At 67.3% G+C, this 53,826-nt stretch carries 58 protein-coding genes (2 of these 58 only partly in view); 29 read left to right on the top strand and 29 right to left on the bottom strand.

The genetic code is table 11. The annotated features are described in order from the left end of the window. On the bottom strand, window positions 1-2,297 hold the 5' portion of the coding sequence (gene hypF / locus F791_RS0105225; RefSeq protein WP_019592277.1) for a carbamoyltransferase HypF. 19 nt of this gene lie to the left of the window's left edge; the window shows 2,297 of its 2,316 coding nt (coding positions 1-2,297); it begins with the start codon at window positions 2,295-2,297; the stop codon falls past the left edge of the window. Next, window positions 2,294-2,554 (bottom strand): hydrogenase maturation nickel metallochaperone HypA, encoded by a 261-nt coding sequence (locus F791_RS0105220; RefSeq protein WP_018139810.1) that lies wholly within the window; start codon window positions 2,552-2,554, stop codon window positions 2,294-2,296. The genes hypF and F791_RS0105220 overlap by 4 nt, the downstream gene beginning before the upstream one ends. 331 nt (window positions 2,555-2,885) lie before the next feature. On the opposite strand from F791_RS0105220, the gene F791_RS0105215 reads away from it, so the two are divergent. The 5 genes from F791_RS0105215 (at window position 2,886) to F791_RS0105195 (ending at window position 7,896) form a co-directional block, all read left to right on the top strand. After that, window positions 2,886-3,203 carry a hypothetical protein gene (locus F791_RS0105215; protein WP_019592276.1) on the top strand — a complete coding sequence of 106 codons (318 nt, stop codon included), beginning with the start codon at window positions 2,886-2,888 and terminating at the stop codon, window positions 3,201-3,203. A 209-nt stretch (window positions 3,204-3,412) separates the two neighbouring features. Next, window positions 3,413-4,315 (top strand): DMT family transporter, encoded by a 903-nt coding sequence (locus F791_RS0105210; RefSeq protein ID WP_018139812.1) that lies wholly within the window; start codon window positions 3,413-3,415, stop codon window positions 4,313-4,315. 175 nt (window positions 4,316-4,490) lie between these two features. Beyond that, a complete protein-coding gene (gene gdhA / locus F791_RS0105205) occupies window positions 4,491-5,840 on the top strand; it encodes an NADP-specific glutamate dehydrogenase (RefSeq protein ID WP_019592275.1) in 1,350 nt (449 codons plus the stop codon). A gap of 270 nt (window positions 5,841-6,110) precedes the next feature. Beyond that, window positions 6,111-6,527 carry a CBS domain-containing protein gene (locus F791_RS0105200; protein ID WP_018175115.1) on the top strand — a complete coding sequence of 139 codons (417 nt, stop codon included), beginning with the start codon at window positions 6,111-6,113 and terminating at the stop codon, window positions 6,525-6,527. 358 nt (window positions 6,528-6,885) lie between these two features. Further along, the gene (locus tag F791_RS0105195) at window positions 6,886-7,896 is read left to right on the top strand and encodes an MBL fold metallo-hydrolase (RefSeq protein ID WP_018993387.1); all 1,011 of its coding nucleotides are present in this window, start codon (window positions 6,886-6,888) and stop codon (window positions 7,894-7,896) included. A gap of 120 nt (window positions 7,897-8,016) precedes the next feature. On the opposite strand, the gene F791_RS0105190 is transcribed toward F791_RS0105195, so the two are convergent. The 6 genes from F791_RS0105190 to F791_RS0105165 are packed head-to-tail and all read right to left on the bottom strand — an operon-like array spanning window position 8,017 to window position 13,059. Further along, on the bottom strand, window positions 8,017-8,523 hold the full coding sequence (locus F791_RS0105190; RefSeq protein ID WP_018993388.1) for a hydrogenase maturation protease: 507 nt from the start codon (window positions 8,521-8,523) through the stop codon (window positions 8,017-8,019). 8 nt (window positions 8,524-8,531) lie between these two features. After that, the gene (locus tag F791_RS0105185; RefSeq protein ID WP_018993389.1) at window positions 8,532-9,830 is read right to left on the bottom strand and encodes a Ni/Fe hydrogenase subunit alpha; all 1,299 of its coding nucleotides are present in this window, start codon (window positions 9,828-9,830) and stop codon (window positions 8,532-8,534) included. After that, window positions 9,827-10,615, bottom strand: a complete 789-nt coding sequence (locus tag F791_RS0105180) for an oxidoreductase (protein WP_018139818.1) — start codon at window positions 10,613-10,615, stop codon at window positions 9,827-9,829. Before F791_RS0105180 ends, F791_RS0105185 begins: the two co-directional genes overlap by 4 nt. Further along, window positions 10,612-11,487: an FAD/NAD(P)-binding protein gene (locus F791_RS0105175; protein WP_018993391.1), complete on the bottom strand. Its 876-nt coding sequence runs from the start codon at window positions 11,485-11,487 to the stop codon at window positions 10,612-10,614. The genes F791_RS0105180 and F791_RS0105175 overlap by 4 nt, the downstream gene beginning before the upstream one ends. Further along, window positions 11,477-11,950: a cyclic nucleotide-binding domain-containing protein gene (locus tag F791_RS0105170; protein WP_018139820.1), complete on the bottom strand. Its 474-nt coding sequence runs from the start codon at window positions 11,948-11,950 to the stop codon at window positions 11,477-11,479. The genes F791_RS0105175 and F791_RS0105170 overlap by 11 nt, the downstream gene beginning before the upstream one ends. Further along, on the bottom strand, window positions 11,947-13,059 hold the full coding sequence (locus F791_RS0105165; protein ID WP_018139821.1) for a sulfite reductase subunit A: 1,113 nt from the start codon (window positions 13,057-13,059) through the stop codon (window positions 11,947-11,949). The genes F791_RS0105170 and F791_RS0105165 overlap by 4 nt, the downstream gene beginning before the upstream one ends. 159 nt (window positions 13,060-13,218) lie before the next feature. Between F791_RS0105165 and F791_RS0105160 the strand changes: the two genes are divergently transcribed. Next, complete coding sequence (locus F791_RS0105160; protein WP_019592274.1) at window positions 13,219-14,214, top strand: 2-hydroxyacid dehydrogenase; 996 nt, start codon at window positions 13,219-13,221, stop codon at window positions 14,212-14,214. A 58-nt stretch (window positions 14,215-14,272) separates the two neighbouring features. Here the strand turns inward: F791_RS0105160 and F791_RS0105155 are convergent, their stop codons facing one another. The 4 genes from F791_RS0105155 to F791_RS0105140 all read right to left on the bottom strand — a co-directional run bounded on the left by F791_RS0105155 (window position 14,273) and on the right by F791_RS0105140 (window position 18,736). Then, window positions 14,273-15,232, bottom strand: a complete 960-nt coding sequence (locus tag F791_RS0105155; RefSeq protein ID WP_018175119.1) for an MBL fold metallo-hydrolase — start codon at window positions 15,230-15,232, stop codon at window positions 14,273-14,275. Window positions 15,233-15,243: 11 nt separating this feature from the next. Next, window positions 15,244-16,596, bottom strand: a complete 1,353-nt coding sequence (gene chrA / locus F791_RS0105150) for a chromate efflux transporter (RefSeq protein WP_018175120.1) — start codon at window positions 16,594-16,596, stop codon at window positions 15,244-15,246. After that, complete coding sequence (locus F791_RS0105145; protein WP_018139825.1) at window positions 16,593-17,564, bottom strand: chromate resistance protein ChrB domain-containing protein; 972 nt, start codon at window positions 17,562-17,564, stop codon at window positions 16,593-16,595. Before F791_RS0105145 ends, chrA begins: the two co-directional genes overlap by 4 nt. A gap of 158 nt (window positions 17,565-17,722) precedes the next feature. Then, window positions 17,723-18,736: a class 1 fructose-bisphosphatase gene (locus F791_RS0105140; protein WP_018139826.1), complete on the bottom strand. Its 1,014-nt coding sequence runs from the start codon at window positions 18,734-18,736 to the stop codon at window positions 17,723-17,725. A gap of 220 nt (window positions 18,737-18,956) precedes the next feature. Here F791_RS0105140 and F791_RS0105135 point away from each other — a divergent pair, with 220 nt between their 5' ends. After that, the gene (locus tag F791_RS0105135) at window positions 18,957-20,222 is read left to right on the top strand and encodes a 6-phosphofructokinase (protein ID WP_018139827.1); all 1,266 of its coding nucleotides are present in this window, start codon (window positions 18,957-18,959) and stop codon (window positions 20,220-20,222) included. On the opposite strand, the gene F791_RS13450 is transcribed toward F791_RS0105135, so the two are convergent. Then, on the bottom strand, window positions 20,209-20,472 hold the full coding sequence (locus tag F791_RS13450; RefSeq protein WP_081622267.1) for a GDCCVxC domain-containing (seleno)protein: 264 nt from the start codon (window positions 20,470-20,472) through the stop codon (window positions 20,209-20,211). The two genes, F791_RS0105135 and F791_RS13450, sit on opposite strands and share 14 nt — an antisense overlap. A gap of 156 nt (window positions 20,473-20,628) precedes the next feature. Between F791_RS13450 and F791_RS0105130 the strand changes: the two genes are divergently transcribed. From F791_RS0105130 to F791_RS0105120, 3 genes are all read left to right on the top strand, one after another. After that, window positions 20,629-21,066, top strand: a complete 438-nt coding sequence (locus F791_RS0105130) for a hypothetical protein (RefSeq protein WP_018139828.1) — start codon at window positions 20,629-20,631, stop codon at window positions 21,064-21,066. A 169-nt stretch (window positions 21,067-21,235) separates the two neighbouring features. Next, a complete protein-coding gene (locus F791_RS0105125; protein ID WP_018139829.1) occupies window positions 21,236-21,655 on the top strand; it encodes a PA2779 family protein in 420 nt (139 codons plus the stop codon). A 7-nt stretch (window positions 21,656-21,662) separates the two neighbouring features. Next, window positions 21,663-22,691 (top strand): PA2778 family cysteine peptidase, encoded by a 1,029-nt coding sequence (locus F791_RS0105120; RefSeq protein WP_038056909.1) that lies wholly within the window; start codon window positions 21,663-21,665, stop codon window positions 22,689-22,691. 11 nt (window positions 22,692-22,702) lie between these two features. On the opposite strand, the gene F791_RS0105115 is transcribed toward F791_RS0105120, so the two are convergent. Next, window positions 22,703-22,930, bottom strand: a complete 228-nt coding sequence (locus F791_RS0105115) for a hypothetical protein (protein WP_018139831.1) — start codon at window positions 22,928-22,930, stop codon at window positions 22,703-22,705. A gap of 142 nt (window positions 22,931-23,072) precedes the next feature. On the opposite strand from F791_RS0105115, the gene coaD reads away from it, so the two are divergent. The 3 genes from coaD to ggt are packed head-to-tail and all read left to right on the top strand — an operon-like array spanning window position 23,073 to window position 25,552. Next, on the top strand, window positions 23,073-23,564 hold the full coding sequence (gene coaD / locus F791_RS0105110; protein WP_018139832.1) for a pantetheine-phosphate adenylyltransferase: 492 nt from the start codon (window positions 23,073-23,075) through the stop codon (window positions 23,562-23,564). A gap of 33 nt (window positions 23,565-23,597) precedes the next feature. Beyond that, window positions 23,598-23,846 carry a YfhL family 4Fe-4S dicluster ferredoxin gene (locus F791_RS0105105; protein WP_012981508.1) on the top strand — a complete coding sequence of 83 codons (249 nt, stop codon included), beginning with the start codon at window positions 23,598-23,600 and terminating at the stop codon, window positions 23,844-23,846. Window positions 23,847-23,848: 2 nt separating this feature from the next. Next, complete coding sequence (gene ggt / locus F791_RS0105100; RefSeq protein ID WP_018139833.1) at window positions 23,849-25,552, top strand: gamma-glutamyltransferase; 1,704 nt, start codon at window positions 23,849-23,851, stop codon at window positions 25,550-25,552. 142 nt (window positions 25,553-25,694) lie between these two features. Here the strand turns inward: ggt and rpsT are convergent, their stop codons facing one another. Then, window positions 25,695-25,964, bottom strand: a complete 270-nt coding sequence (gene rpsT / locus F791_RS0105095) for a 30S ribosomal protein S20 (protein ID WP_018863226.1) — start codon at window positions 25,962-25,964, stop codon at window positions 25,695-25,697. A gap of 160 nt (window positions 25,965-26,124) precedes the next feature. Between rpsT and F791_RS0105090 the strand changes: the two genes are divergently transcribed. Then, window positions 26,125-26,655 (top strand): DsrE family protein, encoded by a 531-nt coding sequence (locus tag F791_RS0105090; RefSeq protein ID WP_038048854.1) that lies wholly within the window; start codon window positions 26,125-26,127, stop codon window positions 26,653-26,655. 46 nt (window positions 26,656-26,701) lie between these two features. On the opposite strand, the gene uvrD is transcribed toward F791_RS0105090, so the two are convergent. After that, window positions 26,702-28,915 (bottom strand): DNA helicase II, encoded by a 2,214-nt coding sequence (uvrD, locus tag F791_RS0105085; RefSeq protein WP_019592273.1) that lies wholly within the window; start codon window positions 28,913-28,915, stop codon window positions 26,702-26,704. A gap of 177 nt (window positions 28,916-29,092) precedes the next feature. On the opposite strand from uvrD, the gene F791_RS0105080 reads away from it, so the two are divergent. Then, window positions 29,093-31,891, top strand: a complete 2,799-nt coding sequence (locus F791_RS0105080; protein ID WP_018139837.1) for a 2-oxoglutarate dehydrogenase E1 component — start codon at window positions 29,093-29,095, stop codon at window positions 31,889-31,891. Between the two features lie 28 nt (window positions 31,892-31,919). Further along, window positions 31,920-33,239 carry a 2-oxoglutarate dehydrogenase complex dihydrolipoyllysine-residue succinyltransferase gene (gene odhB, locus F791_RS0105075; RefSeq protein ID WP_018993396.1) on the top strand — a complete coding sequence of 440 codons (1,320 nt, stop codon included), beginning with the start codon at window positions 31,920-31,922 and terminating at the stop codon, window positions 33,237-33,239. 150 nt (window positions 33,240-33,389) lie between these two features. Here odhB and ubiB read toward each other — a convergent pair whose 3' ends face one another. The 4 genes from ubiB to F791_RS0105055 are packed head-to-tail and all read right to left on the bottom strand — an operon-like array spanning window position 33,390 to window position 36,816. Continuing rightward, on the bottom strand, window positions 33,390-35,075 hold the full coding sequence (ubiB, locus tag F791_RS0105070; protein WP_018139839.1) for a ubiquinone biosynthesis regulatory protein kinase UbiB: 1,686 nt from the start codon (window positions 35,073-35,075) through the stop codon (window positions 33,390-33,392). Continuing rightward, window positions 35,075-35,698 (bottom strand): SCP2 domain-containing protein, encoded by a 624-nt coding sequence (locus F791_RS0105065; protein WP_019592272.1) that lies wholly within the window; start codon window positions 35,696-35,698, stop codon window positions 35,075-35,077. The genes ubiB and F791_RS0105065 overlap by 1 nt, the downstream gene beginning before the upstream one ends. Next, entirely contained in the window at window positions 35,699-36,448 is a 750-nt protein-coding gene (ubiE, locus tag F791_RS0105060) for a bifunctional demethylmenaquinone methyltransferase/2-methoxy-6-polyprenyl-1,4-benzoquinol methylase UbiE (protein WP_019592271.1), read from the bottom strand. A 2-nt stretch (window positions 36,449-36,450) separates the two neighbouring features. Next, window positions 36,451-36,816: a gamma-butyrobetaine hydroxylase-like domain-containing protein gene (locus F791_RS0105055; protein WP_018139842.1), complete on the bottom strand. Its 366-nt coding sequence runs from the start codon at window positions 36,814-36,816 to the stop codon at window positions 36,451-36,453. 397 nt (window positions 36,817-37,213) lie between these two features. On the opposite strand from F791_RS0105055, the gene F791_RS13850 reads away from it, so the two are divergent. After that, window positions 37,214-37,348, top strand: a complete 135-nt coding sequence (locus F791_RS13850) for a hypothetical protein (RefSeq protein WP_019592270.1) — start codon at window positions 37,214-37,216, stop codon at window positions 37,346-37,348. 103 nt (window positions 37,349-37,451) lie between these two features. Here F791_RS13850 and hslU read toward each other — a convergent pair whose 3' ends face one another. The 8 genes from hslU to F791_RS13445 form a co-directional block, all read right to left on the bottom strand. After that, complete coding sequence (gene hslU, locus F791_RS0105045) at window positions 37,452-38,786, bottom strand: ATP-dependent protease ATPase subunit HslU (protein WP_018139853.1); 1,335 nt, start codon at window positions 38,784-38,786, stop codon at window positions 37,452-37,454. A gap of 45 nt (window positions 38,787-38,831) precedes the next feature. Then, window positions 38,832-39,374: an ATP-dependent protease subunit HslV gene (gene hslV, locus F791_RS0105040; protein WP_018139854.1), complete on the bottom strand. Its 543-nt coding sequence runs from the start codon at window positions 39,372-39,374 to the stop codon at window positions 38,832-38,834. Between the two features lie 184 nt (window positions 39,375-39,558). Then, window positions 39,559-40,512, bottom strand: coding sequence for a tyrosine recombinase XerC (xerC, locus tag F791_RS0105035; protein ID WP_018139855.1), 954 nt, complete (start codon window positions 40,510-40,512; stop codon window positions 39,559-39,561). Continuing rightward, window positions 40,484-41,221, bottom strand: a complete 738-nt coding sequence (locus tag F791_RS0105030; protein ID WP_019592269.1) for a DUF484 family protein — start codon at window positions 41,219-41,221, stop codon at window positions 40,484-40,486. The genes xerC and F791_RS0105030 overlap by 29 nt, the downstream gene beginning before the upstream one ends. Further along, on the bottom strand, window positions 41,218-42,054 hold the full coding sequence (gene dapF, locus F791_RS0105025) for a diaminopimelate epimerase (RefSeq protein ID WP_019592268.1): 837 nt from the start codon (window positions 42,052-42,054) through the stop codon (window positions 41,218-41,220). The genes F791_RS0105030 and dapF overlap by 4 nt, the downstream gene beginning before the upstream one ends. Next, window positions 42,054-42,728 (bottom strand): class I SAM-dependent methyltransferase, encoded by a 675-nt coding sequence (locus F791_RS0105020; protein WP_019592267.1) that lies wholly within the window; start codon window positions 42,726-42,728, stop codon window positions 42,054-42,056. Before F791_RS0105020 ends, dapF begins: the two co-directional genes overlap by 1 nt. After that, window positions 42,725-44,014 (bottom strand): diaminopimelate decarboxylase, encoded by a 1,290-nt coding sequence (gene lysA / locus F791_RS0105015; RefSeq protein ID WP_019592266.1) that lies wholly within the window; start codon window positions 44,012-44,014, stop codon window positions 42,725-42,727. Before lysA ends, F791_RS0105020 begins: the two co-directional genes overlap by 4 nt. After that, window positions 44,015-44,152, bottom strand: a complete 138-nt coding sequence (locus tag F791_RS13445) for a lipoprotein (RefSeq protein WP_017926463.1) — start codon at window positions 44,150-44,152, stop codon at window positions 44,015-44,017. A 312-nt stretch (window positions 44,153-44,464) separates the two neighbouring features. Between F791_RS13445 and soxY the strand changes: the two genes are divergently transcribed. From soxY to F791_RS0104950, 12 genes are all read left to right on the top strand, one after another. Beyond that, window positions 44,465-44,938 (top strand): thiosulfate oxidation carrier protein SoxY, encoded by a 474-nt coding sequence (gene soxY, locus F791_RS0105005; protein ID WP_012981538.1) that lies wholly within the window; start codon window positions 44,465-44,467, stop codon window positions 44,936-44,938. Between the two features lie 46 nt (window positions 44,939-44,984). Continuing rightward, complete coding sequence (soxZ, locus tag F791_RS13185) at window positions 44,985-45,269, top strand: thiosulfate oxidation carrier complex protein SoxZ (RefSeq protein WP_012981539.1); 285 nt, start codon at window positions 44,985-44,987, stop codon at window positions 45,267-45,269. Between the two features lie 150 nt (window positions 45,270-45,419). Then, entirely contained in the window at window positions 45,420-46,013 is a 594-nt protein-coding gene (hisB, locus tag F791_RS0104995) for an imidazoleglycerol-phosphate dehydratase HisB (protein WP_012981540.1), read from the top strand. A gap of 15 nt (window positions 46,014-46,028) precedes the next feature. Beyond that, a complete protein-coding gene (gene hisH, locus F791_RS0104990; RefSeq protein ID WP_018993403.1) occupies window positions 46,029-46,685 on the top strand; it encodes an imidazole glycerol phosphate synthase subunit HisH in 657 nt (218 codons plus the stop codon). 10 nt (window positions 46,686-46,695) lie between these two features. After that, entirely contained in the window at window positions 46,696-47,427 is a 732-nt protein-coding gene (hisA, locus tag F791_RS0104985) for a 1-(5-phosphoribosyl)-5-[(5-phosphoribosylamino)methylideneamino]imidazole-4-carboxamide isomerase (RefSeq protein ID WP_012981542.1), read from the top strand. Between the two features lies 1 nt (window position 47,428). Beyond that, entirely contained in the window at window positions 47,429-48,220 is a 792-nt protein-coding gene (gene hisF, locus F791_RS0104980; RefSeq protein WP_012981543.1) for an imidazole glycerol phosphate synthase subunit HisF, read from the top strand. Then, window positions 48,220-48,597 (top strand): phosphoribosyl-ATP diphosphatase, encoded by a 378-nt coding sequence (locus tag F791_RS0104975; RefSeq protein WP_012981544.1) that lies wholly within the window; start codon window positions 48,220-48,222, stop codon window positions 48,595-48,597. The genes hisF and F791_RS0104975 overlap by 1 nt, the downstream gene beginning before the upstream one ends. A gap of 73 nt (window positions 48,598-48,670) precedes the next feature. Further along, window positions 48,671-48,973, top strand: coding sequence for a twin-arginine translocase TatA/TatE family subunit (gene tatA / locus F791_RS0104970; protein WP_012981545.1), 303 nt, complete (start codon window positions 48,671-48,673; stop codon window positions 48,971-48,973). Between the two features lie 44 nt (window positions 48,974-49,017). Further along, a complete protein-coding gene (tatB, locus tag F791_RS0104965; protein ID WP_018993404.1) occupies window positions 49,018-49,722 on the top strand; it encodes a Sec-independent protein translocase protein TatB in 705 nt (234 codons plus the stop codon). Further along, window positions 49,719-50,915: a twin-arginine translocase subunit TatC gene (gene tatC / locus F791_RS0104960; RefSeq protein WP_012981547.1), complete on the top strand. Its 1,197-nt coding sequence runs from the start codon at window positions 49,719-49,721 to the stop codon at window positions 50,913-50,915. Before tatB ends, tatC begins: the two co-directional genes overlap by 4 nt. A 138-nt stretch (window positions 50,916-51,053) precedes the next feature. Then, window positions 51,054-52,604 (top strand): 2,3-bisphosphoglycerate-independent phosphoglycerate mutase, encoded by a 1,551-nt coding sequence (gene gpmI, locus F791_RS0104955; RefSeq protein WP_018139866.1) that lies wholly within the window; start codon window positions 51,054-51,056, stop codon window positions 52,602-52,604. Between the two features lie 8 nt (window positions 52,605-52,612). After that, entirely contained in the window at window positions 52,613-52,969 is a 357-nt protein-coding gene (locus F791_RS0104950) for a cupin domain-containing protein (RefSeq protein ID WP_012981549.1), read from the top strand. 16 nt (window positions 52,970-52,985) lie between these two features. On the opposite strand, the gene F791_RS0104945 is transcribed toward F791_RS0104950, so the two are convergent. Continuing rightward, window positions 52,986-53,826, bottom strand: the end of a protein-coding gene (locus tag F791_RS0104945; protein ID WP_012981550.1) for a serine/threonine-protein kinase. Its footprint extends 848 nt past the window's final position; only the last 841 of its 1,689 coding nucleotides appear in the window; the start codon falls outside the window, past its right edge — the gene reads right to left on this strand; the stop codon is at window positions 52,986-52,988.

The following is a 53,826-nucleotide window of genomic DNA, read 5'->3' as shown; positions in this document are numbered from 1 at the left end:
CGGGCCGGGTGTGCGGCGTGGCGCGCGACCACCGCCTGGCCCAGCGCCAGTCCACCATCGTTGGGCGGAACGGCCTGTGGCCACAGCGGGTGAAAGCCGGCGTCCCGCAGGGCCGCCACGCAGCATTGCAGCAGGTGCCGATTCTGGAAGCATCCGCCGGTCAATGCCACGGTCTCGCGCCCGCCCGCCCGTGCGGCGGCGACCGCGAACCGCGCCAGCGCGACATGCAGCTGCGCGGCGATCCCCCCGGGGGATGCACCGGCCGCCTGCGCCGCCAGCAGGGCGGCGATCAGCGGGCCCCAGTCCGCCTGCCAGGGCATCGCGTTATCCAGCACCAGATCCGGGGCATCCGCTGCTCTCGGTGAGGCCTCCGCCGCCTGCTGCACGAGCATCGCGGCCTGCCCCTCGAAGCCGGCACCGGTGCGCAGCCCGGTCAGGGCCGCCACCGCATCGAACAGCCGCCCGACGCTGCTGGTCCAGGGCGCATTGACCCCGCGATCCAGGGCGCGGAGCAGGGGTGCCCACTCGGCATCGCTAAACAGCGCCCGGACCGGGCTGGCCGCCAGGGCCGCCGTATCGCCCGCGAAGTGCGCATGCAGCAGCCCGAGCAGCGCGCGTCGCGGCTCGCGGATCGCGGCCTCGCTCCCCGGCAGGCGGAACGGGCGCAGGTGACCCAGACGCTGCCAGTCGCCATCGGCGCCCACGGTCAGGCACTCGCCCCCCCAGAGCGTCCCGTCGGCACCCAGCCCCGCGCCGTCCCAGATCAGCGCCAGAGCCGGGGCCTGCACCCCGTGCTCGGCCAGGCAGGCCGCGGCATGGGCGTGGTGGTGCTGCACGGGGAAGACCGGCACGCCCGTGCCCTCGGCGAGCGTGGTGGAGGCATAGTCCGGGTGCCGGTCGCAGGCGATGCGTTCGATCTGCACGCCGCAGAGCCCGGCCAGCGCGCGGGCCTCGCTGTCGAGGCGGCGCAGGGCCGCATCGCTGTCGAGGTCGCCGACATGGGCGCCGACCACGGCCTCGCGGTCCAGGGCCAGCGCCGGTGCCGCCTTCAGGTGGCCGCCCAGCGCCAGCGTGACCGGGCCGGGCTGCGGCAGCGGGATGCGCAGGGGCAGGGCTCCCCGTCCCAGGCGCAGACACTGCGGCTGTCCGGCCGCGAACTGGAACACGCTGTCGTCCAGCGGCCGCGCAATGGGCCGGTTATGGTCGAGGATGGCATCCGCGATCCCGCCCAGCCGGGCCACCGCCTCCTCGCCGTCGATACAAAGCGGTTCGCCGCTGCGGTTGCCGGAGGTGCAGACCAGCGGGGTGCCCAGCGCGTCCAGCAGTAGGTGGTGCAAAGGTGTGGCTGCCCGCATCAGGCCGAGGCGATTCAGCCCCGGGGCGATGTTCCCGGCCAGTGGCGCGCCCGGCTCGCGATCCACCAGCACGATCGGGGACTCCGGGCTGTCCAGCAGTGCCCGTTCCGCAGCGCATACATGGGCCAGACGCCCCAGCCAGTCGCCGTCCGGCAGCAGCACCGCCAGCGGCTTTTCCGGGCGTTGCTTGAGCGCGCGCAGGCGGGCGATGGCCTCTTCGCGGGTGGCGTCCGCCAGCAACTGGAACCCGCCTGGGCCCTTCAGAGCCAGGATCTGCCCCGCACGCAGGGCCGCCACAGCGGCATCCAGTGCCGCATCACCGGTGACCTGTTCGGCGCCGTCCGGCCCGCGCAGCACGAGCCGGGGTCCGCAGTCCGGGCAGGCCATCGCCTCGGCATGGAAGCGCCGATCCCCGGGGTTCTCGAACTCCGCCCGACAGGCCGGGCATAGCGGGAAGTCAGCCAGGGTGGTGTGGACACGATCCCAGGGCAGCGCGGTCGTGATGCTCCAGCGCGGGCCGCAGGCAGTGCAGGCGATGAACGGATAGCGGTAGCGCCGCGATCCCGGATCGCGGATCTCGGCCAGGCAGTCAGGGCAGGGGGCACGGTCCGGGGCCAGGGCGGGGGCACCGCCCCGGTTCGGCCCCGCGGTGACCCGGAAACTGGCCGCGCCAGTCGGGATTACGGGGCTGACAGAGATGCCATCGATCCGCGCGGCCACCGGCGCCTCCTGCACCAGTGCCGTACGAAACGCATCCAGGCTGGCCGCGTCCCCCTCGGCCTCGATCACCACGCCCGCGGGCGTGTTGCCGACCGTCCCGGTCAGCGCCAGGCGTTTTGCCAGCGCCGCGACGAATGGCCGGAATCCCACGCCCTGCACCCGGCCGGTGACGACCAGGCGCCAGTGCTCCCGCGCCGGGGTGCGTGTCGTGGCCGTGTTCACGCCACGTCCAGGCTCCGCAGCAGGATCTGTTGCGCCTCGGGGTGGGTCTCGTCATCCGAGGTCTCTACCTCCAGCTCGGCGCCCTCGGCCAGCGTGCCGCGGGTGCCATCCTCGAAGTGCTCGCGGAAGTGCTCCGGCGTGATGTGCGACAGCGCGCCCAGCCACACCCGCACCCGGGTCACCCGCTCGGCGTTATTGTCCGCCGCCACATGCTCGATCTTGCGCATCAGGTCGGCCATCAACGAAAACTCGTGCATCTCGACTCCTTGGGAAACACGGATTAATGGACACACTCGCGCTCGAGTCGCTTTTGCGTGCGAACAAGGCGCGGTGACTGCTGTGCAGTCATTCTGCACAAGGGAACCGCAACAGTGTGTCCATTAATCAGTGTTTCCCTTGGGTTCGGTGCGCCAGCGCAGTCGGTGTCAACCTCAAGCTTCCTCCAACCCGGGGGTGCGCTCAACCGCACAGGCGCGGATGTTTTCCGGGACTGAATTTTCGCTGTCCCGTATGGCGTCTCTGGTGCGCCTGCCCGTCGTGCGCGAGGCTGTGCATCCAGGTCACAGACCCCTTCCGCCGGAGACGCCCATGCACATCCACCTCGATACCCCGGACCTGATGACCCGCGTGCGCCTCGAATCCCGCTGGCGCTCGGCCGGGGCCACGGTCACCAGTGGCGATGGGGCCGAGCGCCCCGATCTGGTGGTGGTCGACCTGGCGACCCGCGACGTGGACACCGTGGCCAACTGGCGCGAACGCTGTCCCGATGCCTCCATCCTGGCCTTTGGCCCCCACGTCGAAGGCGCGATGCTGAAGGCCGCGCGCCAGGCGGGAGCCGACGCGGTCGTGGTGAGAGGCAAGGTCGCCGACCGCGTGACCCAGCGGATCGAGGAAGCCGTGTCGTAGCCGCCTCATGCCCCGCCAGCAGAGCAGCCAAAGGCCTGGCAGGGTACCGTGGTTCTGGACGCGCCCTTCAGGGCACGTATCCTGCAGGGGCTCCAAGCGGGATGCCGGCGCCTTCCCAGCCAGCGGACGGGCAGGTTGCCCGAGAACCTCGGCCTTGTTCCGTCCCCGATGACGGCCCGTTGCATACAACGAAACAAAGGGAGCTATTGATGGGCCTGGGTGTGGGACTGGTGGTGCTGGCGGCCTTCTTCTGGGGGCTGTCCGGCGGGATTGGCGGCATCCTCATGGCCGAGGGATGGGATGCCTTTGTGGTCTCGTTCTACCGCGGGGCCATTGGTCTCTTGTTTGTGCTGGTGTGGCTGGCCTGGCGCCCGGGTGGCAGCGGGCTGGGGAGTGGCCGGATGTGGTTCTGGTCGGCCGTGGCCGGTCTGGGCGTGGCCGGTAACTTCGCGTTCTACTTTCTCAGCATCGCGCATGGCAGTGTGGCGGTTGCCGCCACGCTGATGTACTGCGCCCCGGTGTTTGTCTACATCATCTCTTTCGCTCTGAAGCTGGAAACCCCCACCACGCTCAAGCTGGTGGCCATCGCGATGGTCATGGTCGGCATCGTCCTGCTCACCCAGATCTACGACACCGGAGCCGGCGGCGTGACGCTCATCGGTGCCGGTGCCGGCCTGCTGGCGGGCCTGTCCTACGCGATCTTCATTTTTGGCTTCAAGTACGCGGGCCAGCATGGCAGCCCGCAGGCGATCCTTACGATTGCCTTCGGCGTGCTGGTGATCCTGCTGATGCTGCCGGGCGACAACACGCAGATGGCCGCAGTCCTGACTACCACGGACTGGCCGCTGTTCGCCGCGCTGGGCGTGTTTGGAGCGGGCCTGTCGTTCGCGTTCTACATCAACGGGCTCCGGACGACCGCGCCCGCCGTGGCCTCTATCGTGGCGATGATCGAGCCGGTCACCGCCACGCTGTTCGGGGTCGTGATCCTGCACGAAAGCCTGGCAATCGTTCAGATCATCGGGATGGCCCTCATCCTCGTCACGGTCACCGCCCTCAGCGTCTCCTCCCGCGCGACCCCGCCCGCGCCCGAACGGGACCGCGTCTCGGAGTGAGTCCGCTTCCGCGCCCCAGGGGCGCCTCCAGGGTTCCCGCAGACGCCCATCGGCCCGAGAGTCGGTCAAGCGGGTGGCGCGACAGCCGCGCAGCCCCGGCATGGGGCGGTCGGGATTGTTTTCCTGCTGCTCCGCGCCTAAATTCGCGTGAATCTGACCATCAGGATACGACCCAATGAACGGAAGTCTCGACGAGAAGCTTGAACCCATTTATCAGGAAGTCCTGCACCGCAACCCGGGCGAGACGGAGTTCCACCAGTCGGTACACGGCGTGCTGGATACGCTGGGCCCGGTCCTGGTGAAGTACCCGGAATTCGCCGAGCTGAAGATCATTCAGCGGATCTGCGAGCCCGAGCGCCAGATCATCTTTCGTGTCCCCTGGCAGGACGACCGCGGCGAGCTGCACATCAATCGTGCGTTCCGCGTGCAGTTCAACAGTGCCCTGGGGCCGTACAAGGGAGGCATTCGTTTTCACCCGTCGGTATACCTGGGGATCATCAAGTTTCTGGGCTTCTCGCAGGTGTTCAAGAATGCCCTGTCCGGACTGCCGATCGGTGGCGGCAAGGGTGGCAGCGACTTCGATCCCAAGGGCCGCTCCGACGCGGAGATCATGCGCTTTTGCCAGAGCCTGATGACCGAGATGTACCGCCACCTGGGCGAATACACAGACGTCCCCGCGGGCGACATCGGTGTGGGCCAGCGCGAGGTTGGCTACATGTTCGGGCAGTACAAGCGCCTGACCAACCGCTTCGAGTCCGGCGTATTCACCGGCAAGGGTCTGGACTGGGGCGGCAGCCGTGCTCGCACCGAGGCCACCGGCTACGGGGCCGTATTCTTCACCGAGGACATGCTCAAGGCCCGCAATGACTCGCTGGACGGCAAACGCATGGTGATCTCCGGGGCCGGCAACGTGGCCATCTATGCGACCCAGAAGGCCCAGCAACTGGGCGCCCGGGTGGTTGCCTGTTCCGACTCGCGTGGGGTGCTGCTCGATGAGAACGGTCTGGACCTGGAGCTGGTCCGCCAGATCAAGGAACGCGAGCGTGGCCCGATCAGTGCTTATGCCGAGCGCAAGAAGGGCGCGAAGTACACCGAGAACGGCTGTATCTGGGATATCCCCTGCGAAGTGGCCCTGCCCTGTGCCACGCAGAACGAACTGACCGGCAAGAATGCCAAGACGCTGGTCGAGAACGGCTGCATTGCGGTGGCCGAGGGCGCCAACATGCCGGTCACGCCGGAGGGCATCCAGACCTTCCGCGAGGCCGGAATCGCCTTCGGGCCCGGCAAGGCGGCCAACGCCGGCGGTGTGGCCACCAGCGCCCTGGAGATGCAGCAAAACGCCAGCCGGGATTCGTGGACCTTCGAACACACCGAGGCCCGCCTGCAGGAGATCATGTCCAACATCCACCGGACCTGCCACGAGACGGCCGAGGAGTACGGCGCACCCGGCAACTACACGGTGGGTGCCAACATCGCCGGTTTCGTCAAGGTGGCGCGCGCCATGGAGGCGCTGGGTCACATCTGAGCCAGGGAATGCCAGTACCGCCCGGGGCTTCACGCCGCGGAGTCCTGGTGCGGTCGTGAGGGGTGCGCCGAGCCGTCCGAGCGGGCACGCGCGATTAATTCAGTGTCTCCCCCGGGTCCGTCCTCGGTCGAATGGCTGTGGGCTTCTCAATCGACCTCGTCGTTCGGAGCCCATTCCTCCGCTTCGCCCGAATGATGAAATTATTCGCCTGGCCAGTGCCCTAAGCCTTGGCTATACAAGAGTAATTACTCATACAGCGAGGTCAGGGCCATGGACATCAAATCAGCCATGCACCGCGGAGTGGAGTGGTGCGCTCCGGATACGTCCATCATCGAAATCGCAAAGCTCCTGCGCGAGAAGGATATTGGCGCAGTCCCGATTGGCGAGAACGATCGCCTGATCGGCATGCTGACCGATCGTGACATCGTCTGCCGTGGCATCGCCGAGGGCAAAGAGATGGCGTCCCTAACGGCGCGTGATGTCATGACAGCGGGGATCATCTACTGCTTCGAGGACGATGACCTCGAACACGCCGTACACCTTATGGAAGAGCGCCAGATCCGCCGTCTGCCGGTTATGAACAAGGACAAGCGGATGGTGGGCATGCTGTCCCTCGGAGACATTTCCCACTCGGCCACCCACGAGCTTTGCGGCGAGTTTGCGGCTGCGGTTTCCGCACACCATTAGGGAAACCTGGGGTGCCAACCCCACAAGCCATTGCCAGCAGGCGCCCGGCCGCCCGTTGTTGACGAAAACGGGCGCGCCCGATGCTGCGGTTCCGTTGTGCTGGCGGATCCTCTTGGGCTACCGCCTGCCAGGCCCGTGAGCCCGGGTCCGGCCTCTCGTTCGCAGGGCATCGTGGAGCCCCATTGCAACGCCGAAACCGCGCCTCCAAGCGCCTGAACGTCGTCGTGGCTGTGCATTCTCGTCCCCGTTCAGCCGGTTGCCGAACTCCAACCCCGGTTCGTCCGGTTAGCGGTTCCTGCGACACTGGAGCAAAAGGCCCCGAAGGCCATGTCGGGGCCATTCGCGAGGGGGTTCGCTGGTGACGCCACTGTTCCACCCCCATCTGGTCAACGGACCCTGCGGCGACCCGGCGCTCTATATCGACTGCCTGTTCCAGCGCCGCGCGCTGTTGTTCGACCTTGGCGAGATGAGTCGCCTGCCTCCGCGCCGGGTCCTGCGCCTGTCGGACGTGTTCGTCTCGCATGTCCATATGGACCATTTCATCGGCTTCGACACCCTGTTACGGCTGCTACTGGGCCGCGATGCGCACCTGCGGCTGTACGGACCGCCGGGTCTGATCGAACGTGCCGGCCACCACCTGCAGGGTTACACCTGGAATCTGCTGCACCACTTCGCGACCGAACTGGTGTTCGAGGTAACCGAGTTCGGCGCCGATGGTCGCCATGCCCGCGCACGGTTTCGTTCCGGCGATAGCTTTCGCCGCGAGGACGCCACTCCGCCGGCACCCGACGATGGCGTACTGCTCGACGAACCCGGCTTCCGCATCCGTGCGGTGCACCTGGATCACGGCATCCCCTGTCTCGGTTTTGTGCTGGAGGAGAAGACCCACATCAACGTCTGGCGCAACCGACTCGAGGCCCTCGGCCTGCCGACCGGTCCGTGGCTCGCGCACCTGAAGCGCCTGGTGCGGGAGCAGGCGGCGGACGACACCCTGGTGGAGGTCGCCTGGCACGACCGCCACGGCGAGCATCGGCGCGAACTCCCGCTCGGGCGCCTGCGCCGGGAGGTACTGCAAGAGACTCGCGGGCAGAAGATCGCCTACGTGACCGATGTCGCCTTCCACGAGGCCAACCGCCGCGCCATTGTGGAACTGGCCCGGGACGCGGACCTGTTCTACATCGAGGCCCCGTTCCTCCACGCCGCGGGACAGCGTGCCGCCACCACGGCCCACCTGACCGCGCGTCAGGCGGGTCAGCTGGCCCGCGAGGCCGGTGCGCGGCGGGTCATCCCGTTCCACTTCTCCCCTCGCCACAGCGGCGATGAATCCCTGCTGGAGGCCGAAATCCTCGCCGCGTTCGAGGGACGCTGACAGTGCTTCGGGCTCCAGACTGTCGCCGGCGGGTCACCTTGACCCGCCATTTGGCCACCATAGCCGGCCCTCCAAGGTCCTGAGCGGTCTCCATATCGCGTCTTTCGCCAGCACGTTCAATCAGTTCGAGTGCTGTGACCCTGCTCTGTTGGTGCACGGAGGTTGCCCGTGCACGGCCGCCGCGAGGTCGTCGGTGATTCGGGAGACGGCTGAGGCAATGGACTCGCGGACCTCGTGCGAGAGATCGGCGGCGTCCTTGAGGCACGTCGGTTCGATGCCGTGGACGATGAGGGTGTCCGGCAGCTCGCCCAGGGAGCGGGCCAGTTCGACGGCCTCGGCGAGGCCGATGCCGTGGGAGGAGTAGCGGGCGCCGCGCGGCAGCGGCTCGCGGGCGTCCAGGCGGTGGAGTGTGCCGGGGGCGGCGCCGGTGACGATGGCGTCCACGAGGATCACCGGATCATGGCCCTGCCACAGCTCCATCAGTTCGGCGGGTTCGCCGTGGCTTTTCGCGGTGGCGAGGCCCGGGGTGTCGACCAGCGCGTCCACCACCGCGTGGCCGATGCCGTCGTCGCCGCGCCAGGGGTTGCCGATGCCGATGACCAGCGGCCCCTTGTGCGCGCGATCCATGCCTGCGCTCACTGGCGCTCGACGGTGAGGTCGAGGAAGTGGGTGGCGCAGGAGATGCAGGGGTCGTAGTTGCGGATGGCGACCTCGCAGTGGTGGCGCAGTTCGTCGTCCGGCAGGTGGAGGTGGGTCTGCACCAGTTCGCGCAGGTCGGCCTCGATGGTGGGCTGGTTGACCGAGGTGGGCGGGACGATCTTGGCGTCGGTGATGATGCCTGTGTCGTCGATGCTGTAGCGGTGGTAGCAGATGCCGCGCGGGGCCTCGGTGGCGCCGAAACCGGTGCCGGCACGCGGGGTGACCGGCCGCGCGGGTTCGGCCGGTGCGCCCCGGTAGCCGTCGACCAGGCGCAGGGCCTCCTCGAAGGCGAGCAAGATCTCGATCATGCGCACCTGGATGCTGCGGAACGGGTTGCGGCAGGCCGCGCCCAGCCCGGCGCGTTCGGCCAGTTCGGCGGCGCGCGGGGTGAGGCGCTCGCGGTTCAGCGCGAAGCGCGCCAGCGGACCCATGAACACCGGTTCGCCGCTGTCGGAGCGGTGGCTGTGCAGGGCGTTGGAGTGGGCGACGTGTTCCTCGGTGAAGACGTTGTCGTAGTCGCGGATGGCGGCGTCCAGACCGCTGCCGGAGCCGAGGCGGCCATGGGTGATCGGGTATTCGTCCGGGTGCACCAGCGACACGAACTCGTAGTCGCGCTCCAGGTTCGGGTAGTCGAGGGTGGCGAGGAATTCGGCCACCTCGCAGGCAGCCTCCAGGCCCCAGGCCAGCTCCTCGCGCAGCCCGGCGACCTCGGCGGGCGTTGGCGTGCGATAGAAGCCGCCGACGCGCAGGTTGACCGGGTGGATCTCGCGCCCGCCCAGCAGGCGCAGGATGGCGTTGCCGGTCTTCTTGATGCGCAGGCCGTTGCGCACCATGTCCGGGTGGTCCTTCGCGGCGGTGACCGCGTCGGGATAGCCGAGGAAGTCCGGCAGGTGGAGCATGAACACGTGCAGGGCGTGGCTCTCGATCCATTCGCCGCAGTAGGCCAGCCGGCGCAGGTCCTGCAGCACGCCGTCCACGGTCACGCCGCAGACGTCCTCCATCGCCAGCGAGGCGCCCAGCTGGTAGGCGATCGGGCAGATGCCGCAGATGCGCGCGGTGATGTCCGGGGCCTCGCGGAAGTCGCGCCCGCGCAGGAAGCCCTCGAAGAAGCGCGGGGCCTCGAAGATCGACAGCTTCACCTCCTCCACGCGGTCGCCCTCGGTGCGCACGTACATTGCGCCCTCGCCCTCCACGCGGGCGAGGTAGTCGACTTCGATGGTGCGGGTCTCGCTCATGGTCCGTTTCCTGATTCTTCGCGCTCGCTCTCCTCGCGGAAGGCGTCGGCGCCGGCATTGAAGGTGCGGTAGAAGCGCACGCGGGTGGCGCGCTCCATGCCGAGGGCCTCCAGCTGCCCGGACAGGCCGGGCGCGTTGGGCGTCTCCTTGGGGCCGAAGCAGCCGTAGCAGCCGCGGTGACAGCCGGGGCACAGCGCGCCGCAACCGGCGTGGGTGACCGGGCCGAGGCACGGCGTGCCGTGGGCGACCATCACGCAGACCTGCCCCGCTCGCTTGCACTCCTCGCAGACGCTGGCGCTGGAGACCTGCGGGCGGCGGCCGTAGAGGAACGCGCTGATGACCTCCAGCAGCTGGTACTTGTCGATCGGGCAGCCGCGCAGTTCGAAGTCCACCGGCACGTGCTGGCTGATCGCATCCGAGGTGGCCAGGGTCTCGATGTATTCCGGGTGGGCGTAGACCTGGCGGGTAAATTCCTCGACGTCCGCGAAATTGCGCAGGGCCTGGATGCCGCCGGTGGTGGCGCAGGCGCCGATGGTCACCAGGAACTTCGAGGCTCGGCGGATCTCGCGGATCTCCTTGGCCGCCTCCGGCGTGGTGATCGAGCCCTCCACCAGCGTCAGGTCCCAGGGCCCGTCGATGCGAGTGCGCGTGGCCTCGGGAAAGTGCGCGAGCTGAATCCGGTCGGTCACCGCCAGCAGCTCGTCCTCGCAGTCGAGCAGCGAGAGTTGGCAGCCATCGCAGGAGGCGAACTTGAACACCGCCAGGGTGGGTTGTTCCCGTCTCATAGCTCGCGTATCCGGAAGGCCGGCTCCATCACCGGGTAGGGAAACACGGGTCCGTCGCGGCAGACGAACTGCGACCCGATCTGGCAGTGCCCGCAAAAGCCCACCGCACAGCGCATGTTGCGCTCCATGGAGACAAAGATGTCTCCCGGCTTCAGCCCGCGGCGCTCCAGCGCGGCGGCGGCGAAGCGCATCATCACCTCCGGGCCGCAGGTCATCGCCAGCGTGTTGCGGCGGTCGAAGCCGCCGCGATCAACGAGCTGGGTGACCACGCCAACATCGCCGCGCCATGCGGCGGTGCCGCGGTCTACGGTAATGCGCAGGTCGAGATCGTCGCGCGCGCCCCAGGCCTCCAGCTCGTCACGAAAGATCATGTCCCCGGGCGAGCGGGCGCCGTAGCAGATCACCATATGGCCGAAGTCGTCGCGCCGTTCCAGCGCCGCATGGATCACCGGGCGCAGCGGGGCCAGACCGATGCCGCCGGCAACCAGCACCAGGTCGCGGCCTCGGGCCTGCTCCACCGGCCACGCGGTACCGAACGGGCCGCGCAGGCCGACCACCGCGCCAGGCCCCAGATCCTGCATCGTGCGGGTCACGCTACCCACCGCGCGGGTGGTGTGCACGATGCCGCCGTCCGCGGTGATCGCGGACACCGAGATCGGCACCTCGCCCACGCCGAACAGGTAGAGCATGTTGAACTGCCCGGGGGTCGGCAGCGGCCCCGGCTCCACCCCCGGTTCGGGGTACAGCGTCCAGCTGAACACCTCGTTGCTGGCGACATCCGGCCGCACCGAACGGATGCGCCAGGGCTGCGGCGCCATCGCCTGTTCCGGCAGGGCGCTGTCGGTGCGGGGCTGCAGGGTCTCAGGTGCCATGCCCGGGCCCTCCGTGGCTGTAGATGTCCAGCGCCTGCAATCGCGCGGCCTGCAGCCGCTGCACGATCAGCGCGGAGAAGTGTTTCATCAGCATGTAGCCGAAGGCCGGATCGGCCTCCATGTGTTCGCGCAGCACGCCGGCATCAAAGCGCAGGGTATGCAGCTCGGTCAGGGCGCGGGCGTCGTAACTGGCACGATACGGCGGCAGCAGCCACGACCAGCCGAGGATGTCCCCGGGCCCCAGGGTCTGAAAGGTCACGCAGCCTTCGCGCAGCGGGCTCTCCAGCGCGACCTGGCCCTCGCGGATCAGCCAGAAGGTCTCCGTCGGCTCGTGGTCGCGCATCAGCCGCGTGTCCGCCGGGTAGCTGAGCTTCGCGGCGCAGGCCGCCAGCAGGCGCAGATGCATCGGGTCGAAGTCCTCGAAGAACGGCTGCTGTTCGAGGATGGCCAGCAGTTCCTTCATGGCGAGTCCCCCGCATCACGGCGCACCGCGGTCACCTCCTCGGTGATGTCGATCCCCACCGGGCACCAGGTGATGCAGCGTCCGCAGCCGACGCAGCCGGAAGTGCCGAACTGGTCGTGCCAGGTGGCCAGCTTGTGGGTGATCCACTGGCGGTAGCGCGCGGCCACCGAGTCGCGGTGCGGCCCGCCGACCAGGTGCGAGTGCTCCTGGTTGAAACAGGAATCCCAGCGCCGCACGCGCTCGGTGCGCTGGCCCTCCAGATCGGGCACCTCCTCGACCTGCGAGCAGAAGCAGGTGGGGCAGACCAGCGTACAGTTGGAGCAGGACAGGCAGCGCTCGGCCGTCTCCTCCCAGCGCGGGTGCTCGAAGGCTCGGTTCAGCACCTCGCGCGCGTCGCCGGGCATCTGCCGGCCCATCTTGTCTGGGGCCTCGGCCCAGACGCGTTCGGCCGCCGCCTGTTCGGCAGCGCTGGCGGGGCGCGGTTCCAGCCGCTCGAACATCGCGCGTCCCGCCTCGCTCCCGGCCTCGACGACCAGGAAGTGCGTGGCGCCGTCGATCACCTCGGTCAGGGCCAGGTCGAAGCCCTCCCGCGCGCGCGGCCCGGTGTCCATCGAGGCGCAGAAGCAAGTGCCGCCGGGTTCCGCGCAGTGGGCCGCGACCATGAACACATCCTGGCGCCGCGCCGCATAGCCGCGATCCTGCACCGCCTGGCCGAGGAATACCCGGTCCTGCACCTCGATCGCCGCCAGCTCGCAGGCGCGCATGCCGATGAACGCGCGCGGCGGAACGTCGGATTTGCCCGGCTCGGTCACGAAGCTGCCGTCCGGCTGGCGGGTCAGCCGGAACAGGGTCTCCTCGGGCGGGAACAGGTACTTCTTCCAGGAGTGCGGCCCGACCACATAGCCGAACAGGGCCGCGTCGTCACGCGCGCGCAGGCGGTAGTGGCCGGGGGCGTGCTCGTCGGTCCAGCCCGCCGGCAGGTCGTCGAGACCGTGCACGCGATCGTAGACGATCGCCCCGTCGCGCCGCGTCGGACCCACCACCTCGTAGCCGTCGCCGGCCAGCAGGCGGATCAGCGTATCCACGACTTGTGGTGCGATCACGTGCATGGGTCATCCTCGAACGCTCGCCGCAACCTGCATCGACCTTCGTTCGATGGGCGACCGTGGCTGAAATTATAGTGCGCCAACCCTGGATCGTGATCCATCCCGAAGGGGCCCCTTCCCGGTTATGCTGGGACGGAATCCAGACAACACCCGGGAGAACCGATGAAGGTCGCCGTCTTTAGTATCCAGCAGCATGATCGCGAGTCCCTGGTACCCGCTCTGGTGTCCGCCGGAATGGTGCCGGTGGTGTACGCCGAGCGCCTGACCGCGGAGACGGTGCACCTGGCGCGGGGCGCGGATGCGGTCTGCGTGTTCACCAACGACGACCTGCACCGGCGGGTGATCGACGGGCTGGCGGATCAGGGCATCCATGTGATCGCGCTGCGCTGCTCCGGGTACGACAACCTGGATGTCGCGCGGGCCCGCGAGCGCGGGGTGCGCGTGGGGCGGGTGCCGGCCTACTCGCCGAACGCGATCGCGGAGCATGCGGTCGCCCTGCTGATGACCCTGAACCGTCAGGTGCACCGGGCCTGGGACCGGACTCGGCGCGGCGATTTTCGCCTTGACCACCTGACAGGCTTCGATCTCGTCGGGCGCACCGTGGGGGTGGTCGGCACTGGACGCATCGGCCAGGCCTTCGCGCGGATCATGCTCGGCTTTGGCTGCCGCGTCCTCGCGCACGACCCCTACCCGAATGCGGAACTGCAGGCGGCGGGGGTGGAGTATCGGGACCTGGATACGCTGCTGGCCGAGTCCTGGGTGCTGAGCCTGAGCTGTCCGATGACGCCGGAGAACCGGCACATGATCAATGCCGACACCCTGGCGCGGATGCCGCGCGGGGCCTTTCTGATCAATACCGCGCGCGGGGCGCTGGTGGATACCAATGCCGCCGAGGTCGCGCTGGACTCGGGTCAGCTGGGCGGATTTGCGCTGGACGTCTACGAGGCCGAGGCGGGGCTGTTCTTCCACGACTGGTCGCTGGCCGGTCTGCCGGACCGGCGTCTGGCGCGGCTGATGCAGCGCGACGATGTGCTGGTCACCGGCCACCAGGCATTCCTGACCCACGAGGCGCTTACCAACATCGCCGACACCACCGTGGCCAACCTGACCACCCTGCACCGGGATCCGGACGCGCAACCCGAAGGCCGCGTCGTCTGATAGCGTCATGACTTCCCCCGGGCACTCGGTCCCGGAGGAAGGCAAGATCCAGCCCCAACTAGAACAGCGCGCTTTCGGCCTCTTGGTAGGCCAGATTCGCGTTGCGTGGCGCCAGGTCGTCGAAATCGGCCAGGTCCTGCCAGGGCGAAGCATCGAAGGAGCGGATGGCCGATTGCATGTCGGTGCCCATGTCCGCCGCCTCAAACATGTGGTCCCACAGCGCGCGCAGGTAATCGTGGGTTGCGTGGTCGAAGGTCGACAGTGCGCCCGGTTTCCCGTGGCCCGGGATGAATTTCGCATCTGCGTACTCATCCTGCAGGAGTTCGTAGGCCTCCAGCCAGCCCTCCATGCTGCCGTCGGGCAGGATGGCCAGCAGACGGCCGCCGTAGAGAACGTCGCCGGCAAACACGACGTTGTCGGGCTCGACCACCGCGATCAGGCTGCCGTGGGTGTGTGCGCTGCCCACATGACGAACCGTCAGCGTGACACCGCCCAGGTCCAGTTCCTCGCGATCTTCGACCATCACGTTCGGTGGTTCGGGATGTTCGGCGGAGCCTTCCGGCCGATCGAGCGCGTTCTCGAGCTGCATGGCGAACATCGAGGCGCTGCCCTGCATGCGGTCGATGGCCTCGGGAGCGGCCAGGATGTCGGCTCCCGCCTCGCGGAAGACGTCATTGCCCATGAAGCGGTGCGGCTGTGAGTTGGTGTTGATCATGTAGCGCACCGGCTTGTCCGTCGTGGCGCGGATATGCTCCAGCATCTCTTTGGCCATCTCCGGGGTATGGCCGGAATCGATCACGGCCACAGCATCTTCGCCGACCACGTAGCCGAGGTTCATGCGAAACCCCTGGTTCTCGGTGTCCGGCCCGCCGTACGGCCCGATCCAGGCATGGGCATGATCCGAGACGGCCTCGGGTTCTGGCAGGATCGGGGTCTCGCTGGCCGCAAGAGCCGGACCCAGCGCGAATGCCGCCAGGGCCAGGACCGACAGGCCCCCTTTTCGTCCTTGTTTCAGCATGTCAGGTACTCCTAGAGCAGAAGCTGATACCCCGCACCGAGGGCGGCACAGACAGCGATCAGCGGGATGATCCCGACCCGAAAGCGGGCAAGGGCGATAAAGGCAGCGATGCCCAGCAGCGCGGAGAACCATTCGAAGGCCCCCTCGAATCCGTCCGGCCACAAGACGTGCCAGGTAAAGAAGACCGCGAGATTGACGATCACCCCGACCACCGCAGCGGTGATGCCCGTCAGCGGCCCGGTAAAGTGCAGGTCCCCGCGGGTGCGCTCGACCAGCGGTGCGCCGACCAGGATGAACAGGAACGACGGCAGGAAGGTAAAGAAGGTCGCGACCAGCGCACCCAGCAGGGCGGCCAGAACGACTTGATCCGGCCCGAGAAAGGCCTGCGTCCAGCCACCGATGAAGCCAACAAAGGTGACCACCATGATGAGCGGCCCGGGCGTGCCCTCGCCCAGCGCGATCCCGTCGATCATCTGCGTCGGGCTCAGCCAGCCATAGGTCTCCACCCCGCCCTGATAGACATAGGGCAGTACCGCATACGCCCCGCCGAAGGTGACCAGCGCGGTCTGGGTAAAGAACTGCCCCATTCGGGTCAGCGTGGCGTCCCAGCCGAACACCGCGAGCAACGCGCCGAATACGGCGGCCCACAGGCCCAGACCCACCACCAGAAATCGGACGACCCGCAGCCAGCGAAACTGCATCCAGGGGGCGGGCGGCGTGTCGTCGTCCACCACCGCCGGGCCGCGGGCCTCGTGGGCGCCCTCACCGTGGGATTCGCCGCCACGAAAGCGCTCCGGCCACACACGGCTGCCCAGCCAGCCGAGGATGCCGGCGGCAATGATGATGTACGGAAACGGGATATTGAGCGCGAAGATGGCCAGGAAGGCCGCGATCGCCATCAACCACAGCAGGCCATTGTTGAGTACCCGTCCGCCGATGCGCCAGCCCGCGTAGACGATGATCGCGACCACCGCCGGCTTGATGCCATAGAACACGGCCTCCACCGCCGGTACATCGCCAAAGGCCAGGTACACCCAGGACAAACCGATCATCAGGAACAGCGAAGGCAGGATAAACAGCAGCCCGGCCATCAGGCCGCCGAAGGTGCCGTGCAGCAGCCAGCCGAGATAGGTCGCCAGCTGCTGCGCCTCGGGCCCCGGCAGCACCATCGTGTAGTTCAGCGCATGCAGAAAGCGGTTCTCGGAGACCCAGCGTCGGCGCTCCACCAGTTCCTCGTGCATCATCCCGATCTGCCCGGCGGCACCGCCAAAACTGATGAAGCCGAGCTTCAGCCAGTAGCGAAAGGCCTCGGCCCGAGTGGGCGGGTCGGGTCGTTGTGTCGAGGAGTGTCGGGGATCGGTCATCTGGGGTCGCGTCCGGATTGTTGCTCAAAGGCCTGGCGGAGGTCGTGCAGCACCGGTGTTACCCGGGCCAGCAGGGCATCGTCGTCCGTGCACTGCTGTTTGGCCCCGGTCAGGATGCTTTCGAAGCCCGCCGCCTCGGGGATGGGGCGGCCCCCGACATCCAGGAAATGCACCATCTCGGCGAGCCCGGCCAGACCGCTGTCGCGCTCCAGGCCGAAGGCGGCCAGCAGTACCTCGAACGTGACGCGGTCGCCGACGTGGGTGAAGGCGGCCCCGTCGAAGTCGAAGCCCAGGGCCTCGGTCGGGCAGTCGGCCGGGGTGGGAATCCAGACGAAGCGGGCTTCCGGGTCGATGAATTCGCGGATCAGCCAGGCACTGGCGACCCGGTCCACCCACATGGCCGCGCGCGTGGCCCACAGCCGGCCCCGGTAGTCCGCCAAGTCCAGCCGGGGGATTCCGGAATCCGGTGCGGGTGAAGGTTCGTCCGGCGAAAGCATCGACTGGGCCGCGGATTCGAGCCGGGCCAGCTGGGCCTCCAGTGGCCCGCGTCCGGGGCCCGGGAAGTAGTCCGTGCGGCGCAGCTGCTCCGCCTCGCGATGGACCTGGCGCAGGCGCTTGAGCAGTTCGGCCTCGCCCAGCCCAGGCAGCTGGCCCAGGAGGGTTTCGGCGCTGGTCTGCAGCGTGCGGTACTCGGCCTCGCGGTCGAACAGGCTGCGGTAATGCGCCTGCTCCTCGGCGCTGGCCGCCACCGGCAGGTGGTAGGCCTGGTTGCCCGCCGCCCGGGCGGATTCCGCCAGTTCCAGCAGAGCGTCGCGCAGATCCGAGCGATTGGGCAGCAAGTAGACCCCGTCGCGCAGCGTAGCGGCGCCCAGCGCCTTCAGCGCGCGCCAGAGCCGAACCCGGGTCGAGTTCTGCCCACTCTGAAAGGCGAGGATGAGCAGTTGCCAGTCGGTATCCGGAAAATCCATGTTACAGGTATAGCAGTAACGTAACGTCCGTTACAACCAATGGCTTCCGGGCACAAGAAAGCCCGGCGCCTTGCGGGGCCGGGCCTCTTGGAAGGCGCTGACTTGATCGCGCGTCCGCGCTCGCGCCAGCGTCTACCTGACTGCAAAGGGCGTAGGGATCAGCCCTCGTTGTGGTAGCCGGTGATGCGCTCCACTTCGTTCTTCGCGCCCAGGACCACCGGCACGCGCTGGTGGATGCCCTCGGGGCTGATGTCCATGATGCGCTCGCGCCCGGTGGTGGCGGCACCGCCGGCCTGTTCGACGATGAAGCTCATCGGGTTGGCCTCGTACATCAGGCGCAGCTTGCCGGTCGTGCCCTTGGCCTGCATCTTCGTATCCATCGGGTACATGAACACCCCGCCGCGGCACAGGATGCGGTGCACCTCGGCGACCATGGAGGCTACCCAACGCATGTTGAAGTCCTTGCCGCGCTCGCCTTCCTTGCCGGCCAGGCATTCGTCGATGTAGCGCTTGACCGGGGCCTCCCAGAAGCGGCTGTTGGACATGTTGATCGCGAACTCCTGGGTGTCTTCCGGGATCTGCACGCTGTCCTTGGTCAGCAGGAACTCGCCGAAGTCCTTGTCCAGGGTGAACATCTTCACGCCCTGGCCGGTGGTCATCACCATCATGGTGGACGGGCCGTACAGGCAGTAGCCGGCGGCGACCTGCTTGGTGCCCGGCTGCAGGAAGTCCTCGGTCTTGGGATCGGTGACGCCTTCCGGGGCCTTCAGGATGGAGAAGATCGTGCCGACGGAGACGTTCACGTCGATGTTCGAGGAGCCGTCCAGCGGATCGAACAGGACCAGGTAGTGGCCGCGCGGCTCGTTGGCCGGCATCTCGCAGATCTCGTCCATCTCCTCGGAGGCCAGGCCGGCGGCGTGGCCGTTGTGGCTCAGGCTCTCGATGAACACCTCGTTGGTGATGATGTCGAGCTTCTTCTGCGTCTCGCCCTGCACGTTCTCGGAGCCGGCGGAGCCGAGCACGCCGACCAGATCACCCTTGTCGACGAGGTCGGAGATCTTCTTGCACGCCACGGAGATGTCGTTCAGCAGACCGGTGAATTCGCCGGTTGCGCCCTGGATGCCGCGCTGGGTTTCGATGATGCAGTTGGTCAGAGTGGTGCCGATATGCATGATGCAATCCTGATGCTGTTGTGAATCGGGCGACACGGCGCGAAATGGGGCACAGCAGCCCCGTCGCGGGGCGAACGGCCCCGGCGCGCCGGGTGTCAAAGGCGGCATAGTGTAGCAAAAGCACCCGGAGGGGCCGATCCGCAGCACTGATCGTGGCGTGACCGGCCTGGCACTGTGCTTGCTCGGCCTTCGGGGTCCAACAAAAACATGGAGGATTCGCATGCCCCAGAACGCGCTGTACGCCCAGTCGGGCGGGGTCACCGCTGTCATTAACGCCAGCGCCTGGGGGGTAATCGAGGCGGTCCGCGCCCACCCGGCCCATTTCGGCAAGATCTATGCGGCGCGCGACGGCATCCTGGGCGTCCTGCGCGAAGAGATCATCGACCTCGACCACGAGGACCCGCTGACCCTGGCCGCCCTGCGCCATACGCCGGGCGGTGCGTTCGGTTCCTGCCGCTTCGATCTGGGTGACCCCGACAAGGACCCGCAACAATACGAGCGCCTGGTCGAAGTCTTCCGCGCCCATGACATCGGCACCTTCTTCTACAACGGCGGTGGCGGCTCCATGGATACCGCCTTGAAGATCGCGAAGATGGGCGAGCGCATGGGCTTTCCGATCAAGGCGATTGGCGTGCCCAAGACGATCGACAACGACCTTGCCGTGACCGACTCCAGCCCGGGCTTTGGTTCCGCCGCCAAGTTCATCGCCACCGTGGTGCGCGAGGCCAGCCTGGACGTCGAGTCCATGCACACCAGTTCCACCAAGGTGTTCGTGATGGAGGTGATGGGGCGCCATGCTGGCTGGCTGGCGGCCGCGGCGGCGCTGGCGCAGGAGTTCGACGGCCAGCCGCCGATGCTGATCCTGTTCGCCGAGGTCCCGTTCGATCAGGACGACTTCCTGGATCATCTGAACCGCACCATCGAACGTCACGGGTATTGCGTGGTGGTCGTTTCCGAGGGGCTGAAGAATCCCGACGGTGGCTTGTTCTCGGTCGCGCAGAGCCACGATGTCTATGCCTACACCCAGCTCGGCGGTGCCGCCCCGCGCCTTGCCGAGCTGATCCGCGAAAAGACCGGGCACAAGCTGCACTGGGCGGTGGTGGACTACATCCAGCGTGCCGCGCGCCATATCGCGTCGAAGGTGGACGTGGAGCAGGCCTATGCCTGTGGCCGCGCGGCGGTGGAGGGGGTGGTCGCCGGCGAGGATGCCTTCATGCCGATCATCCGGCGTGACTCCAGCAAGCCCTATCGCTGGAGCATCGGCTTTACCCCGCTGGAGACCGTCGCCGATATCGAGCAGGGCATGCCGCGCAACTACATCACCCCGGATGGCTACGGCATTACTCAGGACGCACGCGACTACCTGCGCCCGCTGATCCAGGGCGAGGACGCTCCGCCGTTCGAGCGCGGCCTGCCCTGCTACCCGCGCATCCGCGGCGAGCTCTTGCCCAAGCGCTGCCCGCCGTACGAGGTCAACACCGACTAGTGTCGCCTGCCTGCTGCTCGGGTGCTTTGTTCGGCCCGCAGCAGCCGCCGGGGCCTTCTTGCTGGATGGGTGGGCAGGGCACGGTTCCGTAGGAACAGAAGACGCAGCAATCGCCCGGCACCGGCCTCAGCAGGGCACCGCAGCCGGTGCACTCGTAGAACCACTGGCAGGCATCGGTAGGCATGGTTTCCCCTTTCTCGTGCCCGCATTCGGGGCAGGTCAGGGTCGACTCCAGGACGACTTCATTCATCTGCGTTTCAGGCGAAGGCGGCATGATGAGCAATGTACAAGGCGCCTGTGGGCGGAAAAACCCCGTGTGCTACCCGGAAACGGAGTAGCCAGTGCAAGCCGGGCGTCTAATCTGTGATAAAGGCCACGCAAGAGGGCCAGCCGAAGTCCAGAGACTGTGGAGGAGATCATGAAGAGCCAAACCCTGAACCGGACGCTGGCGGGCTTTGCGGCCGTCGCCTTGATGGGGGCTTTCGCCGCCCCGGGCACGGTGTCGGCCCAAGGTGCTTACTGGCTGGCGGCCGACGGTTCGCCCGACGATATCAAGGTCGAATACCGGCTGCGCGATCATGGCTGCGACAACGTCCGCGGTGAGTGGCGCGTCGTGAACGAGAGCGATGACTACGTCGATGTAACCGTGACCAAGACGGCCTACACCTGCCCCGGCGAGCTCGACGATGACGTACGCACCACGGTGCGTCGCTTCGGCACGATTGCGCCGGGCGACATGCGTGAGCGCACGCGTGACGACAGCGTCTGCGGCGGGGCCTGGGCGCGTTCGGTCGAAGTGCTCGAGTACGAGATCGAAAAGGTCGATCCGCCCGAAGAGAGTTGAGCCAGCTCGCGTTTCGTGGTCCGCGTTTCCCTGACCGGGGCTTGATAGCGTGACCGGGCGCGAAAAAATGAGCGGCCCGGGGCTTGGCGAGCAGGTGCCGGCGGGTACACTTAAGTGGTGTCACCCCGGCGGATTGCCGGCCCTGTTCAATCGAAAAAGGAGTTCGACCATGTCCCACGCACCGCATCGTCGTTGGTTGTCCGCCCCGGCCGCTTTCCTGATCGCAATGGCGCTGGCCCTGCTGCCCGCGACCCCGGCCTTTGCCGGTGCGGGAATGCTGGACACCGGCTCCATGATCCAGCAGGCCAGCGCGGATGACACCCGCGCACAGCTGCTCAAGCAGCTGGATGATCAGGCCGTGCGCGAGAAGCTGGTCGAGATGGGCGTGGACCCCGACCGGGCCCAGGAGCGCGTCGCCCGCCTGACCCCTGAAGAGCTGGCCCACCTCGAGGCCCGCATGGAAACCGATCCGGCCGGTGCCGCCGGCGTGGTCGGCGTGGTTGCCATCGTGTTCGTCGTGCTCGTGATCCTGGACGCGGTCGGCGTGACCGACATCTTCTCGTTTGTTGGCCCCGCCCGCGAACGCTAGGTCTCTCATGACGCCTGCGTACTGGCGGCGAGCCTCCGGGCTCGCCGCGCTCGTTTGCGGCCTGTTGGCCGTGCTCTGGCTCAGTGGCTGCGCCACGGCGCCACAGAGCGCGCAGCTCTCCAGTCAGGTCCCGGAAGACATCCCGGCCCGCGTGGAGCTGGAAGACACCCCGTTCTTCCCGCAGGAGGATTACCAGTGTGGTCCGGCGGCGCTGGCCACCGTACTGGGTGCGCGCGGGATCGACGCCTCGCTGGAAGAACTGATCGACGAGGTCTACATCCCGGCTCGCGAGGGCAGTCTGCAGGCCGAGATGCGTGCCGCCGCGCGTGCCCGTGACCTGGTCGCCTACCGCGTCGAGCCGCAGCTGGAGTCCATCCTGCGCGAGGTGGCCGAGGGTAACCCGGTGGTGGTGTTCCAGAACCTCGGGGTCGCGATGTTCCCCGAATGGCACTTTGCCGTGGTGATGGGTTACGACCTGGAGGAGCGCGAGGTGTATCTGCGCAGCGGGCCTATCGAGCGCCACGTGAATTCGTTCGCCCGCTTCGAGCGCACCTGGGCGCGCGGCGATCGCTGGGCCTTCCTGGTGACCGAGCCGGATCAGCTGCCGGCCACGGCCGAGCCGCTGCGCTGGCTGCGTGCCGTGAACGAACTGGAGCAGGTGGGGCGTCTGGGCCCGGCCGCCACGGGATATCAGACCGCGATGGAGCGCTGGCCGGAACACCCGATCGGCTATGTCGGGCGGGCGAATGTGGCCTTCGCCCAGGGCGACCTGCTAACGGCGGAGGACACGCTGCGCCAGTTGATCGAACGGGACCCGCAACGGCACGAGGGCTGGAACAACCTGGCCCATGTGCTGATTGCCCGCCAGTGCGGCGAGCAGGCCCGCGAGGCTGCCAGTTGCGCGGGTGAACTGGCCGGTCCCGGGAGCTATGCGCCTACCCTGGGGGCGGCGGCCGGGGCGCCTGACGACGGCGATCAGTGTCGCGCCCTTCCGCCCTGCCCCGCGGCGCTGGAAGCACGCGCGCCGCAGGAGTAGCGGGCGGCCCGTCAGGCCTTGCGCTTCTCCAGGGTCTGTTCGGCGTGCTTGAGGACCAGCCCGAGGTTCTGTTTCTCGACGTCCGTGACTTGCGGGTCTTCCTTCACGGCGTGGCGCAGGTGCTCGACCAGTTGCGCCAGTTCCTCGCGCGAGATCTGGTGGAAGTTGAACCCGCCCCCGTAGCGGGCCTCGAGCTGGTCCCAGTAATCGGCGAGCGGCGGACGGTAGTCATCGGTCATCGGTAGCCCTTGGCGGCGGTGGACGAGACGGGGCAGTGTAAAGCCTGGCCCGGCGATTTCCGAACATGCCCGGGTGGGGGTGTTTGGTTTGCCCCCACCCCTTGCGGTCTAATACGGGCCTTGTTCCCTGCTGGCTGTTGGCATGTCCCAAGTCACTGCGATCTACCCCGGCACCTTCGACCCAATCACCCACGGGCACACGGATATCGTGCGCCGAGCCGCGCGTCTGTTCGATCGTGTGGTGATAGCGGTGGCCGCCAACCCGAACAAGGGGCCAGCCTTTCCGCTGGAGACGCGCGTCGCGCTGGCCGAAGAGGCAGTGAAGGGGATCGACGGGGTCGAGGTTCAGGGCTTCAACGTGCTGCTGGCCAAGTTCGTTCATGCCCAGGGGGCCAACGTGATCCTGCGCGGCCTGCGCGCGGTATCCGATTTCGAGCACGAATTTCAGCTGGCGGCCATGAACCGTCAGCTGGCCCCCGAGGTCGAAACGCTGTTCCTGACGCCGGCGGAGGAATACAGCTTTGTCTCCTCCAGTCTGGTACGGGAAATCGCCCGTTTGGGCGGTGACGTCTCAAAATTCGTGAGCCCCGGCGTGGCGCGCATGCTGGCCGAACAAAACGGCGAGACCCGCTAGCCGGGCCCTGCGACTGGATACGAGGACAACCCCATGGCTCTGATGATCACCGACGAATGCATCAACTGCGATGTCTGCGAGCCCGAGTGCCCGAACGAGGCCATCTATCCCGGTGACGAGATCTACGAGATCGACCCGGAGCGCTGCACCGAGTGCGTCGGGCATTACGACGAACCGCAGTGCCAGGATGTCTGCCCGGTCGATTGCATCCCGCTGGACCCTGACCGCAAGGAAACACGCGAGCAGCTACAGGCGAAGTACGAGAAGCTGATGGGCGCGTAACGATGCTCGCGCGCCTGCTCCCCGCCGCCCTGGCTGCCACCCTGCTGGCGGCACCCGTTCAGGCCGAGGGGCCCGGCCAGGGGGCAGTGGCCTCCGCCCACCCGGAGGCCACTGCGGCGGGCGAGCGTATCCTCGCCGCCGGGGGCAACGCGTTCGATGCCGCCGTCGCTGTAACAGCGGCCCTGGGTGTGGCCGAGCCCTATGGTTCCGGCCTCGGCGGCGGTGGGTTCTTTCTGCTCTACGACGCGGCGAATGATCGCAGCGTGATGCTGGACGCCCGCGAGACCGCTCCGGGCGAGGCGCATCGCGACATGTACCTGGACGACGATGGCGAGGTGGTCGAGGGTCTTTCGCTCGACGGGGTCCTCGCCGCCGGGATCCCCGGCATGCCCGCCGGGATCGACCACCTGTCCCGCCACTACGGCAGCCTCCCGCTTGGCGATGCGCTGGAGCCGGCCATCCGCCTGGCCGAGGACGGGGTCGAGGTGGGCAGCCGTTACAACCAGATGGCTAGCTTCCGCCACCAGGCGCTGCGGGATGGCGCCGATGCGGCGCAGATTTTCCTCGACAACGGCGGCGTGCCCGACGCGGGCATGCGCCTGGTGCAGCCGGATCTGGCCGACACCCTGCGTCTCTTGGCCGAAGAGGGTCGCGACGGTTTCTATACCGGCGCCCTGGCCGGGCGCCTGGTCGAAGGGGTGCGCGAGGCCGGCGGCATCTGGACGCTGGAAGACCTTGAGGGCTACGAGGCCGTCGAGCGCGACCCGATCCACATCGAATATCGGGGTGCACGGATTACCACGGCCTCGCCGCCGTCCTCGGGCGGCGTCGCCCTGGGGCAAATCCTGAACATCCTCTCGTTCTACGACCTCGAAGAGCTGGCCCCGGACCTGCGCGCGCATCTGACCATCGAGGCGATGCGCCGCGCCTACCGTGATCGTGCCGAGTACCTGGGCGATCCGGACCATGTCGACATGCCGCTGGAGCGGTTGTTGTCGCGCGACTACGCGGCAGGGTTGCGCGCGACCATCCACCCGGACGAGGCCACGCCCAGCCGCTACCTGCCGCTATCGGTGGACCCGCAGGCGGATGTCCCGGACCCGGCGCAGGCCACCGAGAGCCCGGAGACGACCCATTTCTCCGTGATCGACGCCGACGGTAACCGCGTGGCCGCCACGCTGACGTTGAACTACCCGTTCGGCTCCGGCTATGTGGTGCCCGGCACCGGGGTACTGCTGAACAACGAGATGGACGACTTCTCGGCCAAGCCGGGCGAGCCCAATGCCTACGGGCTGATCGGTTTTGAGGCGAATGCGATTGCCCCGTATCGGCGGCCCTTGTCGAGCATGAGCCCGACCTTTGTCGAGACCGATGATCGCGTGGCGATCCTGGGCACCCCGGGCGGCAGCCGTATCATCACCATGGTGCTGCACGGCATTCTGGGTGTGGTGGAGGGCCTGGATGCGGAGGCGATCGTGGAGCAGCCGCGCTATCACCACCAGTACCTGCCGGATCGCGTGGAACACGAGACCAGTGCATTCGATATGGAAACGCGCGGGCAACTGGTGTCGCGCGGCCACCGCCTGGTGCCTCAGGTGCGCCCCTTCGGCGACATGCAGGCGATCCTGTGGGAGCGCGGGGAAGGGCGGCTGGAGGCAGCCTCCGACCCGCGTGGCGAGGGCGGCGCCCGCGTGCTCTCCGAGTAACCAAGTTCGCGGTTCGCGCCCAGCTGCCGCGGCTGCCATGTTTTCCTGAAGCGAGCCACGCAAAAAGCCGCGCCCGGATCATGTCCGGGCGCGGCTTGGCAGGCAATCCCGTTCGGGGCTGGGCCCCGAACGGCCGGGGCATTTAGCCCTGGGCCAGGTCGCGGATGCGGGCGTTCAGGCGGCTCTTGTGGCGCGCCGCCTTGTTCCGGTGGATCAGCCCCTTGCTCACGGTCGCGTCGATGACCGGCACGGCCTTCTTGTAGGCCTCGCTGGCTGCCTGGGCATCGCCCTGCTGCAGCGGCTTCAGTACGGCCTTCATGGCCGTACGGAAACGGGAGCGAAGCGCCACGTTGTGAGCGCGATTTTTGACCGCCTGACGGGCCCGTTTACGGGCAGAAGCAATATTCGCCAAAGTACTTCCCTCGCGTTGATGCGCTAGGTTCTGGAAAAGGCGGCAGAGCATACCGCTGGCCCCGGTTCGCGTCAACCTTGTGCCGCTGGGGTTCTGGATGGCGTCGCGGGGTCGTGGCGTCTACTGTATAAGACACGACAACCCCACAAGGAGAACCACGATGTTTCCGCTCCCCCGCGCCGCTCGAATGGCACGCCTGCCCGGTTTTGCGATGGCCCTGATGCTGACGGGTCTGCTGTTCGCCGCGTTGGCGTTCACGCCCCGTGCCGAGGCCATGGAGCCCGAGGCCAAGGTGGTATATCACGCCGATTTCGCCGATCCCCGGCGTTTCTCCGCGATGCTGACCAGCATCAACAATATGATGACGCACTACCAGGACGAGTTCATGGACGTGGATGTGCGCATCGTGTTCGTCGCACACGGCATCCGTTTCCTGACCGATGACGACCTCGACGGCTCGCCCTTCGAGGCTGATGAGGAGCTCCAGGAGCAGCGTGATGAGCTGCGTGGTCGCCTGTCCAGCCTGGTCAGTTCTCACGGAGTGAAACTGGAGCTGTGCGAGATCACCCGTAGTCAGATCAATCTCGACGAAGACCTGGTGTACGACAACGTCGAGATGGTGCCCTCGGGCGTGGTACGTATCGCCGAGCTGCAGAACGAGAAGGGATTCGCCTACATCAAGATCGAGTAACCGGCGCCGCTGAAGGCAGTCTCAAGCCCCGCCTCGGCGGGGCTTTTTAGTGCTGGCCCAGGACCTCGAGCTTGGCGAATCCGAGTACCAGCCATTTGGAACCCGCGTGGGCGAAGTTCACCTGCACCCGTGCCGAGTTGCCCGAGCCCTCGAACTGGGTGATCAGGCCCTCGCCGAATTTCGCATGGTGCACGCGGGCCCCGATCGACAGACCATTGTCGCGGGCCGCGGCATCTGAGGTATCCAGCGACCCAAAGCCCGCGGTGCGCTGGCGGCTGGCGGCAAAGCGCCCCGCACCAAACGGCGAGGCCTGCGGGCGCAGCACCTCCAGGGCCTCTTCCGGGATCTCGTTGATAAAGCGCGAGGCAACGTTGTAGGACTCGCGCCCGTACAGGCGCCGGGTCTCGGCGTGGATCAGGTACAGCTCCTGCTCCGCGCGGGTCATGCCGACGTAGGCCAGGCGGCGCTCCTCCTCCAGTCGCCCCGGCTCCTCCAGCGAGCGCGAGTTGGGGAACAGGCCCTCTTCCAGGCCGGTCAGGAAGACCAGCGGGAACTCGAGGCCCTTGGCGGAGTGCAGGGTCATCATCTGCACCGCGTCCTCGTGCGGGTCGGCTGCGCCCTCGCCGGCCTCCAGCGCGGCGTGGGCGAGGAACTCGGTCAGGCGGTTGCCTTCGCCTTCCTCGCTCTCGGCGGTGGGCTCCATGTCGAAGGCGCGCGCCGCGCCTACCAGTTCGTCCAGGTTCTCCAGGCGCGCCTCGCCGCGCTCGCCCTTCTCCTTCTTGTAGTGCTCGCGCAGCTGCGCGCGCTCGATCGCCTGCTCCACCTGATCGGCCAGCGGCTGGCGTGGCAGCTCCTGCTGCAGGCTGTGGATCAGCTGGATGAAGCCGGCGACCGCGTTGCGCGCGCGGCCGGGTAGCGCGTCGGCGTCGACCGCATGGACAGCCGCCTTCAGCAGGCTGGTGTCCGCCGCCTGGGCCGCCTGGCGCAGGCCCTCCAGGGTCTTTTCGCCGATCCCGCGCGGCGGCTGATTGACCACGCGCAGGAAGGCGGCGTCGTCATCGCCGTTGCCGGCCAGGCGCAGGTAGGCCAGGGCGTCGCGGATCTCCTGGCGCTCGAAGAAGCGCAGGCCGCCGTAGACCCGGTAGGGCATACGCCGACCGATGAAGGTCTCCTCCAGTACACGTGACTGGGCGTTGGAGCGATACAGCACCGCGCACTCGCGATGCAGCCCGCCCTGGTCCACATGGCGGGCGATGGTCTCGGCGATGAAGCGCGCCTCTTCCTGCTCGTTCAGCGCGGTGTACAGGCGCACCGGGGCGCCTTCCTTGTCCTCGGTCCAAAGCTCCTTGCCGAGACGCCCGGAGTTGTGGCGGATCAGTGCGTTGGCGGCGTTCAGGATGTTGCCGCTGGAGCGGTAGTTCTGCTCCAGGCGCACGACCTGGGTACCCGGGTAGTCCTGCTGGAAGTGCTGGATGTTCTCGATCTTCGCGCCGCGCCAGCCGTAGATGGACTGGTCGTCGTCGCCGACCGCGAACACGGGGCTGTCGCCGGCCAGCAGGCGCAGCCAGGCGTACTGGATGTCGTTGGTGTCCTGGAACTCGTCGACCAGCACATGGCGAAAGCGCGTGCGGTAGTGCTCCAGCAGCGCCTTGTTGTCGCGCAGCAGCTCCAGCGAGCGCAGCATCAGTTCGGCGAAATCCACCACCCCGGCACGCTCGCAGGCCTGCTGGTAGGTGGTGTAGACGCGCACCCACTGGCGGGCGACCGGGTCGCCGGTATCCGGCAGGTGTTCCGGGCGCGAGCCCTCGTCCTTGCGCGCATTGATGTACCACTGCGCCTGTTTCGGCGGCCAGCGCGCCTCGTCCAGCTCCAGGCCGCGCAGCACGCGCTTGACCATGCGCAGCTGGTCGTCGGAGTCGAGGATCTGGAAGCCCTGCGGCAGCCGCGCGTCCTGCCAGTGCTGGCGCAGCAGACGGTGGGCCAGCCCGTGGAAGGTGCCGACCCACAGCCCGGTCGCCGGGTGGCCCAGCAGCGCCTCGATGCGCCCGCGCATCTCGGCCGCCGCCTTGTTGGTGAAGGTGACCGCCAGCAGGCTGTGCGGGGCCACGCCCTCCACACCGATCAGCCAGGCGATGCGGTGCACCAGCACGCGGGTCTTGCCGGAGCCGGCGCCGGCCAGCACCAGCAGGGGTTGTGGCGGGGCCGCCACGGCCTCGCGCTGGGCCGGGTTCAGGGAATCGAGCAGGGGGGAGACATCCATGCGCGAATGGTAGGGAAACCCGGCCGGAATCGCACGTTGTGCACGCGGGGCGTGTGCCTTCCGCCGCGCAAACGCGCTACTCTCGGGCAAAGTCCTCATCGGCCCCGCGCGGGGAACCTCGCAGCCGAGAACGGTCCCAAGTAACAACACCGCGCACGCGCAATCGGAACATCGCGAATGAATGACATGCCCTCGCTGCACCGGCTGGATACGCCGGTCTCCGGACAGGAGCTGCACCCGGACAACCTGCTTTTCGCCGAGACCCTGCTGGAACGCTACCGCGAGGACCCGGAGTCGGTGCCGCCGGCCTGGGCCGACTACTTCCGCTCGCTGGAGGGTGCGCCGCGGCTGGAACGGCGTCGTTCGACCGATCGCCCGGATCTGGCCCATGAGCAGTTGCAGATCCGGGTGCTTCAGTTCATCAACTCCTATCGCTATCTGGGCCACTTCGGGGCGCGTCTGGATCCGCTGGAGCGGGAGGCCCCCGAGCCGCCGGTGGAGCTGAGTCGGGGGTATCACGGGCTGGACCGGGTCGGCCCGGAGATCCTGTTCGATCCCGGTTCCCTGTTCATCGAGGGCCCGGTGTCGCTGGACACGATCGAGCGGGTGCTACGCGAGACCTACTGCGCGAGCATCGGTGCCGAATACATGCACATCGCGGCGACCGAGGAAAAGCGCTGGCTGCAGGAGCGGCTGGAGTCGGCCCATGGCCACTTCGGCTTTGGCGACGAGACGCGGCTGGCCATCCTCGAGCGCCTGACGGCGGCCGAGGGGCTGGAGCGCTATCTGCACCGGCGCTATGTCGGACAGAAGCGCTTCTCCCTGGAAGGCGCGGAGAGCCTGATTCCGCTATTGAATGCCCTGGTCCAGCGCGGCGGTGCGCGCGGGCTGCAGGAGGTCGTGCTGGGCATGGCGCATCGCGGGCGCCTGAACGTGCTGGTCAACCTGTTCGGCAAGGCCCCCGCGGATCTGGCCGGCGAGTTCGAGGGCCGCCCGCGCGACGATCGTGGCACCGGGGACGTCAAGTACCACATGGGCTTCTCCTCGAATGTCGAGACGCCCGGCGGCCCGGTCCATCTGGCGCTGGCGTTCAACCCCTCGCATCTGGAGATCGTGACGCCCGTCGTCGAGGGCTCGGTGCGCGCCCGCCAGGTCCGCATAGCCGATCGGAAGGGCAACCGGGTGATGCCCGTGGTGATCCATGGCGATGCCGCGTTCGCCGGCCAGGGCGTGGTCATGGAAACCCTGAACATGTCCCAGACCCGGGGGTTTTCCACCAAGGGCACGGTGCACGTGGTGGTGAACAACCAGGTCGGGTTTACCACATCGACCCTGAAAGACGCCCGCTCGACGCATTACGCGACCGATGTCGCCAAAATGGTGAACGCGCCGATCCTGCACGTGAACGGCGACGATCCCGAGGCTGTGGTGTTTGTCACCCAGGTCGCGCTGGATTACCGCATGCGCTTCGGCAAGGACGTGGTGATCGACCTGGTCTGCTACCGCCGCCAAGGACACAACGAGGCCGACGAGCCGGCCGCCACGCAGCCGCACATGTACCGCCGTATCCGCGACCTGCCGACCACCCGCGAGCTATACGCGCGCTCACTGATCGAGGCCGGGCTGACCGAAGAGAAGGCCCAGGACGAGGCGGTCGAGGCCTATCGCGCCCGCCTGGATGCCGGCGAGCCCGTGGCCCTGTCGCTGCACGACGACGGGCATGGCACCACAACCAACTGGGCGCCCTATGTGAACCAGACCTGGGATCAGGACGTGGAGACGGGCGTGGAGAGCGCGCGCCTGTCGCGTATGCTCGACCAGCTCTCGACACCGCCGGAGGGCTTTCAGGTCCACCCGCGCGTGCAGAAGATCCTCGACGCCCGCCGGGCGATGGCCGCGGGCGATCAGCTGCTGGACTGGGGCGCGGCCGAGACGCTGGCCTACGGCACGCTGATCCAGGATGGCTACCGTATTCGCCTGTCCGGCCAGGACTCCGGGCGCGGCACATTCTTCCACCGCCACGCGGTGTTGCACGACCAGGAGACAGGGAAGGCGCTGGTGCCGCTGCGTCGGCTGGACCCGGATCATCCGCGCTTCCTGGTCATCGATTCGCTGCTGTCCGAGGAAGGCGTGCTCGCATTCGAGTACGGCTATGCAACGGCCGCGCCGGAGGCCCTGGTGGTCTGGGAGGCGCAGTTCGGTGACTTCGTGAACGGCGCGCAGGTGGTGATCGACCAGTTCATCTCCTCCGGCGAACAGAAATGGGGCCGTTTGTGCGGGCTGACGCTGCTGCTGCCGCATGGTTACGAGGGTCAGGGCCCGGAGCATTCCTCGGCCCGGCCCGAGCGCTTCCTGCAACTGGCGGCTCAGGAGAACATGCAGGTCTGTGTGCCGACCACGCCCGCGCAGATCTTCCATCTGCTGCGTCGGCAGATGGTGCGCCCCTATCGCAAGCCGCTCATCGTGATGACGCCGAAGAGCCTGCTGCGGCACCAGGATGCGGTCTCCGATCTCGAGGCGCTGGCGCACGGGCAGTACCAGACGGTGATCGACGATGCGCGCATTGAGGACCCCAAGGCCGTCAAGCGGGTGCTGCTGACCAGTGGCCGCATCTACTATGACCTGGCTACAAGCCAGTCCGAGGGCCAGCACTGGGATGTCGCAATCCTGCGCCTGGAGCAGAGCTACCCGTTCCCCGAGGAGCGCCTGACCGAACTGCTGGGGCGCTACCCACACGCGGAGGAGTTCGTCTGGGTGCAGGACGAGCCGGAAAATCAGGGCTATCTGGGATTCCTGGCGCCGCGCATCAATCCACTGCTGACGGTGCGTGGTCAGACGCTGCACGCGGTCGCACGACCCCCGGCCGCCGCGCCGGCGGTCGGCTACCCGGAGGTCCACAAGGCGCAGTTGAAGGATCTGCTCGAGCGGGCATTCGGCCCGATCAGCTCGCGCGACACCCCGCACCCCACGCCCTGAACACTGACGCACAGCACAAGGAAGCGAGATGGCACCCGACCCCACCCCGATCAAGGTCCCCGAACTCCCGGAGTCCGTTGCCGATGCGACCGTGGTCGCCCTGCACAAAAAGGCAGGCGACACGGTCAAGCGCGATGAACTGATCGCCGAGCTCGAGACCGACAAGGTCGTGCTCGAGGTCTCCGCCCCGTCTGCGGGGGCCCTGACAGCGCTGGAGGTCAGCGAGGGCGATACCGTGAAGACCGACGCGGTGATCGCCTACCTGGGCGCGGCCGATGAAGCGGCCGAGGAAGACTCCGAGTCGGAAGGGGAGGAGGCCTCGATACCTTCACAGCCGGCTGCTCGGGAATCGTCCGATGACAAGACCTCGTCACCCCGTGCCGAGGACAGGGGCAAGGCCCGGGACACCGCGAACGTTGTGCCCGAAGGCGGCTCCGGTGGCGCCGCCCCGCCCCCCAGCCCGTCCGTGCGGCGCTTGTTGCAGGAGGCCGGGCTCAAGGCCGAGGACGTCGAGGGCACGGGCGAGGACGGCCGTATCCTGCGCGAGGACGTTGAGCGAGTGCAGACGGACCGATCGCGCCGCAGCGAGGCGCCTTCTTCGGCGTCGCCTCAGGGGCGTGCCCCGGAGCGCGAGCGGGCGCCGTCCGCCGGCAGTATCGAACGCGTCCCGATGACGCGCCTGCGTGCGCGCATCGCCGAGCGGCTGCTGGAGGCCAAGCAGTCCACCGCGATGCTGACGACCTTCAACGAGATCGACATGTCCGCGGCGATGGACCTGCGCGCGCGCTACAAGGAGACCTTCGAGAAGCGCCACTCGATCAAGTTGGGCTTCATGGGCTTGTTCGTGGCCGCTGCCAGTCGTGCGCTGGAGCGCTTCCCGATCATCAATGCCGCGCTGGATGGCGAGGAGATCGTCTATCACCATTTCAGCGACATCGGCATCGCCGTGTCCTCGCCGCGCGGGCTGGTGGTGCCGGTGCTCCGTGATACCGGCAACGCCAGCGTCGCCGACATCGAGCGACGCATCCGCGACTTCGCGGAACGCGCCAGCGACGGCAAGCTGGACATCGACGAGCTGCGCGGCGGCACCTTCACGATCACCAACGGCGGTGTATTCGGCTCGCTGTTTTCCACCCCGATCGTGAACCCGCCACAAAGCGCCATCCTCGGCATGCACGCGATCAAGGAGCGCCCCGTTGCGGTGGACGGCGAGGTGGTGATCCGGCCGATGATGTATATCGCCCTCTCCTACGACCACCGCCTGGTCGACGGCGCCGATGCCGTACGCTTCCTCGTCGCGATCAAGGACGCAATCGAGGACCCGGCACGCCTGCTCCTCGACGTCTGACCCCGCGTCGGCCCCGAACCCCGCCCCCTGTAGGAGGCCAGCCCTCTGGCCGATGGGGACCTGTCCAACGCCCCATCGGCCAGAGGGCTGGCCTCCTACTGTCTGCGGCGACACGGCCCATGAATGAACGGGCGACGCTGCCTGTGGTGTTCAGGTGCGATCGACGGGGCGGCGGTACGGGCCCGGGCGCAGCCCGAATAGCAGCATGGCGGCGCCGACCAGGCCGAGCGGCCAGGACGGCCAGGCCAGTCCGAGCCAGGTGGACACGTCGAGCTGGGTGGCCAGCCCCGCCAGGGCGAGCAGACCCGCGCCTCCCCAGGCCTCGTGCCGCCTGCGGTTCTGGCGGCGCAGCCCCTCTTCCAGATCGCGGATCTGCTGGCGCAGGGCGGCGTCGCGCTCGGCGCGCTGTTCCTCCACCGTGAGGGCCTTTTCCAGGTGCATGGGCATTTCGGGCAGCTGGGCGAGCAGACGCGGCAGGTGCTGCTGCGCATTGCGGATGAATGCGCGCACGCCCATGCGCTCGTGCATCCAGTCCTCGATGAACGGCTTGGCGGTTGTCCACAGGTCCAGCTGCGGATAGAGCTGGCGGCCCAGACCCTCGATGTTCAGCAGGGTCTTCTGCAGCAGCACCAGCTGCGGCTGGACCTCCATGTTGAAGCGCCGGGCCGTCTGGAACAGGCGCAGGAGGACCTGACCGAAGGAGATCTCCTCGAGCGGGCGCTGGAAGATCGGCTCGCAGACGGTGCGGATCGCCGCCTCGAACTCGTCCACGCGGGTGTCCTTCGGCACCCAGCCGGATTCCACGTGCAACTCGGCCACGCGGCGGTAGTCGCGGTTGAAGAAGGCGTGGAAATTCTCTGCCAGGTAGCGCTGGTCGGAGTCGAGCAGCGAGCCGACGATGCCGAAGTCCACCGCCAGATAAGTCGGGTTGTCCGGGTGGGTGGCGTCCACAAAGATGTTGCCCGGGTGCATGTCGGCGTGGAAGAAGTTGTGCTGGAACACTTGCGTGAAGAAGATCTCCACTCCGCGTTCGGCCAGCAGCCTCAGGTCCACGTTGCGTTCACGCAGTGCCGCGATATCCGCCACCGGGATGCCGCCGATGCGCTCCATCACCAGCACGCTGCGGCGCGTGTAGTCCCAGATGATCTCCGGGATGTACAGCAGGTGGCTGTCCTCAAAGTTGCGGTGGATCGCGGCGGCGTTGGCGCCCTCGCGGATCAGGTCCAACTCGTCGGTGACGGTCTTTTCGTATTCGTCCACCACCTCGCGCGGGCGCAGGCGCTTGGCCTCGGACCAGTAGCGATCGGCCAGATCCGCGATCAGGTGCATCACCTCGAGATCCGCGCGGATGGTCTTGAAGATGCCGGGGCGCACGACCTTGACCACCACCTCGCGCCCGTCCTGGAGCGTGGCCGCGTGCACCTGGGCGATGGAGGCCGAGGCGATCGGGGTGTCCTCGAACGTGGCAAAGGCAATCTCGATCGGACGCTCAAGTTCGGACTCGATCAGTGCGCGCGCCTGGTCGCTCGGGAACGGCGGGACCCGGTCCTGCAGCCGTGACAGTTCGATGGCGATGTCGTCCGGCAGCAGGTCGCGCCGGGTGGAGAGCATCTGCCCGAATTTGATGAAGATCGGCCCCAGGTCTTCCAGCGCGCGGCGGATGCGCTCGCCGCGTGTGCCTTCGGTGCGGCGAAACCAATTCCAGGGTGCGAGATAGAGCAGGAAGCTAAGCGGGCGCAGCGGCTTCAGCGTAAACAGGATGACATCGAGGCGATAGCGCACCAGGACCCGCGCGATGGTCCACAGCCGCAGCCCCCGGTACAGCGCGCGGCGCATCAGGCCTGCCGGTCGTCGGTATCGGAGGCGGCCCCGGCCTCCAGCCGGTGCAGGCGTGCATCCAGTCGCGCGACGCCGTCGCGCAGGTCGGAGACGTCCTCGGCAAAGGCCTCGAAGGCCCCGCCTGCTGGCAGCCACTCGAGCTCGTCACGCAGATAGTCGGCCGTGTCCTCGGCGGAGCGGCGGCCGAGGTGACGCAGACTGCCACGAGCCTGATCGAGCAGGTGGCGCAGCGGCCCAGCGGCCCCGACGCCGGCAAAGCGCTCGAACAGCCCCTCCCAGTCGACCCCGGAGTCGCGCAGCGCATGCTGCAGATCGGAGAGCACGGTGGCCTCACCGGTGATGGTCAGCCCGGAGCGGTCGTCCCGGCCCATGGCCGCGGCGAGCGACAGCGGCGATCCCGCCAGCTGCACATCCACCGGTTCCTCGACACCGCCGATGACCTGCAGCCGGTCGTCGGCCCCGACCAGCGAAAAGGCCAGCCCCGGGGGCTCGATCACGATGGCGATTGCACGCCCGGCCAGGCGTGCGCGGTCCTTCTCCGGCGCGCTCGCCAGGTGCTCGTTCAGCGCGACCTCGACGAGTGCCGTGAACGGGCTGGGCAGTGCAATCGGCTTGGCCATCTAGAGCTTGGTGCCGCGGTGCAGGGCGACGATGCCGCCGGTCAGGTTGTCGTACTCGACCCGTTCCAGTCCGGCATCGCGCATCATCCCGGCGAGGGTCTCCTGATCCGGATGCATGCGAATGGACTCCGCCAGGTAACGGTAGCTGTCGGCATCGTTGGCGACCAGCTTGCCCATCAGCGGCAGCATCTTGAACGAATAGATATCGTAGATCGGGCGCAGCGGTGCCATCGGCTGCGAGAACTCCAGCACCAGCACGCGCCCGCCGGGCTTGGTCACCCGGCGCATCTCGGCCAGCGCGCGTTCCTTGCGGGTCACGTTGCGCAGGCCGAAGGCGATGGTCACGCGGTCGAAGTAGTCATCCGGATAGGGGAGCTGCTCGGCGTCCGCCTGCACGAAGTCGAGGTTGCCCACATGGCCCTCGTCCAGCATGCGGTCGCGCCCGGCCTCCAGCATCGAGGCGTTGATGTCGCAGACCACGATCTGCCCCTTCGGCCCGACGCGTGGGGCAAAGGCCCCGGCCAGGTCCCCGGTACCCCCGGCCAGGTCCAGGATCTTCATGCCCGGGCGCACGCCGGTGCGCTCCAGCGTGTAGCGCTTCCAGATGCGATGGACGCCCATCGACATCAGGTCGTTCATCACGTCGTAGCGCGAGGCGACCGAGTGGAAGACCTCGCCGACCCGTGAGGCCTTTTCGGACTCGGGGACGCTCTGGTAGCCGAAGTGGGTCTTGCCGGGTTCTTCTTTCATTGTCAGTGCGTCTTGCGCTCGTGGCCGGCCTCTTTCAGCCGATCCAGGTAATCCTGCCACAGACTTTCCTGCTCCGTGCCGAGCTTGTGCAGGTAATCCCAGTCGTAGATGCCGGTGTCGTGGCCGTCGGAGAACTCCAGCTTCACTGCATAGTTACCGACCGGCTCGATGCCGGTGATGTTCACATCCTCCTTGTCCACCTGCAGCACCTCCTGGCCCGGCCCGTGCCCGCGCACCTCGGCGGAGGGCGAGTACACGCGCAGAAACTCGCAGGGCAGCTCGAAATGCGAGCCATCGGAGTAGGTCAGCTCCAGGATGCGCGACTTCTGATGCAACTGGATATCGGTGGGTCGGTGCTTACTGCTCATGCGGCCTCCAGAATCCTCGGTCGGGGCGAGCCCGGAAAGATCTTGCGCAACCGCCCAAGGCGGCCATCGTCAAAGGACTGCGAGGATACCAGCCCAGCACGCTAGCGTGGCATCTCCCACGCGCAGCGCGGGCCTGACGGAACGGCCGGTCGCGCGCGAAAGCCTGAACGAACACTGAGGCCAGCGCTGCTTGTTACCCGTAGTTCCGGGTGAATGGGAAACAAGCTGGGTTGATGTTAACGGAACAAATGCAAGGAACCTTGGTGTTAATTTGCGGGGATTTTTTGAACACAAATGCCACCATTTGGGGCGATTTGTTGACGCCAACGGCACTTGGGACGGATGGTCCTGTTTCTTCCTGGACGCCGTAAGCGAACAGGCCCAAAGCAGCACGCACGTGGCTCGCTCCATCCGCGATCACTACGAGGCGATGAAGGTGCGTTTTGCCGAGGTGCTCGGCTCGCGGTATTTCGTCCTCGCCCTGGACTATCTGGTTACCTGGACGGTATTTCCCAACAGTCGCCTCACTTGAAGCACCCGGATTCCCCGACAAACGGCCGCACGGTTCACCCGCGTGCTCCTTGAAGAAGGCCTTCTGCAACCGGTACGCGGGGTGGCAGGCGGCAGGGCCGGCTTTAGAGGATGTAGCGGGAGAGGTCTTCGTTTTCGACCAGGTCGCCGAGGCGTTCGTCGACGAAGCTGCGGTCGACTACGACGGCGCCGTCGACGTCCGGGGCGCGGTAGGCGACGTCCTGCAGCAGGCGTTCCAGCACGGTGTGCAGGCGGCGGGCGCCGATGTTCTCGGTGCGCGCGTTCACGTCGTGGGCGATCTCGGCGAGGCGGCGGACGCCGTCTTCCTCGAAGCGCAGTTCCACGCCTTCGGTCTTCATCAACTCGGTGTACTGCTCGGTCAGCGAGGCGGTGGGTTCGGTCAGGATGCGCACGAAGGCGTCCACCGACAGCGGGCCCAGTTCGACGCGGATCGGGAGTCGGCCCTGCAGCTCCGGCACGAGGTCGGACGGCTTGGACAGGTGGAAGGCGCCGGAGGCGATGAACAGGATGTGGTCGGTGCGCACCATGCCCAGCTTGGTGGAGACGGTGGTGCCCTCGATCAGCGGCAGCAGGTCGCGCTGCACGCCCTCGCGCGAGACCTCGCCGCTGCTGCCCTTGTCGCTGCCCTTGGCGACCTTGTCGATCTCGTCGAGAAAGACGATGCCGCTTTGTTCGACGCGGTCGATCGCCTGCAGCTTCAGCTCTTCTTCGTTGATCAGGCGCGCGGCCTCTTCCTCGATCAGCAGCTTGCGGGCCTCGGCGATCTGCAGCCGGCGCGATCGGGTCTTCTGGCCGCCAATGTTCTGGAACATCGACTGCAGCTGGCTGGCCATCTCCTCCATGCCCGGCGGGGTCATGATCTCTACGCCGTGCGGGTTCTGCTGCACCTCGATGTCGATCTCGCGCTCGTCCAGGTCGCCCTCGCGCAGGCGCTTGCGCAGTTTCTGGCGGGTGTCGCTGTTGGAGTCGTCCTGCGCGGATTCGGTGAAGCCGGCGTTGCGCGGGCGCGGCAGCAGGGCATCGAGGATGCGCTCCTCCGCCGCGTCTTCGGCCTTGACGCGGTTCTCCTTGATGGCCTCGTCGCGCAGCTGCTTGACCGCGGCCTCGGCGAGGTCACGGATGATCGATTCGACATCGCGGCCGACATAGCCGACCTCGGTGAACTTGGTCGCCTCGATCTTGATGAACGGCGCGCGGGCGAGCTTGGCCAGGCGCCGGGCGATCTCGGTCTTGCCGACGCCGGTCGGGCCGATCATCAGGATGTTCTTGGGGGTGACCTCCGGCTGCAGCTCCGGGGGCAGCTGGCGGCGGCGCCAGCGGTTGCGCAGGGCAATGGCGACGGAGCGCTTGGCCTCGTCCTGGCCGATGATGTAACGGTCCAGTTCCTGGACGATCTCGCGGGGGGTCATGTCGGTCATGGCAAAAGGGGCCTTGGTCGAATCGTTCGTGCGGGGCCGGGCGCGTTATTCCGCGTCCAGGCTCTCCAGCGTGAGGTTGTGATTGGTGTACACGCAGATGTCGGCGGCGATGTTCAGCGACTTCTCCACGATGTCGCGGGCCGACAGGTCGGTGTTCTGCAGCAGGGCCTGGGCGGAGGCCTGGGCATAGGGGCCGCCGGAGCCGATCGCGATCAGCGCGTTTTCCGGTTCGATTACGTCGCCGTTGCCGGAGATCACGAAGGAGTTCTCGCGGTCGGACACGGCCAGCAGGGCCTCCAGCCGGCGCAGGGCGCGGTCGGTTCGCCAGTCCTTGGCCAGCTCGACCGCGGAGCGGGTGAGGTTGCCGGAGTGTTTCTCCAGCATGCCCTCGAAGCGCTCGAACAGGGTGAAGGCATCGGCCGTCCCGCCGGCAAAGCCGGCCAGGATGCGGTCGTGGTAGACGCGGCGCACCTTGCGCGCGTTGCCCTTCATCACGGTGTTGCCAAGCGATACCTGGCCGTCGCCTCCGAGGGTGACGGCGCCGTCCTTGCGGACGCAGACGATGGTGGTGCCGCGAAACTGTTCCACGGGCGCTCTCCTTTGTGCTGCGGTCGGGGCCGGCCGGCCGCCCGCCTTGCTGCATTGCGAGACCGCCAGGGGCTGCTCGCAGGCACGAGGGGGTCAGGTTGTGCCGACGTCCGAGGTTTTTGCGGTCCGGAAGCGGTTGGGTCCCGGTCGTTGCTGTTGGTTCCCCGCCCGGAGAAAGCTGGATTCAGCGTTTGCCTGGCGAACGGTCTCTCCGGGCACGCGGGTGGGCGGCATCATACACCTGTGCCAGGTGCTGATAGTCGAGATGGGTATAGATCTGGGTGGTTTCAAGGTTGGCGTGACCAAGAAGTTCCTGAATGGCTCGCAAATCGCCACTCGATTCCAGCAGGTGACTGGCGAAGGCATGGCGCAGCCGGTGCGGATGCAGGCGCACGTCCAGCCCGGCGCGCCGGCCGGCCTCGGCCACGCGGCGCTGGACTGCGCGGTTGCCGATGCGGGCGCCGCGGCGGGTCACGAACAGGGCGCGTTCGCCGGGCGCGGCCCAGTCCCCACGGCGCTCAAGCCAGCTGCGGATCGCATCACGCGCGACCCGCCCCACCGGGACGCTGCGCTCGCGCCGGCCCTTGCCGAGTACCCGCACCAGCCCGGTATCGAGGTCGAGATCCGTCAGGTCCAGCCCGGTCAGCTCGGACAGGCGCAGCCCGGAGGAGTACAGCAGCTCCAGCATGGCCTGGTCGCGGGCGGCCAGGGTCGGATCGAGGTCCTCGGCCGGGGTCAGGGCCTGCTGGGTCTGGTCGACGTCGAGATCGCGTGGCAGGGCGCGCCCCGCGCGCGGTCCGCGCAGGCCGGCGGCGGGGTTGGCCGGCATGCGGCGGTGCTCGACCTGAAAGGCGAAGAAGCCGCGCGCGGCGGACAGAAAGCGCTGGATGGAGCGCGGGTGGCGGCCCTGGCGGGCGAGCTGCCCGGCGATGCGGCGCATGTCCGCGGCCCGGAGATCGGCCCACGGGCCCGTGTGCAGGCCGCGCAGGCGGTTCAGGTCGCGCCGGTAGGCGTTGACGGTATGCGGTGAATGGCCGCGAACATCGCTTAAATGCCCGAGAAAGGCCGCGATATCCGCATCCTGCGGCGGGCTGGAATCAGTCGCCGCCTCAGGCGGCGGCGTGGGTCCGCTCGACATGGCAGCGGATCGATTCGGCCAGCAGGTCGCCGATATGGGTGACGAAATAGATGCCCATGTCGGGCTGGAAACGGTCCGGAGAGTCGCTGGCCAGGCCCAGCACCCCGATGCGGTCGGACTCGTCACCCAGTGGCATCAGGATCGCGGAACCGATGTCGTCGGCCGAATCGAACAGTACGTCCAGCATCTCGCCCGGCACACGGCCGCACTGGGCCTTGCCGCGCGCGAACAGCGGATCGAACGTGCTCAGCTCGCCGGACTCCAGGGCGTGCAGGTCGTCCACCTCGCGGTCGGCCAGGCGGATGCTGACGCGCTCGGCACCCAGCTCGTTGCGCAGGGCGTCCTGGGTCAGCGCCAGTACGGCATCCAGGTTTTCGGCGCGCATCAGCGTTTTGGCCAGTTCGTGCAGGTGCTGGCCCATGCGCTCGTTGTCGCGGGCGCGTTCGACCAGCTCGCCCATGTGATGCTCCATCGCGCGGTGTTTCTCGCGCAGCAGGGCGACCTGGCGCTCCAGCAGCGACACCGCCCCGCCGGCCGGGTGTGGCAGGCGCAGGATATCCAGCAGCGGCAGGTGGTCCTGGAAGAAATCCGGGTGATCGCGCAGATAGGCCTCGACGTCGGCCGCAGTAAGCGTTTTGTTGTTCTTGTCGTCCGTCGCCTGCGGCTTGGGGGTGTTTGCAGCAGAGGCGTTGGAGGATTGCCCAGTCATAGATCGATCCAGCCGTTGAAAACCGTGGTGGCCGGTCCGGTTAGCCAAACCGGGGCCTCGGCCTGTGCGTTCCAGCTTAGCACAAGGGTACCGCCCGGCAGCGAGACTTCAACCTCGTCGTCGACCAGGTTGCGGCGGCGTAGAATGGCCATCGCGGCGGCCGCGCCGCTGCCACAGGCCAGCGTCTCGCCGACCCCGCGCTCGAAGACCCGCAGGTTCACATGGCCGCGGTCGCGCAGCGCGGCAAAGCCGACATTCACGCGGCGCGGGAAGCACTCGTGCCGCTCAATCAGCGGCCCGACCTCGGCCACGGGCGCACTCGCGACGTCGTCGACCAGCAGCACGGCATGCGGGTTGCCCATGGACACCGCGCCCAGCGTGAGCGCATGGCCCTGCACGTCCAGGGTGTAGGCGTCGGCCTCGTGTTCGGCGACCAGCGGGATCTGTTCGGGCGTGAACACCGGCCGCCCCATGTTGACCCGCACGCGCTCGTCGTCCTCGACATGCAGCACGATGCGTCCGCCCAGGGTCTCGACCGGGATCTCGCGGGCCTCGGTCAGGCCCTGCTCCCGCACGAAGCGGGCGAAGCAGCGCGCACCGTTGCCGCACTGCTCCACCTCGGAGCCATCGGCGTTGAAGATGCGGTAGCGGAACAGGGCCTGCGTCGGGTCGCCCGGGGGCTCCACCAGCAGGATCTGGTCGCAGCCGATGCCGAAGTGGCGATCCGCCAGATGGCGCAGCGTCGCCTCGTCGAGCCGGACGGTCTGGCGCGTGCCGTCGATGACCACGAAGTCGTTGCCCAGCCCGTGCATCTTGGTGAATTCCAGGCGCATCAGGTGGCCTCAGGCAGCTGCCCGAAGATGATCATGTGCCGGTCCGAGGTGGCGCGGACGGTGAAGCCGCCGAGTCCGGCGGCGGCCAGCTGCGCGCGCACCTCGTCGGGCGTGAAGGCGGCGTGCAGGGAGTGTTCGAAGTCGCGGCGCAGCACGTCCGGGTCGTTGGCGGCGTACTCCGCCACCAGGGCCTTGACCGCTTCTTCCGAGTCCGGCCGCCGCAGGTCCATCATGAACACGGCCGCGCCGGGGGTGCCATCGAGGCGGATCGCCTGCCACAGCACTGAGGGCTCATGCAGGTGATGCAGCAGGGAATTGCTGATGATGGTGGCATACGGGGCGCGCGGGCCGCGTGCCGCGGGCAGACAGCCCTCGGCCAGGTGCACGCGCGGCGCGGCCGGGTGGCCGGCCATCAGTGCGTCACCGGCGGCCAGCATCGCGGGCGCGCCGTCGATCCCGTCGACCTCGCAGGCCGGGTAGCGCGCGGCGAAGCGCAGCGAGACATCGCCCGGCCCGCAGCCGAGGTCGAGCACGGGCCCGCTGACCGGGCCGGGGAAGGCCTCGGCGAAGGCGTCCACGAAGCCCTCGTGCGGCGCGGCGAAGTCGGCCTCGGCATAGGCGCGGGCCTGCGCAGGCTCCAGCATAAGCTCCGGTTCGGGGCGGCGCGGGATCATGGGTCCACGCTTCCGGGCGGATCGCTATCGTCCGGGTCTTGCGGCAGCATGCTCTCGCGCATCATCAGGTGATCGACCTGCTCGCGGCGGTTGATGATCTGGAAGTGGTCGCCGTCGACCATGATCTCCGGTGGGCGCGGGCGCGAGTTGTAGTTGCCGGCCATCACATAGCCGTAGGCCCCGGCCGAGCGCACGGCGAGCACGTCGCCTGCGGCCAGCGTCAGTTCGCGCTCGCGGCCGAGGAAGTCGCCGGTCTCGCAGACCGGGCCGACGATGTCGTAGGTGCGGGGCTCGGAGTCCTTGCGCTGCACGACCGGGATGATCTCCTGCCAGGCGCCGTACAGGGCCGGGCGCAGCAGGTCGTTCATCGCCCCGTCGACGATCGCGAAGTCGTGGGCCTCGGTGTGCTTGAGGTACTCCACCCGGGTCAGGAACACGCCGGCGTTGGCCGCGATCGCGCGCCCCGGTTCGAGCAGAACCTTCAGCGGGCGCTCGCCCATTACCTCGCGCAGGGCGCTGGCCCAGGCGTCCGGCTCCGGCGGCGTCTCGTCGCGGTAGCGCACGCCCAGTCCGCCGCCGACATCGATGTGTTCGAGTTCGATGCCGTCTGCGGCCAGCTGGTCGACCAGCGTCAGCACGCGTTTCAGGGCATCGGTGAACGGGTCGATCCGGGTCAGCTGCGAGCCGATGTGGAAATCGACGCCGGTGGCCTCCAGGTGCTGGCTGTCGCGTACCCGGGCATACAGCGCCGGCGCCTCCTCGATGGCGACGCCGAACTTGTTCTCACGCAGGCCGGTGGCGATATAGGGATGGGTCTCGGCGTCGACGTCCGGGTTCACGCGGATCGAGACCGGCGCGGTCACGCCCATCTCGGCCGCAACGGACTCCAGCCGCTCCAGCTCCGGGGCGGATTCGACGTTGAAGCAATGGATGCCGACCTTCAGTGCCCGGCGCATCTCGGCCGCGGTCTTGCCGACGCCCGAGAACACGACCTTCGCCGGGTCGCCGCCGGCGCGCAGTACACGTTCCAGTTCGCCGCCGGAGACGATGTCGAAGCCGGCGCCCAGGCGCGCGAGCACGTTCAGCACCCCCAGCGCGGAGTTCGCCTTCACCGCGAAGCAGACCTGGTGCGGCGTGCCGATCAGGGCCTCGCTGAACGCGCGGTAGTGGCGCTCCAGGGTGGCGCGCGAATACACGTAGGCGGGCGTACCCACCAGCTGGGCGAGGTGGTCCAGCGCCACGCCTTCGGCATGCAGCGTGTCACCGTGGTAGTCGAAGTAATCCATTCAGCGGCGCTCCTCGGCGGGGTCGTCGTCATCGGGCAGGTAGAGATCGCCCTTCTGCCCGCAGGAGGCGAGCATCTGCATCGTGCCGAGCACGACCACGACCGCAATCAGGAGCCACTGGGCCTTGCATGAGCGCATGTTCGTTCCGGGGTGTCGTTGCAATGAAGGGCAATAGTGTGCCATTGATACGGCGCTGGCTTCAGGTCCATCCGTTGTCATTCACCCGATTTTGAACCCTTGGTGATCTGTTCATCATCGATTCAGCGAACTTTGGGAGGATGAACCTGCCAGACCAGCAGAAGACCACTGAAGCTGGTCAGCGATGGAGCCCGACCCCAAGGAATAGATCCCCGGGGGTCGCCGTCCAAAGCAACAGGCGTAAACGCGGGCAACCGCTAAAACGCCGCCGGATAACCCGGAACTGACCCAAAAAGATGAGAGGAGATCTCCATGATTAGCACCAAGCGTCGTGTCTTCCTGAAAGGCACTCTCGCCGCCGGCACCGTCGGCGTGGCCGTTGGGGCTGGCCTGCTGGCTCCGAGCAAGCTGCTGGCCGCCTGGCCGTCCTCCACGTTCGAGGCCGAGGGCCTGGACGCCGCGATGGAAGCTGCGCTCGGCTCCACCGACATCCCGGATAGCGACGACATCGATCTGAGCGCCCCGGAAATCGCCGAGAACGGCGCCGTGGTCCCGGTTTCGATCGAAACCAGCCTGGACGACGTCACCGAGATCGCCCTGTTCGCCGAGGAAAACGACTTCGCCGCGACCGCCCACTACATCCTGGCCTCCGGCACCAAGCCGAAAGTGTCCAGCCGCATCCGTCTGGGTGAGTCCTCGAACGTCGTGGCCGCCGTGAAGTCTGGCGACAGCTGGTACAAGACGGTCCGCGAAGTGAAGGTCACGGTCGGTGGCTGCGGCGGTTAAGCCGCGCGCCCCAATCGCTGATCGAACCCTATTGGAGGAATAAGATATGTCTATTCGAGTTCGCGCCCAAGAAAGCAACGGCGTTGTTAACGTCCGCGCTCTGATGAGCCACGACATGCTGGTCCCGGATGATGATGGTGGTCCGCACTTCATCGAAACCGTGGAAATCAAGCGTAACGGCGAAGACGCCATTACCGCCTACTGGAACTTCACTGTCTCTCGTAACCCGTTCCTGCAGGTCGAGTTCGACGGTTCCGCCGGCGACACCGTGTCCGTCTCCTGGACGGACAACAAGGGCGAATCCGATTCGACCGAAGTCGAAGTCGGCTAAGGAAGCCTCGCTTCCTGACGTCCAGCCGGGGCCCTCGGGTCCCGGCTTTTTTTTGCCAATTGCATGGCAGGCGAGTGCCCCGATCCGGTGTGCGTACCGGGCCGTGGCCAGCCTTGCTACACTGAGCCTTTGTCGTCTTGAATCGGAATCATGACTGAACGTACTGCTAGCATCCGCCGCGACACCCTCGAGACCCAGATCACCGTCGAGCTCAACCTTGATGGCAAGGGCACAAGCCAGCTGGAGACCGGTGTCCCGTTCCTCGATCACATGCTCGACCAGGTGGCCCGCCACGGCATGGTCGATCTCTCGGTGCGTGCGCAGGGCGACCTGCATATCGACGCGCATCACACGGTCGAGGATGTCGGCATCACGCTCGGGCAGGCGCTGGCCAAGGCCTTGGGGGACAAGAAGGGCATCCGCCGCTACGGCCATGCCTACGTCCCGCTGGACGAGGCCCTGGCGCGGGTAGTGATCGATTTTTCAGGGCGCCCGGGGCTGGAGATGCACGCGGACTTTCGGCGTTCGCACATCGGCGAGTTCGATGTGGATCTCTTTCACGAGTTCTTCCAGGGGCTGGTCAACCATGCCTGGATGACCCTGCACATCGACAGCCTTCGCGGAGACAACGCGCACCACGTGGCCGAGACCATCTTCAAGGCCTTTGGACGCGCGCTGCGCATGGCGGCCGAGGCCGACCCGCGCGCGGAGGGGATTACCCCGTCGACCAAGGGCAGTCTTTAAAGGGATTTCCCGGCCATGGAAACAGTTGCCGTCATTGACTACGGCATGGGTAACCTGCACTCGGTCGTTCGCGCGCTCGAACACGAGTCCGGTGCCGGCCAGCGCATCCTGCTGACGGACGATCCCGACACCCTGCGTGAGGCCGATCGCCTGGTCTTCCCGGGGCAGGGGGCGGCCGGTGATGCGATGCGCGCGCTGGCCGCGCGGGGGCTCGACCGCCTGTTGCCCGAGCTGACTGCGGATCGGCCCTTCCTTGGCCTGTGCCTGGGGCAGCAGATCCTGATGCAGCACAGCGAAGAGAGCGGCGGGGTCGATCTTCTGGGCATACTGCCGGGGCGGGTCGCACGTTTCCCGGAATGCGATGGCCCGGACGGCCGGCGCCTGAAGATCCCGCACATGGGGTGGAACCGGGTCCTGCCGACCGGCGAGCACCCCCTGTGGCACGGCCTGCCCGAGACGCCGTGGTTCTATTTTGTACACAGCTATCGCGTGTTGCCGGAGAACGAGGCGGATATCGCCGGGCGCACCGATTATGGCGAGACCTTTGCCTCGGCACTGGCGCGCGGCTCGCTGTTCACCATGCAGTGCCACCCGGAGAAGAGCGCCGCCTGCGGGCTGCGCCTGTTGCACAACTTTCTGCGCTGGGACGGTGAGGGTCCCGGGGCTGCGTGAGGAGTCCAAGATGCTGGTCATTCCTGCAATTGATCTGAAGGAAGGCAAATGCGTGCGCCTGCGCCAGGGCAAGATGGAGGATTCCACCGTGTTCGGCGAAGACCCGGTCGAGATGGCGAAGCGCTGGGTGGATGCCGGGGCGGAGCGCCTGCACATCGTCGACCTGGATGGCGCCTTCGCGGGCCATCCGCGTAATGCCGAGGCCGTGCATGCGATCGCCGAGGCCTTCCCCGACCTGCCGATCCAGATCGGCGGCGGAATCCGCGACGAGGACACCGTGCAGGCCTATCTGGATGCCGGGGTGGAGTTCGTGATCATCGGCACCCGCGCGGTGAGCGCGCCGCACTTCGTCAATGACCTGTGCCTGGAGTTTCCCGGGCGCATTATCGTCGGGCTGGACGCGAAGGACGGCAAGCTGGCGGTGGATGGCTGGTCGAAGCTGTCGCACCACGATGTAATCGACCTGGCCCAGCATTTCGAGGCCGATGGCGTGGTGGCGTTCGTCTATACGGATATCGCCCGCGACGGGATGATGAAGGGGCCCAATGTGGAGGCCACCGCCCGCCTGGCGAGCAACGTGCGTGTGCCGGTGATCGCCTCCGGCGGGATCAGCTCGCTGGACGATCTGCGCCAGCTCGCCGAGAACGAGGAAGAGGGCATCACGGGGGCCATCGTCGGGCGCGCGCTGTACGAGGGCGCGTTCACGCTCGAAGAGGCGCGCAAGGCGGCGTCCGGGGGCTGAGATGCTGGCCAAGCGCATCATCCCCTGCCTGGATGTCGATGCCGGCCGCGTCGTCAAGGGCGTGAACTTTGTCGGCATCCGCGATGCCGGCGACCCGGTGGAGATCGCGCGGCGCTACAACGCGCAGGGCGCGGACGAGATCACCTTCCTCGATATCACGGCCTCCAGTGATGATCGCGACACCATCCTGCATGTGGTCGAGGAGGTGGCGCGCGAGGTCTTTATCCCGCTGACCGTGGGTGGCGGCGTGCGTGCGGTGGAGGACATCCGCCGCCTGCTGAATGCCGGGGCCGACAAGGTCTCGATCAATACCGCCGCCGTGCACCGCCCGGAGCTGGTGCGCGAGGCGGCCGACTGGGTCGGCAGCCAGTGCATCGTGGTGGCGATCGACGCCAAGCGCGTCAGCGCGGAAGGCGAGTCCCCTCGCTGGGAGGTGTTCACCCACGGTGGGCGCCGGGAGACCGATCTGGAAGTCGTCGAGTGGGCGCAGCGGATGGAGTCCCTCGGGGCCGGCGAGATCCTGCTGACCAGCATGGATCGTGATGGCACCCGGATCGGGTTCGATCTGGAACTGACCCGGGCGGTCAGCGATGCGGTGGGTATCCCGGTCATTGCCTCCGGCGGCGTGGGCGAGTTGCAGCACCTGGTCGAGGGCGTGACCGAAGGCCATGCCGACGCAGTGCTGGCGGCCAGCATCTTCCATTTCGGTCAGCACACGGTGGGCGAGGCCAAGGACGCGATGGCCGCGGCAGGTGTGCCCGTACGGCCGAACGACGCTGGGGTGGCCGCCTGATGGCCGGGCGTGCGTCAGATGCCCGGGCGGGTGCCGAACTCCTGAGCGCGCTGGCCGAGGTGATCGAACAGCGGCGCCAGGCCGACCCGGAGCAGTCCTACGTGGCGAAGCTGCACGCCCGGGGGCTCGACGAAATGCTGAAGAAGCTCGGCGAGGAGTCGGCGGAGACCATCATCGCCGGCAAGAACGACGACAGCGACGCGCTGGTGTCGGAGATGGCGGACCTGTGGTTTCATAGCCTGATTGTGCTCGCGGCCCGGGGCCGCCACCCCGACGACGTCCTCGACGAGCTGGCTCGGCGCTTCGGGTTGTCCGGTATCGCGGAAAAGGCCGCGCGCCGGGCCAGTGGGCAGCGCTCTGATAAAAACGATAAATAAAACGCTGCGTATTGATTATGGGCCTGGCGCCGTTCAGGCTTATCCCAAAGTTGAATGATCTTGGAGAGAGTCCATGGGTATTGGTGGCATCAGCATCTGGCAACTTCTTATTATCCTGCTCATCGTCGTGCTGCTGTTCGGCACGAAGAAACTGCGCAACATGGGCGGTGACGTCGGCTCCGCGCTGAAGAACTTCCGTCAGGCGGTCAAGGACCCGGACGGCCAGAACAAGCAGGATGACAACGCGGAAGGCCAGGATGGCGAGACCCCTGAGGTCGAGGACCAGACCGGCGACAAGGGGCGTGTGGTCGACGGCGAGGTGAAGAACAGCTCGGAGCAGGAAACCGAGACCTCGCAGTCGGACAAGAAATCCTGATCCGCGCCCCGCGCGGAACGGCCGGACTCGGGCGGCGCTAGCGCATGTTCGACATCGGTTTCTGGGAGATCATCATCATCGTGCTGGTCGCGCTCCTGGTCGTCGGACCGGAGCGGCTGCCCGGCCTTGCGCGCGAGATCGGCCGCTGGGTGGGCAAGACCCGGCGTTTCGTGCACAGCGTGCGTTCGGATTTCGAGCAGGAACTACAGACCGACGAGCTGCGCAAGATGCTCCAGAGCCAGGAGCGCGAGATCCGTCAGCTCAAGGGCACCATGGAGGAGACCGAGAAGGATCTCCGCGAGGACATCGAGGAAACCGAAAAGGATCTGCGCGAGGACATCGAGGGGAAGGCCGCCGCCCGCAAGGGCCTGACGCAGGACCACCTGAAGGCCCTGGACGACAAGCGCGCTGCAACGGATAAACAGACGAAGAAGCCGGCCGTGCGTGAGCGCCGCCCGGCGGATGCGGACGACGCCCAGGACGAGGCCGATCCCGAGCAGGCTGAAGTGCGTCGGGTGCCGACCCGCTCGGGTATAGACGGCAACCTGATGACCGACGACCCGGCGCTGGAAGCCGAACGCAAGGCACGCGCTGGAGAGGCGGATCGACCCAAGCGCAAGAAGCCGGCTGTGCGCCCGCGTCGCACCGCGAAGTCGGATACCCCCGAGTCCGCGGACCGCCAGGATGCCGCCCCGGACCAGTCAAGCGACTCCACTCACGACGACCAGGCCCCCGACAAGCACTCATGAGCAAGACCAAGCCGGAGGTCGAACCGAGTCCGGAGGCCACCGAAACCCTGCTCACGCACCTGATCGAGCTGCGTGATCGTGTCCTCAGGATGTTCATCGCCATTCTGGTGGTGTTCCTGGTGCTGTTCCCGTTCGCCAACCCGATATACACGTGGCTGGCGGATCCGCTGATGCAGCACCTGCCGGAAGGCACCAGCATGATCGCGATCGACGTCGCCGCGCCGTTCCTGATCCCGTTCAAGCTGGTCCTGCTGTTGGCGGTGGTGATCAGCATCCCGTACCTGCTCTATCAGGTCTGGTCGTTTGTTGCGCCGGGGCTGTACAGCCACGAAAAGAACATGGCCCTTCCGCTGGTGGCCTCGTCCACCATCCTGTTCTACCTCGGGATGGCCTTCGCGTATTTCGTTGTTTTTCCGCTGATCTTCGCCTTCTTCACCGCGACCGCCCCCGAGGGGGTCTCGGTGATGACCGACATCTCGCGCTATCTCTCGTTCGTGATCATGCTGTTCATCGCGTTCGGCATCGCATTCGAGGTGCCGGTGGCGACGATTCTTCTGGTCTCGCTGGGGGCGACCACACCCGACAAGCTGGCCAAGAAGCGCCCCTACGTGATCGTGGGGGTGTTCCTGATCGGCATGGTGCTCACGCCGCCGGATATCATCTCGCAGACGCTGCTGGCCTTGCCGATGTGGCTGCTGTTCGAGATTGGCCTGATCCTCTCGCGCATCATGGAGCGCAAGAAGGCCGAGAAGCGTCGCGCGCAAGGGGGCGATGAGCCCGATGACCTGAGCGATGACTCCGGCGATGGGCCCGACGACCCGGACGGTGGGCCTGGTGGTGGCGGCAAGGGTGCGTCTGGCACCTCTAGCCGCAAGGCCGCAGCCGCCACGGCCACGGCTGGAGCGGCCAGCTCCAGCTCCAGCGCCGGGGCTCGGGAGACCCCGGCCTCCGCGCGCGCGGGCTACACCCCGATGACCGACGAGGAGATGGATGCCGAACTCGACCGCATCGAGGCGGAACAGGCCGAGCTCCAGCGCCAGAAAGAGGCGCGCAAGTCCTCGGAATCGCAGACGGACGAAACTCCAGGCACCGATCTGTCGCAAGATGACACGCCTCAGGAACCTGCCCGTGACGATGCCCGGGCCGACGAGGGGCCCTCGCAGGAAGACTATGACGAGGGGCGTTTCCGCTAGGAAACATTGATCGGTGTTTCCCGGTAGACGCTGACTGTTTCACACGCCAGCGTCTACTGGATCCCCGCGGTGTCCATCTGCGCATTGGAACTTGCTAAAATGCCCGGATAACCCATTGACCCAGGTAATGAACCCGCGATGGCCGACCCGCGTCCGACCCCCCGCCGCCCCGTCCTGCTGATCGTTATGGACGGGGTCGGAGTAAACCCCTCCAAGGTGAACAACGCCTACGCCGAGGCCAACACGCCGCGCCTTGACGAGTACCTGTCTACCCATGCGCATACCACGCTGGATGCCTGTGGCCGCGCCGTCGGCCTGCCGGATGGCCAGATGGGCAACTCCGAGGTGGGCCATTTGACCCTGGGTGCCGGGACCGTGATCAACCAGGATCTGGTGCGCATCGACGACTCCATCGCCGATGGCAGTTTTTACGAGAACGACGCCCTGGTCAGTGCCGCCCGCGCGGCCGCGAATAATGACCTGCCGCTGCACCTGATTGGCCTGGTGTCCGATGGTGGCGTTCATTCGCATATCCGCCACCTGCGCGCGCTGGTCGAGATCTGCCAGCGCGAAGGCGCCCGGCCGATGGTGCACATGATCACCGACGGTCGCGACACGGCCCCGCGTTCCGCGCTCAACTACCTCGACCCGCTGGAAGAGGAGCTGGCCAGCGCCGGCGGCGCCATTGCCACGGTATGCGGTCGTTATTACGCCATGGATCGCGACAAGCGCTGGAGCCGCACCGAAAAGGCCTTCCGCGCGATTGCCTACGCCGAGGGCGAGCCCGCAGGGTCGGCGCGCGAGGCCATCGAGGCCGCCTACGCCGCCGGCGAGGACGACGAGTTCATCAATCCCCGCATCATCAACGGCGGTGCCCCGCTCGGGCAGGACGCGGTCTGCGTGCTGTTCAACTTCCGCAACGACCGGCCGCGTCAACTGACGGCCGCGCTGGGGCTGGACGACTTCGACGGCTTTGACCGTGGTGAATTCCGCCCGGTGGCCGAGACCTGTCTGACCGAGTACGACCCGCGCTTCCTGTCGCCGATCGCCTTCCCGCCCGAGCGCCCCTCGACCACCCTGGGGAGCACGATCGCCTCTGCCGGTATCCCGCAGTTCCACTGCGCGGAGACCGAGAAGTACGCCCACGTCACCTTTTTCTTCAATGGCGGGAAGGAAGAGCCCTACGCCGGAGAACAGCGCGTGATGGTGCCCTCGCCGCCAGTGGATACCTACGACGAACAGCCGGAGATGAGCGCGGTTGAGGTGGCCGACGAGACCATCAAAGCCATGGAAGGCGGGCGCTACGGGTTCATCCTGGTGAACTTTGCCAATGGCGACATGGTGGGCCACACGGCCAAGCGCGAGGCCCTGCTCCAGGCGGTCGAGGTGCTGGATCGCGAGGTCGGACGCGTGCTGGATGCCGCGAAGGATGCGGGTTATTCCGTGATCGTGACCGCTGACCACGGCAACTGCGACGAGTACATCGACCCGGTGACCGGCGACCCGCACACCCAGCACACGATCTACCCGGTGATGTGCATGATTACCGACTCGCAGCGCTGGCGTCTGCGTACCGGCGGCGGTCTGGCCGATGTGGCCCCGACGGTGCTGGAATTGATGGGGGTACCCAAGCCCGCCGCAATGGGTGGCTGCAGCCTGTTGCTCGAGGAAGTCCCCGAGCCGGCATGAGGCCGATCATGTATACGCGCTACGACGACATCCCGGCCTATGACACCAAGGACGGCTCCGAAATCCGCGAGCTGATGCACCCGGATTCCCATGGCAATGCGGCCCAGAGCCTCGCCGAGGCAGTGGTCGCCCCGGGTGCGACCACGCACCTGCATCGCCATGCGCAGACCGAGGAGCTCTACCACATCACCCGCGGACGCGGAGAGATGCGGCTCGGGGAGGAGACCTTCGAGGTGACGGTCGGGGATACCGTCTGCATCCACCCCGGCACCCCGCATAACATCCGCAATACCGGGACCGAGCCGCTGCATATCCTGTGTAGTTGCGCGCCACCCTATTCGCACGGCGACACCGAGCTCTTGTAGCCGGGGCTCGGCTTGCTCAGGCGGGGGGCGTCCGTTCCGGGCGGTCCGCCTCCGTATCCTCCTCCAGTATCAGCGTCCGCTCGCTGTCGGATTCCGCTTGCGGGGCTTGCTGTTGGGGTGCCGGGCGCTGCTTCATGCGCGCCTCCAGCGAGTCCGCCATCGCGTTGTAGGCGGCATATACCCGTTCGAAATCATCGCGTCGCCGGGCGCGGATGCGCGTGTCCAGCCGGCCTTGTCCGATCTGATCGAGGGCCCCGCGCAGAGTGTCCAGTGGCGCCTGCAGCCGTCGTGCGAGTACGTAAGCACCCAGCGAAACGGCCAGCAACGTCACCAGCGCGAGCAGCGTCAGGGCCAGCAGTGTGGTCTGATTGGCGGCACGCAGCGAGCGGGTCGAGAGGCCCACCTGCAGCCGCCCGATCTCGATCTCCTGAAAGCGCACGGGTGCCTCGAACAGGAACATCTCGCGCCCGTCCGGGTCCTCCAGAGACCAGATCGCCTGGCCCCCGCGACGGGTCAGCAGGTGCTCCTCCGGGGGCGATTCAAATGGGCTGCCAAGCGATGCGCGATCGCTGCTCGCCACCACGCGCCCCTGGTGGTCCGCCACGCTCAATAGCGCGATCTCGCGATTGTCCTGCATGTCCTGCAGCCGCCCCTGTACGGCGATGGTGTCCTCCAGCAGCAGGTCCTCCGCGCTCTCCACCGAGATGATCTGCGCCAGCGTGGACCCGTAGTCGAAGGCCAGGTCCGTGATCACCTCGTTCTGTTTTTTCTGCACCAGGGCGCCGGCGGCTGCCAGCGTGATGGCCACGGTCGCTCCGAGGATTGCCGGCCAGCGCCACCGCAGCGGGATGATCCGC

The organism is Thioalkalivibrio sp. ALRh (assembly GCF_000381425.1).
Taxonomy (GTDB): domain Bacteria; phylum Pseudomonadota; class Gammaproteobacteria; order Ectothiorhodospirales; family Ectothiorhodospiraceae; genus Thioalkalivibrio.
The sequence above is the reverse complement of the archived record's forward strand: the minus strand, read 5'-3'. Positions and strand labels throughout refer to the sequence as shown.

Excerpts from the sequence above, each read along its gene's own strand:
- F791_RS0105020 (WP_019592267.1), bottom strand. The coding sequence starts at position 42,728 with ATGATCCCGCGCCGCCCCGAACCGGAGCTTATGCTGGAGCCTGCGCAG.
- F791_RS0105090 (WP_038048854.1), top strand. The coding sequence starts at position 26,125 with ATGTTTCCGCTCCCCCGCGCCGCTCGAATGGCACGCCTGCCCGGTTTT.
- tatA (WP_012981545.1), top strand. The coding sequence starts at position 48,671 with ATGGGTATTGGTGGCATCAGCATCTGGCAACTTCTTATTATCCTGCTC.
- gdhA (WP_019592275.1), top strand. The coding sequence starts at position 4,491 with ATGAACGGAAGTCTCGACGAGAAGCTTGAACCCATTTATCAGGAAGTC.
- F791_RS0105200 (WP_018175115.1), top strand. The coding sequence starts at position 6,111 with ATGGACATCAAATCAGCCATGCACCGCGGAGTGGAGTGGTGCGCTCCG.
- hisA (WP_012981542.1), top strand. The coding sequence starts at position 46,696 with ATGCTGGTCATTCCTGCAATTGATCTGAAGGAAGGCAAATGCGTGCGC.
- F791_RS0105140 (WP_018139826.1), bottom strand. The coding sequence starts at position 18,736 with ATGCATATCGGCACCACTCTGACCAACTGCATCATCGAAACCCAGCGC.
- tatC (WP_012981547.1), top strand. The coding sequence starts at position 49,719 with ATGAGCAAGACCAAGCCGGAGGTCGAACCGAGTCCGGAGGCCACCGAA.
- F791_RS0105210 (WP_018139812.1), top strand. The coding sequence starts at position 3,413 with ATGGGCCTGGGTGTGGGACTGGTGGTGCTGGCGGCCTTCTTCTGGGGG.
- F791_RS0105170 (WP_018139820.1), bottom strand. The coding sequence starts at position 11,950 with ATGAAGGAACTGCTGGCCATCCTCGAACAGCAGCCGTTCTTCGAGGAC.
- F791_RS0105215 (WP_019592276.1), top strand. The coding sequence starts at position 2,886 with ATGCACATCCACCTCGATACCCCGGACCTGATGACCCGCGTGCGCCTC.
- dapF (WP_019592268.1), bottom strand. The coding sequence starts at position 42,054 with ATGCGCCTGGAATTCACCAAGATGCACGGGCTGGGCAACGACTTCGTG.
- chrA (WP_018175120.1), bottom strand. The coding sequence starts at position 16,596 with ATGACCGATCCCCGACACTCCTCGACACAACGACCCGACCCGCCCACT.
- F791_RS0105125 (WP_018139829.1), top strand. The coding sequence starts at position 21,236 with ATGTCCCACGCACCGCATCGTCGTTGGTTGTCCGCCCCGGCCGCTTTC.
- gpmI (WP_018139866.1), top strand. The coding sequence starts at position 51,054 with ATGGCCGACCCGCGTCCGACCCCCCGCCGCCCCGTCCTGCTGATCGTT.
- F791_RS0105055 (WP_018139842.1), bottom strand. The coding sequence starts at position 36,816 with ATGAGCAGTAAGCACCGACCCACCGATATCCAGTTGCATCAGAAGTCG.
- F791_RS0105030 (WP_019592269.1), bottom strand. The coding sequence starts at position 41,221 with ATGACTGGGCAATCCTCCAACGCCTCTGCTGCAAACACCCCCAAGCCG.
- odhB (WP_018993396.1), top strand. The coding sequence starts at position 31,920 with ATGGCACCCGACCCCACCCCGATCAAGGTCCCCGAACTCCCGGAGTCC.
- F791_RS0105135 (WP_018139827.1), top strand. The coding sequence starts at position 18,957 with ATGCCCCAGAACGCGCTGTACGCCCAGTCGGGCGGGGTCACCGCTGTC.
- ggt (WP_018139833.1), top strand. The coding sequence starts at position 23,849 with ATGCTCGCGCGCCTGCTCCCCGCCGCCCTGGCTGCCACCCTGCTGGCG.
- F791_RS0105120 (WP_038056909.1), top strand. The coding sequence starts at position 21,663 with ATGACGCCTGCGTACTGGCGGCGAGCCTCCGGGCTCGCCGCGCTCGTT.
- F791_RS0105165 (WP_018139821.1), bottom strand. The coding sequence starts at position 13,059 with ATGCACGTGATCGCACCACAAGTCGTGGATACGCTGATCCGCCTGCTG.
- uvrD (WP_019592273.1), bottom strand. The coding sequence starts at position 28,915 with ATGGATGTCTCCCCCCTGCTCGATTCCCTGAACCCGGCCCAGCGCGAG.
- hisF (WP_012981543.1), top strand. The coding sequence starts at position 47,429 with ATGCTGGCCAAGCGCATCATCCCCTGCCTGGATGTCGATGCCGGCCGC.
- tatB (WP_018993404.1), top strand. The coding sequence starts at position 49,018 with ATGTTCGACATCGGTTTCTGGGAGATCATCATCATCGTGCTGGTCGCG.
- F791_RS0105175 (WP_018993391.1), bottom strand. The coding sequence starts at position 11,487 with ATGGCACCTGAGACCCTGCAGCCCCGCACCGACAGCGCCCTGCCGGAA.
- F791_RS0105185 (WP_018993389.1), bottom strand. The coding sequence starts at position 9,830 with ATGAGCGAGACCCGCACCATCGAAGTCGACTACCTCGCCCGCGTGGAG.
- F791_RS0105190 (WP_018993388.1), bottom strand. The coding sequence starts at position 8,523 with ATGGATCGCGCGCACAAGGGGCCGCTGGTCATCGGCATCGGCAACCCC.
- F791_RS0105145 (WP_018139825.1), bottom strand. The coding sequence starts at position 17,564 with ATGGATTTTCCGGATACCGACTGGCAACTGCTCATCCTCGCCTTTCAG.
- F791_RS0104975 (WP_012981544.1), top strand. The coding sequence starts at position 48,220 with ATGGCCGGGCGTGCGTCAGATGCCCGGGCGGGTGCCGAACTCCTGAGC.
- ubiE (WP_019592271.1), bottom strand. The coding sequence starts at position 36,448 with ATGAAAGAAGAACCCGGCAAGACCCACTTCGGCTACCAGAGCGTCCCC.
- soxY (WP_012981538.1), top strand. The coding sequence starts at position 44,465 with ATGATTAGCACCAAGCGTCGTGTCTTCCTGAAAGGCACTCTCGCCGCC.
- xerC (WP_018139855.1), bottom strand. The coding sequence starts at position 40,512 with ATGTCGAGCGGACCCACGCCGCCGCCTGAGGCGGCGACTGATTCCAGC.
- coaD (WP_018139832.1), top strand. The coding sequence starts at position 23,073 with ATGTCCCAAGTCACTGCGATCTACCCCGGCACCTTCGACCCAATCACC.
- lysA (WP_019592266.1), bottom strand. The coding sequence starts at position 44,014 with ATGGATTACTTCGACTACCACGGTGACACGCTGCATGCCGAAGGCGTG.
- F791_RS0105160 (WP_019592274.1), top strand. The coding sequence starts at position 13,219 with ATGAAGGTCGCCGTCTTTAGTATCCAGCAGCATGATCGCGAGTCCCTG.
- F791_RS0105080 (WP_018139837.1), top strand. The coding sequence starts at position 29,093 with ATGAATGACATGCCCTCGCTGCACCGGCTGGATACGCCGGTCTCCGGA.
- F791_RS0105220 (WP_018139810.1), bottom strand. The coding sequence starts at position 2,554 with ATGCACGAGTTTTCGTTGATGGCCGACCTGATGCGCAAGATCGAGCAT.
- F791_RS0105115 (WP_018139831.1), bottom strand. The coding sequence starts at position 22,930 with ATGACCGATGACTACCGTCCGCCGCTCGCCGATTACTGGGACCAGCTC.
- F791_RS0105065 (WP_019592272.1), bottom strand. The coding sequence starts at position 35,698 with ATGGCCAAGCCGATTGCACTGCCCAGCCCGTTCACGGCACTCGTCGAG.
- F791_RS0105180 (WP_018139818.1), bottom strand. The coding sequence starts at position 10,615 with ATGAGACGGGAACAACCCACCCTGGCGGTGTTCAAGTTCGCCTCCTGC.
- F791_RS13445 (WP_017926463.1), bottom strand. The coding sequence starts at position 44,152 with ATGCGCTCATGCAAGGCCCAGTGGCTCCTGATTGCGGTCGTGGTCGTG.
- F791_RS0105105 (WP_012981508.1), top strand. The coding sequence starts at position 23,598 with ATGGCTCTGATGATCACCGACGAATGCATCAACTGCGATGTCTGCGAG.
- F791_RS13450 (WP_081622267.1), bottom strand. The coding sequence starts at position 20,472 with ATGAATGAAGTCGTCCTGGAGTCGACCCTGACCTGCCCCGAATGCGGG.
- hisB (WP_012981540.1), top strand. The coding sequence starts at position 45,420 with ATGACTGAACGTACTGCTAGCATCCGCCGCGACACCCTCGAGACCCAG.
- hisH (WP_018993403.1), top strand. The coding sequence starts at position 46,029 with ATGGAAACAGTTGCCGTCATTGACTACGGCATGGGTAACCTGCACTCG.
- hslU (WP_018139853.1), bottom strand. The coding sequence starts at position 38,786 with ATGACCGACATGACCCCCCGCGAGATCGTCCAGGAACTGGACCGTTAC.
- soxZ (WP_012981539.1), top strand. The coding sequence starts at position 44,985 with ATGTCTATTCGAGTTCGCGCCCAAGAAAGCAACGGCGTTGTTAACGTC.
- F791_RS0104950 (WP_012981549.1), top strand. The coding sequence starts at position 52,613 with ATGTATACGCGCTACGACGACATCCCGGCCTATGACACCAAGGACGGC.
- ubiB (WP_018139839.1), bottom strand. The coding sequence starts at position 35,075 with ATGCGCCGCGCGCTGTACCGGGGGCTGCGGCTGTGGACCATCGCGCGG.
- F791_RS0105155 (WP_018175119.1), bottom strand. The coding sequence starts at position 15,232 with ATGCTGAAACAAGGACGAAAAGGGGGCCTGTCGGTCCTGGCCCTGGCG.